The sequence below is a fragment of the Streptomyces sp. SP18BB07 genome (assembly GCF_036322545.1).
Taxonomy (GTDB): domain Bacteria; phylum Actinomycetota; class Actinomycetes; order Streptomycetales; family Streptomycetaceae; genus Streptomyces; species Streptomyces deccanensis.
Genome location: NZ_JAQYWT010000229.1, coordinates 1 through 52,097, shown reverse-complemented (window position 1 = coordinate 52,097; position 52,097 = coordinate 1). Strand labels below are relative to the sequence as shown.

Annotated in this window: 44 protein-coding genes; 26 read left to right on the top strand and 18 right to left on the bottom strand. The window is 71.1% G+C overall.

Annotated elements, in window-relative coordinates:
- A partial coding sequence (locus tag PUR53_RS07130) for a biotin carboxylase N-terminal domain-containing protein (RefSeq protein WP_329894716.1) occupies positions 1-171 on the bottom strand: 171 nt, incomplete at its 3' end.
- A gap of 393 nt (positions 172-564) precedes the next feature.
- Here PUR53_RS07130 and PUR53_RS07125 point away from each other — a divergent pair.
- Entirely contained in the window at positions 565-1,080 is a 516-nt protein-coding gene (locus tag PUR53_RS07125; RefSeq protein ID WP_329894712.1) for a hypothetical protein, read from the top strand.
- 9 nt (positions 1,081-1,089) lie between these two features.
- On the opposite strand, the gene PUR53_RS07120 is transcribed toward PUR53_RS07125, so the two are convergent.
- The 4 genes from PUR53_RS07120 to PUR53_RS07105 form a co-directional block, all read right to left on the bottom strand.
- A complete protein-coding gene (locus tag PUR53_RS07120; protein ID WP_329907755.1) occupies positions 1,090-1,713 on the bottom strand; it encodes a Maf family protein in 624 nt (207 codons plus the stop codon).
- Between the two features lie 356 nt (positions 1,714-2,069).
- Positions 2,070-2,198 (bottom strand): morphogenic membrane protein MmpB, encoded by a 129-nt coding sequence (gene mmpB, locus PUR53_RS07115; protein WP_086784515.1) that lies wholly within the window; start codon positions 2,196-2,198, stop codon positions 2,070-2,072.
- Positions 2,199-2,270: 72 nt separating this feature from the next.
- Positions 2,271-2,480, bottom strand: a complete 210-nt coding sequence (locus PUR53_RS07110) for an acyl-CoA carboxylase epsilon subunit (protein ID WP_239756905.1) — start codon at positions 2,478-2,480, stop codon at positions 2,271-2,273.
- A gap of 16 nt (positions 2,481-2,496) precedes the next feature.
- On the bottom strand, positions 2,497-4,095 hold the full coding sequence (locus PUR53_RS07105; protein WP_329894710.1) for an acyl-CoA carboxylase subunit beta: 1,599 nt from the start codon (positions 4,093-4,095) through the stop codon (positions 2,497-2,499).
- Between the two features lie 152 nt (positions 4,096-4,247).
- Here PUR53_RS07105 and PUR53_RS07100 point away from each other — a divergent pair, with 152 nt between their 5' ends.
- Both PUR53_RS07100 and PUR53_RS07095 read left to right on the top strand, forming a co-directional pair.
- Complete coding sequence (locus PUR53_RS07100; protein ID WP_329907754.1) at positions 4,248-5,120, top strand: biotin--[acetyl-CoA-carboxylase] ligase; 873 nt, start codon at positions 4,248-4,250, stop codon at positions 5,118-5,120.
- A gap of 355 nt (positions 5,121-5,475) precedes the next feature.
- Positions 5,476-6,639, top strand: coding sequence for an adenylate/guanylate cyclase domain-containing protein (locus PUR53_RS07095; RefSeq protein ID WP_329894708.1), 1,164 nt, complete (start codon positions 5,476-5,478; stop codon positions 6,637-6,639).
- A gap of 104 nt (positions 6,640-6,743) precedes the next feature.
- On the opposite strand, the gene PUR53_RS07090 is transcribed toward PUR53_RS07095, so the two are convergent.
- On the bottom strand, positions 6,744-7,301 hold the full coding sequence (locus PUR53_RS07090; RefSeq protein ID WP_329907753.1) for a hypothetical protein: 558 nt from the start codon (positions 7,299-7,301) through the stop codon (positions 6,744-6,746).
- 1,477 nt (positions 7,302-8,778) lie between these two features.
- Between PUR53_RS07090 and PUR53_RS07085 the strand changes: the two genes are divergently transcribed.
- The 3 genes from PUR53_RS07085 (at position 8,779) to hutH (ending at position 12,757) form a co-directional block, all read left to right on the top strand.
- Positions 8,779-9,588, top strand: a complete 810-nt coding sequence (locus tag PUR53_RS07085; RefSeq protein ID WP_329907752.1) for an enoyl-CoA hydratase/isomerase family protein — start codon at positions 8,779-8,781, stop codon at positions 9,586-9,588.
- Between the two features lie 175 nt (positions 9,589-9,763).
- Entirely contained in the window at positions 9,764-10,933 is a 1,170-nt protein-coding gene (locus PUR53_RS07080; protein ID WP_329907750.1) for a GGDEF domain-containing protein, read from the top strand.
- 285 nt (positions 10,934-11,218) lie between these two features.
- Positions 11,219-12,757 carry a histidine ammonia-lyase gene (hutH, locus tag PUR53_RS07075; RefSeq protein WP_329907758.1) on the top strand — a complete coding sequence of 513 codons (1,539 nt, stop codon included), beginning with the start codon at positions 11,219-11,221 and terminating at the stop codon, positions 12,755-12,757.
- Positions 12,758-12,950: 193 nt separating this feature from the next.
- On the opposite strand, the gene PUR53_RS07070 is transcribed toward hutH, so the two are convergent.
- Positions 12,951-13,277 carry a hypothetical protein gene (locus PUR53_RS07070; protein ID WP_329894703.1) on the bottom strand — a complete coding sequence of 109 codons (327 nt, stop codon included), beginning with the start codon at positions 13,275-13,277 and terminating at the stop codon, positions 12,951-12,953.
- A gap of 110 nt (positions 13,278-13,387) precedes the next feature.
- On the opposite strand from PUR53_RS07070, the gene PUR53_RS07065 reads away from it, so the two are divergent.
- The 5 genes from PUR53_RS07065 (at position 13,388) to PUR53_RS07045 (ending at position 21,302) form a co-directional block, all read left to right on the top strand.
- Positions 13,388-13,732, top strand: a complete 345-nt coding sequence (locus PUR53_RS07065) for a hypothetical protein (protein ID WP_329907748.1) — start codon at positions 13,388-13,390, stop codon at positions 13,730-13,732.
- A gap of 218 nt (positions 13,733-13,950) precedes the next feature.
- Positions 13,951-15,219: a L,D-transpeptidase gene (locus PUR53_RS07060; RefSeq protein WP_329894701.1), complete on the top strand. Its 1,269-nt coding sequence runs from the start codon at positions 13,951-13,953 to the stop codon at positions 15,217-15,219.
- A 187-nt stretch (positions 15,220-15,406) separates the two neighbouring features.
- On the top strand, positions 15,407-16,903 hold the full coding sequence (locus tag PUR53_RS07055; protein ID WP_329907746.1) for an ABC transporter permease: 1,497 nt from the start codon (positions 15,407-15,409) through the stop codon (positions 16,901-16,903).
- A 157-nt stretch (positions 16,904-17,060) separates the two neighbouring features.
- Positions 17,061-17,744 carry an ABC transporter ATP-binding protein gene (locus PUR53_RS07050; protein WP_329894699.1) on the top strand — a complete coding sequence of 228 codons (684 nt, stop codon included), beginning with the start codon at positions 17,061-17,063 and terminating at the stop codon, positions 17,742-17,744.
- 225 nt (positions 17,745-17,969) lie between these two features.
- Entirely contained in the window at positions 17,970-21,302 is a 3,333-nt protein-coding gene (locus tag PUR53_RS07045; protein WP_329907757.1) for a S8 family peptidase, read from the top strand.
- 33 nt (positions 21,303-21,335) lie between these two features.
- On the opposite strand, the gene PUR53_RS07040 is transcribed toward PUR53_RS07045, so the two are convergent.
- A complete protein-coding gene (locus PUR53_RS07040) occupies positions 21,336-22,256 on the bottom strand; it encodes a helix-turn-helix transcriptional regulator (protein ID WP_329894698.1) in 921 nt (306 codons plus the stop codon).
- Positions 22,257-22,436: 180 nt separating this feature from the next.
- Between PUR53_RS07040 and PUR53_RS07035 the strand changes: the two genes are divergently transcribed.
- From PUR53_RS07035 to msrA, 3 genes are all read left to right on the top strand, one after another.
- Complete coding sequence (locus PUR53_RS07035) at positions 22,437-23,480, top strand: NAD(P)-dependent alcohol dehydrogenase (protein WP_329907745.1); 1,044 nt, start codon at positions 22,437-22,439, stop codon at positions 23,478-23,480.
- A gap of 210 nt (positions 23,481-23,690) precedes the next feature.
- Positions 23,691-24,533 (top strand): MBL fold metallo-hydrolase, encoded by an 843-nt coding sequence (locus PUR53_RS07030; protein WP_329907744.1) that lies wholly within the window; start codon positions 23,691-23,693, stop codon positions 24,531-24,533.
- A gap of 149 nt (positions 24,534-24,682) precedes the next feature.
- A complete protein-coding gene (gene msrA, locus PUR53_RS07025) occupies positions 24,683-25,195 on the top strand; it encodes a peptide-methionine (S)-S-oxide reductase MsrA (protein ID WP_239756920.1) in 513 nt (170 codons plus the stop codon).
- Between the two features lie 112 nt (positions 25,196-25,307).
- Here the strand turns inward: msrA and PUR53_RS07020 are convergent, their stop codons facing one another.
- From PUR53_RS07020 to PUR53_RS07010, 3 genes are all read right to left on the bottom strand, one after another.
- Positions 25,308-26,405: a hypothetical protein gene (locus tag PUR53_RS07020; protein ID WP_329907743.1), complete on the bottom strand. Its 1,098-nt coding sequence runs from the start codon at positions 26,403-26,405 to the stop codon at positions 25,308-25,310.
- On the bottom strand, positions 26,402-28,042 hold the full coding sequence (locus PUR53_RS07015; protein WP_329907742.1) for a M48 family metallopeptidase: 1,641 nt from the start codon (positions 28,040-28,042) through the stop codon (positions 26,402-26,404). Before PUR53_RS07015 ends, PUR53_RS07020 begins: the two co-directional genes overlap by 4 nt.
- Before the next feature lie 182 nt (positions 28,043-28,224).
- Positions 28,225-29,343 carry a hypothetical protein gene (locus PUR53_RS07010; protein WP_329907741.1) on the bottom strand — a complete coding sequence of 373 codons (1,119 nt, stop codon included), beginning with the start codon at positions 29,341-29,343 and terminating at the stop codon, positions 28,225-28,227.
- A gap of 197 nt (positions 29,344-29,540) precedes the next feature.
- On the opposite strand from PUR53_RS07010, the gene PUR53_RS07005 reads away from it, so the two are divergent.
- Positions 29,541-30,695, top strand: coding sequence for a cystathionine gamma-synthase (locus PUR53_RS07005; protein ID WP_329907740.1), 1,155 nt, complete (start codon positions 29,541-29,543; stop codon positions 30,693-30,695).
- Between the two features lie 37 nt (positions 30,696-30,732).
- On the opposite strand, the gene PUR53_RS07000 is transcribed toward PUR53_RS07005, so the two are convergent.
- The 3 genes from PUR53_RS07000 to PUR53_RS06990 form a co-directional block, all read right to left on the bottom strand.
- The gene (locus PUR53_RS07000) at positions 30,733-30,981 is read right to left on the bottom strand and encodes a hypothetical protein (RefSeq protein ID WP_329907739.1); all 249 of its coding nucleotides are present in this window, start codon (positions 30,979-30,981) and stop codon (positions 30,733-30,735) included.
- Complete coding sequence (locus tag PUR53_RS06995; protein WP_329894689.1) at positions 30,978-31,469, bottom strand: sigma factor-like helix-turn-helix DNA-binding protein; 492 nt, start codon at positions 31,467-31,469, stop codon at positions 30,978-30,980. The genes PUR53_RS07000 and PUR53_RS06995 overlap by 4 nt, the downstream gene beginning before the upstream one ends.
- An 81-nt stretch (positions 31,470-31,550) precedes the next feature.
- Complete coding sequence (locus PUR53_RS06990) at positions 31,551-32,045, bottom strand: MarR family winged helix-turn-helix transcriptional regulator (RefSeq protein WP_329907756.1); 495 nt, start codon at positions 32,043-32,045, stop codon at positions 31,551-31,553.
- A 164-nt stretch (positions 32,046-32,209) separates the two neighbouring features.
- On the opposite strand from PUR53_RS06990, the gene ilvA reads away from it, so the two are divergent.
- From ilvA to PUR53_RS06975, 3 genes are all read left to right on the top strand, one after another.
- Complete coding sequence (ilvA, locus tag PUR53_RS06985; protein WP_329894688.1) at positions 32,210-33,439, top strand: threonine ammonia-lyase; 1,230 nt, start codon at positions 32,210-32,212, stop codon at positions 33,437-33,439.
- Between the two features lie 133 nt (positions 33,440-33,572).
- Positions 33,573-34,601: an ATP-binding cassette domain-containing protein gene (locus PUR53_RS06980; protein ID WP_329894687.1), complete on the top strand. Its 1,029-nt coding sequence runs from the start codon at positions 33,573-33,575 to the stop codon at positions 34,599-34,601.
- Positions 34,598-35,443, top strand: a complete 846-nt coding sequence (locus tag PUR53_RS06975; protein ID WP_329894686.1) for an ABC transporter permease — start codon at positions 34,598-34,600, stop codon at positions 35,441-35,443. The genes PUR53_RS06980 and PUR53_RS06975 overlap by 4 nt, the downstream gene beginning before the upstream one ends.
- A gap of 81 nt (positions 35,444-35,524) precedes the next feature.
- Here the strand turns inward: PUR53_RS06975 and greA are convergent, their stop codons facing one another.
- Together greA and PUR53_RS06965 are read right to left on the bottom strand one after the other, a co-directional pair.
- A complete protein-coding gene (greA, locus tag PUR53_RS06970; protein ID WP_033528003.1) occupies positions 35,525-36,025 on the bottom strand; it encodes a transcription elongation factor GreA in 501 nt (166 codons plus the stop codon).
- A gap of 154 nt (positions 36,026-36,179) precedes the next feature.
- Complete coding sequence (locus PUR53_RS06965) at positions 36,180-36,578, bottom strand: DUF4307 domain-containing protein (protein ID WP_329894685.1); 399 nt, start codon at positions 36,576-36,578, stop codon at positions 36,180-36,182.
- Positions 36,579-36,808: 230 nt separating this feature from the next.
- On the opposite strand from PUR53_RS06965, the gene mca reads away from it, so the two are divergent.
- Together mca and PUR53_RS06955 are read left to right on the top strand one after the other, a co-directional pair.
- On the top strand, positions 36,809-37,660 hold the full coding sequence (gene mca, locus PUR53_RS06960; protein ID WP_329894713.1) for a mycothiol conjugate amidase Mca: 852 nt from the start codon (positions 36,809-36,811) through the stop codon (positions 37,658-37,660).
- Between the two features lie 21 nt (positions 37,661-37,681).
- Entirely contained in the window at positions 37,682-37,930 is a 249-nt protein-coding gene (locus tag PUR53_RS06955; protein WP_329894684.1) for a hypothetical protein, read from the top strand.
- Positions 37,931-38,054: 124 nt separating this feature from the next.
- On the opposite strand, the gene PUR53_RS06950 is transcribed toward PUR53_RS06955, so the two are convergent.
- A complete protein-coding gene (locus PUR53_RS06950; RefSeq protein ID WP_329907738.1) occupies positions 38,055-41,360 on the bottom strand; it encodes a hypothetical protein in 3,306 nt (1,101 codons plus the stop codon).
- 236 nt (positions 41,361-41,596) lie between these two features.
- Between PUR53_RS06950 and PUR53_RS06945 the strand changes: the two genes are divergently transcribed.
- From PUR53_RS06945 to PUR53_RS06925, 5 genes are all read left to right on the top strand, one after another.
- On the top strand, positions 41,597-43,648 hold the full coding sequence (locus tag PUR53_RS06945; protein ID WP_329894682.1) for a thioredoxin domain-containing protein: 2,052 nt from the start codon (positions 41,597-41,599) through the stop codon (positions 43,646-43,648).
- Positions 43,649-43,861: 213 nt separating this feature from the next.
- Entirely contained in the window at positions 43,862-45,130 is a 1,269-nt protein-coding gene (locus PUR53_RS06940; RefSeq protein ID WP_329894681.1) for a glycosyltransferase, read from the top strand.
- Positions 45,127-46,884: an ArnT family glycosyltransferase gene (locus PUR53_RS06935; protein WP_329907737.1), complete on the top strand. Its 1,758-nt coding sequence runs from the start codon at positions 45,127-45,129 to the stop codon at positions 46,882-46,884. The genes PUR53_RS06940 and PUR53_RS06935 overlap by 4 nt, the downstream gene beginning before the upstream one ends.
- Positions 46,881-48,173 carry a glycosyltransferase family 2 protein gene (locus tag PUR53_RS06930; protein WP_329894679.1) on the top strand — a complete coding sequence of 431 codons (1,293 nt, stop codon included), beginning with the start codon at positions 46,881-46,883 and terminating at the stop codon, positions 48,171-48,173. Before PUR53_RS06935 ends, PUR53_RS06930 begins: the two co-directional genes overlap by 4 nt.
- 65 nt (positions 48,174-48,238) lie before the next feature.
- Positions 48,239-50,614: a galactose oxidase-like domain-containing protein gene (locus tag PUR53_RS06925; RefSeq protein ID WP_443080268.1), complete on the top strand. Its 2,376-nt coding sequence runs from the start codon at positions 48,239-48,241 to the stop codon at positions 50,612-50,614.
- Between the two features lie 461 nt (positions 50,615-51,075).
- Here PUR53_RS06925 and PUR53_RS06920 read toward each other — a convergent pair whose 3' ends face one another.
- Complete coding sequence (locus PUR53_RS06920) at positions 51,076-51,438, bottom strand: STAS domain-containing protein (protein ID WP_329894952.1); 363 nt, start codon at positions 51,436-51,438, stop codon at positions 51,076-51,078.
- Positions 51,439-51,629: 191 nt separating this feature from the next.
- Here PUR53_RS06920 and PUR53_RS06915 point away from each other — a divergent pair, with 191 nt between their 5' ends.
- Positions 51,630-52,088, top strand: coding sequence for an ATP-binding protein (locus tag PUR53_RS06915; RefSeq protein ID WP_329894951.1), 459 nt, complete (start codon positions 51,630-51,632; stop codon positions 52,086-52,088).
- Positions 52,089-52,097: the final 9 nt, after the last annotated feature.

Sequence of the window (52,097 nt, the reverse complement as noted above, 5' to 3'; positions counted from 1 at the left end):
GGTCGCCGGAGTGTCACCGCCCAACGCGAACGCCTCGTCCGCGGCCCGCACATGCAGCGCGTCCCGGTCCGGATCGGCGTACACGGCCACGCTCGCGATCCCGGCGTCCCGGCACGCCCGGGCGACGCGGACAGCGATTTCGCCTCGGTTGGCGATCAACACCTTGCGCACGATGGCTCCCTCTCCTTGAAACAAGCCGAGTTTAGGGACTGCCGACACGGCGTTTCGACCCGTCCACAATGGTGAGCTTGCCCACACGGAGCGTGAATCGAGGCTCACTCAACCCGCGAAATCCCTTGTCGCACAGCATGGCGCAGGACTCCACACGAAAACCCTAGCCCTCCGATGTGGTCAAGGTCTCTGTGCGGCCGCGCTGCGGCCGGTTGGGTTTCTTTGTGGAGTCCCTACTAATGGCCCAACGATTCTTTGCTCTCGTAAGAACCCTTGTCCCGAGGTTTACCCGTTAGTAGCGTTCGCGATGTCTCGAACACCTACCTGGGGTAACGCGTCGGGGCGGCGAGGCGCTGAGAGCAGCAGGACGAGATCGGAAGTGGGTGGGGTCGGGTGATCCGCAGACCGGTGGCGGTGACGACGGCGATCGTGCTGTTCGTGGAGGGGCTCGGCATCGCCGGGGTCCAGTGGCTTCTCGGCACCGTCGTCGACCGGCAGCAGATGTCGCTCGCCGGGCTGGATTCCGGCGCGATGTCCGTCTCCACGAAGGCCGGGGGTGTTCTTTTCGGCCTCTACTTCGTCTTCTGCGGCGTGGTCGCGCTGCTCGTGGCCCTGCGCAACCGGCCGCCCGCCGGGCTCGGCAGGATCCTGCTCATCAGCGTCGCCGTCGTGCACGGGCTGCTCGGGGCGCTCGCGGTGGGACTGGTCGGGTGGGGCGCGTTCGTGTTCATGATGGTGGTGCTGGGCCTGGTGCTGCTCACGCTGATGACGTACGACCGGCAGGGCGGGGTTGCTGACGCGGTGCCGGGTGGGGGTGCCGGGGGTGCCGGGGGTGCTGGCGGGGCCGGGGGAGCCGGGGCTGCCGGGGGGCCGGAGCCGGCTGCTCCGGCGGTGCCCGGGGGTTCGTGAGGGGTCGCGTCAGTCGGTGCGAGGGGTCCACAGGTCGGTGATGGCCACGCCGAGTTGGGCCAGCAGGCGGCGCAGCAGGGGCAGGCTGATGCCGATGACGTTGCCGTGGTCGCCGTCGATGCCGTCGATGAACGGGGACGAGCGGCCGTCGAGGGTGAACGCGCCCGCCACGTGAAGGGGTTCGCCGGAGGCGACGTACGCGGCGATCTCCTCGTCCGAGGGGTCGCCGAAGTGGACGACCGTGGAGGCGGTCGCGGAGGTGTAGCGGCCGGTGGCGGTGTCGTAGACGCAGTGGCCGGTCTGGAGGGTGCCGGCACGGCCGCGCATGGACTTCCAGCGGGCGGTGGCCTCCTCGGCGTCCGCCGGCTTGCCGAGGGCCTCGCCGTCGAGGTCGAGGACCGAGTCACAGCCGATGACGAGGGCGCCCTTGACCTCCGGTCTGGCCGCCACGACCGATGCCTTGGCCTCGGCGAGGGCGAGGGCCAGGTCGGCGGGCGTGGGGGCGGTGACGGCGTCCTCGTCCACTCCGCTGACGATCACCTCGGGGGTGAGGCCGGCCTGGCGCAGGAGGTTCAGGCGGGCGGGGGACTGGGAGGCGAGGATCAGGCGGCGGCGCGTTTGTGGGGCGGTCATGCACTCAGGGTATTGCGTGGGTTGTCGGGTGCGGGCCGGGTGGGGCGCGTTGGCGGGTGCGGGCCGGGTAGGGGGCGTTGGTGGGTGCGGGCCGGGTAGGGGGCGTTGGTGGGTGCAGGCGGGTGGGGGCTGGTCGCGCAGTTCCTCGCGCCCCTCAGGGGCGCGGCTGTCCCGCCGTGGGGGCTTGGGCGCCGGTGCGCTGGGTGGGTCGGGGGCGCGCCGGGGGGTCCGTCCTCGGAACGGCGCGGAATCGGTCGGCTGAGAAGTTCAGCCTGTTGACGCGCCAACCGCTGCGGGCGGACACCCCCCGACACGCCCCCTTCTCGCCGTTCGCGGCCTCACCGCCGCCGGGGTGCTCAGAGGATGCCCAGGACCAGCATGGCCAGGAGCATGGCGCAGGCCATGAGCACGCCGAGCCGCCGAAGCATGGCCTGCGTGTCGCGCAGTTCCTTCGGCGGCTCGTTCTCAGGGTCGGACCAGAGCATGGTGCGATGGTGCGCCGCCCGGCGGGCCGGGCGCCTGAGTACGCGTACTCAATTCGGTAGGAGAGGTTCCGCTCAGCCGGGCCAGTAGGTGCGGCTCCAGGTGGTCGGGCCCGGGGCCGGCAGGCGGTGGGCGGCGATGCGGGACGGGTCGGACCAGGCGTCGCGGGGGGCGGGCGCGTGGGGTGGTTCGGTGGCCGCCGCCGCGGCGCGGGCTCGGACGACCGCGAGGGCCGCGGCCAGTTCCTCGGGGGTCGGGTTGCCCCGTACGACCTTGATCGTCATGGCTGGGCTCCGGGGGCTAGAGGGGGATGTTGCCGTGCTTCTTCGGGGGCAGGGACTCGCGCTTGGTGCGGAGTTGGCGCAGGCCCCGGACGAGGTGGCGGCGGGTGTCGGAGGGGGTGATGACGGCGTCGACGTAGCCGCGTTCGGCTGCGGTGTAGGGGTTGAGGAGGGTGTCCTCGTACTCCTGGATGAGGCGGGCGCGGACGGCTTCGCGTTCGGCTTCGGGGGCGGCGGCGATGGTGCGGCGGTGCAGGATGTTGACCGCGCCCTGGGCGCCCATGACGGCGATCTGGGCGGTGGGCCAGGCCAGGTTGAGGTCGGCGCCGAGGTGCTTGGAGCCCATGACGTCGTAGGCGCCGCCGAAGGCCTTGCGGGTGATGACGGTGATGAGGGGGACGGTGGCTTCGGCGTAGGCGTAGATGAGCTTGGCGCCGCGGCGGATGATGCCCTCGTGTTCCTGGCCGACGCCGGGGAGGAAGCCGGGGACGTCGACGAAGGTCAGGACGGGGACGTTGAACGCGTCGCAGGTGCGGACGAAGCGGGCCGCTTTTTCGGAGGCGTCGATGTCCAGGCAGCCGGCGAACTGCATCGGCTGGTTGGCGACGATGCCGACCGGGTGGCCCTCGATGCGGCCGAAGCCGGTGAGGATGTTCGGGGCGAACAGGGCCTGGGTCTCGAAGAACTCGCCGTCGTCCAGGACGTGTTCGACGACCGTGTGCATGTCGTAGGGCTGGTTGGCGCTGTCGGGGACGAGGGTGTCCAGCTCGCGGTCCTCGTCGGTGACGGTGAGGTCGGCCTGCTCGGGGAAGGCCGGGGGCTCGCTGAGGTTGTTCGAGGGCAGGTAGGACAGGAGCTGCTTGACGTACTCGATGGCGTCTTTTTCGTCGCCGGCCATGTGGTGGGCGACGCCGGAGGTGGCGTTGTGGGTGCGGGCGCCGCCGAGTTCCTCGAAGCCGACGTCCTCGCCGGTGACCGTCTTGATGACGTCCGGGCCGGTGATGAACATGTGCGAGGTCTGGTCGACCATCACCGTGAAGTCGGTGATCGCGGGGGAGTAGACCGCGCCGCCCGCGCACGGGCCGACGACCAGGCTGATCTGGGGGATGACGCCGGAGGCGTGGGTGTTGCGGCGGAAGATCTCGCCGTACATGCCCAGCGCCATGACGCCCTCCTGGATGCGGGCGCCGCCGGAGTCGTTGATGCCGATGACCGGGCAGCCGGTCTTGAGGGCGAAGTCCATCGCCTTCATGATCTTCTGACCGAAGACCTCGCCGAGGGAACCGCCGAGGACGGTGAAGTCCTGGGAGAAGACGGCCACCGGGCGGCCGTCGACCGTGCCGTAGCCGGTGACGACGCCGTCGCCGTAGGGGCGGTTGTTCTCCATGCCGAAGTCGGTGGAGCGGTGGCGGGCGAACTCGTCGAACTCCACGAAGGAGTCATCGTCGAGGAGCAGTTCGATCCGCTCACGGGCCGTCAGCTTGCCCTTGGCGTGCTGCTTCTCCACCGCGCGCTCGGAGCCGGCGTGCGTCGCCTCATGGATACGGCGCTGCAGATCCGCGAGCTTCCCCGCGGTCGTGTGGATGTCGATGTGTGCTGACTCAACCGGCTCGGACATCGGGATGCGGCTCCCTGCCTGCTCATGGGGACGTGAGGGATCGGTACGTGCTGCGCGGTGGTGCTCAGAAGTGTGCGTGGTTACTCATCCGTAGAGTAGTGCTGCACCTACCGGTCGGCAGTGCGGCGTTTACCACACCTAGGGTGGGTTGCATGACGCCGCGAGATGCCTCAGACGACGGTAACGACACGTCGGGTGGACGCTGGTCCGACCTGGACCGGCCGCCCCTCAACTCCGCCGCCCTGCGCCGGGCCCTGGTCCGGGACGGCGGGCTGTGGAGCTCCCTGGACGTGGTGCCCGTCATCGGTTCCACCAACACCGACCTGGCGGGACGGGCCGACGGGCTCCCCGAGGGCGCGGTGCTCGTGGCCGAGGAACAGAACGCGGGCCGGGGCCGCCTCGACCGCGTCTGGACCGCGCCGCCGCGCTCCGGTCTGTTCTTCTCGGTCCTGCTCAAGCCGGTCGAGGTGCCCATTCGGCACTGGGGCTGGCTGCCGCTCCTCACCGGCGTCGCGGTCGCGACCGGGCTGTCCCGGGCCGCCGGGGTCGACACGGCCCTCAAATGGCCGAACGACCTGCTGGTGACCGTACGGGGAGAGGAGCGCAAGGCCGGGGGGATCCTCGCGGAGCGCGCGGGCGCGGAGGGTGTCGTCATCGGGATCGGCGTCAATGTCAGCCTGCGCGAGGACGAGCTGCCGGTGCCCGCGGCCGGGTCGCTGGCGCTCGCCGGCGCCGTGAGCACGGACCGTGACCCGCTGCTGCGGGCCGTGCTGCGGTCATTGGAGGACTGGTACGGGCGGTGGCGGGCCGCCGGGGGCGATCCGGCCGAGAGCGGTCTCCAGGAGACCTACGCCGCGGGGTGCGCGACGCTGGGGCGCACCGTGCGGGCCGAGCTGCCCGGGGACCGGTCGGTGGTGGGGGAGGCCGTGGCCGTGGACGGGGACGGGCGGCTGGTCCTCGCCACGGGGGAGGGCGTGCAGGAGCCGGTCGGGGCGGGGGACATCGTGCATCTGCGGCCTGTGTGACGGGCGTGCCTCGGGGCGGGCAGGGGGCGGGTGTGCCTGGTGGGGCGTGCAGGGGGCGGGTGTGCGTGGTGGGGCAGGTGTGTGCTGAGTGATGTGTGGGCGGGGTGGGGGAGGGGACCCGGGAGTGGTGTTGGGCTGGGGCGGGTTTCGCTCGCGGCGCTTGCCGGGTGCCGCCCGCGCCCACCCGTGCCGTCCCAGCGGCACGACTGCCCGCAGCTGGCAGGGGCGGCGGAGTGCGGCTGCCCGCCGGGGCGTCCACCATCGGGCCCACCTGACGGAGTGAGCTGGCGCACACCTGCCGTAGAGTTGAGGCCGGTCGAGTACGTGACCGCGGGAGATCGGAAGGGCAGCAGGAGTGAGCGTCGAGGACACGGGCTCCGGCACGAACGCGGATGGCCGCGTGGAGCCGCCCCCTCTCTCGGCTTCGCTCGAGCGGGGCGAGCCCCACGGCGTGGACGCCGACGAGGAGGACCCGCTGGCGCTACGGCTCGAAGGGCTGATCCTCGGGGCCGAGCGCCGGTACACCCCTTTTCAGGCGGCGCGCAGCGCCGGGGTCTCCATGGAGCTGGCGTCCCGTTTCTGGCGGGCCATGGGCTTCGCGGACATCGGTCAGGCCAAGGCGCTGACCGAGGCCGACGTGCTCGCGCTGCGGCGTCTCGCCGGTCTTGTGGAGGCGGGGCTGCTGAGTGAGGCCATGGCGGTGCAGGTGGCCCGTTCCACCGGGCAGACCACCGCGCGGCTGGCCGAGTGGCAGATCGACTCCTTCCTGGAGGGGCTGACCGAGCCGCCGGAGCCGGGGATGACCCGCACCGAGGTGACGTATCCGCTGGTCGAGCTGTTGCTGCCGGAGCTGGAGGAGTTCCTCGTCTATGTCTGGCGGCGCCAGCTGGCCGCCGCGACCGGTCGGGTCGTCCAGGCCGCCGACGACGAGGAGATGGTCGACCGGCGGTTGGCTGTCTGCTTCGCCGATCTCGTCGGGTTCACCCGGCTGACCCGTCGGATGGAGGAGGAGGAGCTCGGCGAGCTGGTCGAGGCCTTCGAGACCACGGCGGCGGATCTGGTGGCGGCCAACGGGGGGCGGCTCATCAAGACCCTCGGGGACGAGGTGCTGTACGCCACGGACGACGCGGGTGTCGCCGCCGAGATCGCGCTGCGCCTCATCGAGACCATGGCCAACGACGAGACCATGCCCGAGCTGCGCGTCGGCATGGCCTTCGGGACGGTGACGACGCGGATGGGTGATGTCTTCGGGTCCACGGTGAACCTCGCGAGCCGGCTCACCTCGATAGCGCCGAAGGACGCGGTCCTCGTCGACGGGGCCTTCGCCGAGGAACTGACCCGCACGGGCGAGGCGCCCGCCTCCGAGGCCGAGGCCGCCGAAGCGGCGGCCGCCGCGGAGAAGGAGGGCGAGGAACCTCCGACCTACCGCTTCGCCCTCCAGCCGATGTGGCAACGACCGGTGCGCGGGCTGGGCGTGGTCCAGCCGTGGCTGCTCACGCGGAGGCCGGGCAAGACGTGAGGGGAGCAAGCCGCCGGGTGGGCGGCTTCTCTTCGTCCTTCGACTGCGGTTGCGGCGATGGCTGTGGCTGCGGCTGTGGCTGTCGTTGGGGTGGCTGATGTCCGCTACCTGCTCAGGGCGTCGTTGACGCAGAGGCCGACGATCGGGACGCAGAGGCCCGGCTTGGTGGGCTTCGTGGGTGTCGTCGTGTCGTCGGGGGCGGTCGGTGTGGTCGGGGAGTCCGGTGCGGTCGGCTGCTGGGGGGCTGCCGCCGGGGGCTGGGTCGGTGCGGGAGCGGTGGGGCGGGGGGCCTCCGGGGCGCGGGGCGCCGCTGACGTGTCGGGGGCCGGTGGGGTCCTGGGGAGGTCGCGGGCGCCGGGGGCGGAGGGGATGTCGACGCCGATCGAGGGGGCCGGCTGGTGGGCGGAGGGGGTCGGCGTGGGGGCGGGCCCTCCCGATGACGGGGGTTGCTGTGCGGGTGTGGGGTTTCCGCTGCCCATGGGGGTGTCGGCGGTCGGGGCGCCCGCGTCCGTGGAGGGCTCGTCGCCCACGGTGGCCCCGGCCTCGGTCGTACCGTCCGTGATGTCGTCCGCCGCGCTCGGGGCCGGGCCGGCCGCGCCGACGCCGCCCACCGGGTCCGACGACAGGCGAAGGAGGCTCAGCGCGCCCGCCGCGAGGGCCATGCCGCCCACCGCGAACAGCAGTTTCCGCTGTCGAGGCCGCCGGTGTCGGCCTCGTGGGCGGGGGGCGGGGTGGTCGGGGGTGTGGTCGGCCTGGGGCAGGGGTTGCGTGGCGGTGCCCGGCTTGGTGGGGGCGAAGGGGGGTGTGCGGTTCGTCGGGGCTGCGGACGGCTTCCAGGGGGGTGAGGGCGCTGCCGGGCCCGCCGACGGCGCTGGTTGCGGTCTTGGGGGTGCCTCCGGTGGCGTTGTGGACGTGCGGGTCGTGGGGGGCACCGCTGCCGTGTGTGGCTGCTGTGGCGCCCGTGGTGTGGTCTGCGTCGGCCGGGTGGCCGTGTTCGTCGTCATGGTTCGTCCCTCCCCTGCGCGCCCGTGTCCCTCGGTGCGCCTATGGCGGAGCGCAGGTTATGCGCCGGGGTGGGGCGTGTGGCCGGAGAAGGCCCGGATGTCACCCGTACGGGGAAAAGGACGCCGGGGTTTGTCAATGGGACGCGCCGTGAGAGCTCCCGTTGGGGTGGCTGGGGGGCTCCCGGGTTACGCCCCTCAGCGGAGTGCCGGCGGGGGCGGGCCGACGGGGAATGGCTGGGCTGGGCGGGGCGGCTCGGGCAGAGGAGGGGCTGGGAGAGCAGAGTGGGCCGGCAGGGCGGGGGCTGGGAGAGCAGGGTGGGTTGGCAGAGCGGGGCGGGCCGGGAGGCGCCGCTGACGGGATTCGCCCGCTGACCGGACTTGCCTGCTGACGGGACTTGCCTGCCGACCAGGCCGTCCGCAGACCACGTCCGCCGATCGCCCGCCGACGGACCCGTCCGCCGCTCACGCGTGCCGACCGCACTGGCCCGCTGACGGGACTTGCCCGGCGACCGGACTTGCCCGCCGACCGGGTCCGTCCGCCGACGATGCTCGCCCGCCGAGCGGACCCGTCCGCCGATCGCCCGCCGACGGACTCTCCGCCGCTCACGCTCGACGGTCGGACCGGTCCGACCGGTCCGACCGATCGCGCCCGCCGATCGGGCCCATCCGCCAGCCACGACCTCTGGCCAGACCCGTCCGCTGGCCACGCCCGTCGACCGGCCGGCCCTTGGATCGGTGCGCTTCTGGACTGGTTGGTTCGCGAACCGACCAGTCGCGAATGGGTTGGGCCCGCGAATCGGTTGGTCTCCGGTCTGCCCTGCCCGCAACCGGCCCGCCCTCGAACGGTCGGCCCCCGAAGCGACCTGCTCGCGCATCCCGCGGTTCCCGAGCTGCCGTGCCCGTATGCGCCGCGCCTCGAACCGGGCGGTTCCCGAACGGTCGGCCCTCGAAGCGGTCGCCGCCGGACCCGGGGGTCCCCGGAGGCCTGACCTTGAGCGGCCGCCCGTGCTCGTCTGCGGCCCGGTGTGCGCTTCTCGGCTCGGCCCTCGCATTCGTCGGGCGGTCGGGGTTTCGTCCGGGGAGGGGGGCTGGGATGATCGTGGGGGTTGTTAACTGGCGTTAACTGGAGGATGTCATGGGTGTGGGGCAGGCGGAGGAGCGGCGGTTCGGGGAGTTCGTCGTGGTGCGGCGGCACGGGTACGTCGCCGAACTCGCGCTGGACCGGCCCAAGGCCATGAACGCCGTGTCGACCGACATGGCCCGCTCCGTCGCGGCGGCCTGCGGTGCGCTCGCCGCCGACCGGGACGTACGCGTCGTCGTGGTGACGTCGACGCACGAGCGGGCGTTCTGCGTGGGGGCGGACCTGAAGGAGCGGAACTCCTTCAGCGACGCCGACCTGGTGCGCCAGCGGCCCGTCGCCCGCGCCGCCTACACCGGCGTACTGGAGCTGCCGATGCCCACGATCGCCGCCGTGCACGGCTTCGCGCTGGGCGGCGGCTTCGAACTCGCCCTGTCCTGCGACCTGATCGTGGCCGACCGTACGGCGGTGGTGGGGCTGCCCGAGGTGTCGGTGGGGGTGATCCCGGGCGGCGGGGGCACGCAGTTGCTGCCGCGTCGGGTGGGGGCCGCGCGGGCCGCCGAGCTGATCTTCACAGCCCGGCGGCTGGAGGCCGAGGAGGCGCGGGAGTTGGGGCTCGTGGACCAGTTGGTGGAGGAGGGGCGGGACCGGGCGGAGGCCTTGGCACTCGCCGAGCGGATCGCCGCGAACTCGCCCGTCGGGCTGCGCGCGGCCAAGCGCGCACTGCGGTTGGGGCACGGCCTCGACCTGAGGGGCGGCCTGGAGATCGAGGACGCGGCCTGGCGTTCGGTCGCGTTCTCGGGTGACCGGGCGGAGGGCGTGGCCGCGTTCAACGAGAAGCGGAAGCCGGCCTGGCCGGGGGAGTGAGCGAGCGCCTGCCCGGGCGTGAGCGGGTTCCGGCTGCCCGGCGGTGGTGGCGCCGGCTCGGCCGGCCCCGGCGTACGTGCGCTTGGTGGCCGTTTCGGCGGCGGTGCTTGTGGGCCGTACCCCTGTTCGCTCCACTAACGTCCCCAAACAGGGCAAAGCTACCTAGCCTGGGGTGATGGGAGAGGACAGGCGGCTGAGGGCCGTGGTGGCGTTGGCGCGGGGGATGGCGGGGGCGCGTACGTCGCGGGAGACGTGGTGGGCGGCCGCGGACGGATCGTGTCGGGCGCTGTCGGGGAGCTTCGCCGCGCTGTCCGTGTGGGAGCGGGAGCGCGGGCTGCTGCGGGTGCTGGTGAACGTGGGGAACCGGGCGGCGGACGAGGAGGAGTTCCCGGAGGACGAGACGTATCCGGTGCACGAGTTCCCGGAGATCGCGGAGTTCCTGCACGAGCGGTGGCTGGAGGGCGGTGAGCCCAACGCCTGGGTGGAGACGGCCGCGGGGCCGGTCAGCGGGCGGCTGCCCGGCGGCTACTGCCATCAGCGCGTCGCCGCGCTGCGCCGGCGCGGGCGCGGCTGCTGTGTGGTGGCGCCCGTCGTGCTGAACGGCCGGGCGTGGGGCGAGCTGTATGTGGCCCGGCCCGCGGGGGAGCCCGTCTTCCACGGTGACGACGCCGCGTTCGCGACCGTGCTCGCCTCGGTCGTGGCGGCCGGGCTCGCGCAGTCCGAGCGGCTGGAGGAGGCCCGACGGCTCGCCTTCACCGACCCCCTGACCGGGCTGGGCAACCGGCGCGCGGTCGACCTCCGGCTCGACGAGGCGATGGAGGCGCACCGGCGTGACGGCACGGTGATCAGCCTGGTCGTCTGCGACCTCAACGGGCTGAAGAAGGTCAACGACTCCTACGGGCACGCGATGGGGGATCAACTGCTGGAGAGGTTCGGTTCCGTCCTGTCGCGCTGCGCGGCCGAGCTGCGGGGCGTGCTGGTGGCGCGGCTCGGCGGGGACGAGTTCTGTCTGCTCACGGTGGGGCCGTCGTCGGACGACGTGGTGCGGGTCGCCGGAGATCTGTGCGTGCGGGCGCGGGAGCTGGAGCCGGGGGACGGGGTCGCCTGCGGGGTCGCGTCGACCGGCGACGCGATCGGGCCCCTGCGCTCGGCCCGGCGGCTCTTCCGGCTGGCCGACGCGGCGCAGTACCGGGCCAAGGCGGCGGGTTCCGTCGAACCGGTCGTCGCGGGACGGGAGGGGGAGGGCGCCGAGGATCCGGTGGTGAGCCTCGCCGACCGGCCGCCCGCGCCGGTCGATCCCGCGCACCCGGGGGACCGGCGCCGCATTCGAGGGCGCCGGTCCTAGGGCGGGCCGCGCGACGGGTCGAGTCGGCGCGCGGTCCTGGGCTGCCCACGGCCAAGGGGGAGTGGGCCGTGGGCCGGTCCGAGATCTCGACCCTACTCGCCTCTTGCGACCCGTACGGCTCTGACCTGCGCGTTCTGATCAATCTCTGAGCAAGCTCCGATCGTTCTCCGAGGGGATTCCGATCTACGCGGATTGCGGATCACGGCGGGTAAGGAGCCCCTCCGCCGTTCGGTCGTGACATTCGGCGATTCAGTCCCTACGATCCTGAATATGGATATGCACTCTGTGGACACGGTGGTCCTGGGGACGTCCGGGGTCACCGCGGCCGACGTCCTCGCCGTGGCGCGCGCCGGCGCCCGGGTCGAGCTCTCCGACGAGGCGGTGGTCGCCCTCGCCGCGGCGCGCGAGATCGTGGACGCGCTGGCGGCCAAGCCGGAGCCCGTCTACGGCGTCTCCACCGGCTTCGGCGCCCTCGCGACCCGGCACATCAGCCAGGAGCTGCGCGCCCGGCTCCAGCGCAACATCGTCCGCTCCCACGCGGCGGGCATGGGGCCGCGCGTGGAGCGCGAGGTCGTGCGCGCGCTGATGTTCCTGCGACTGAAGACCGTCTGCTCCGGCCGGACCGGCGTACGGCCCGAGGTCGCGCAGACCATGGCCGACGTCCTCAACGCCGGGATCACGCCCGTGGTGCACGAGTACGGATCCCTCGGCTGCTCCGGCGATCTGGCGCCGCTGTCGCACTGCGCGCTCACCCTGATGGGCGAGGGCGACGCGGAGGGCCCGGACGGCGTCGTACGGCCCGCCGGTGAGCTGCTCGCCGCGCACGGCATCGCGCCCGTCGAACTGCGCGAGAAGGAGGGGCTGGCCCTCCTCAACGGCACCGACGGCATGCTCGGCATGCTGGTCATGGCGCTGGCCGACCTGGAACTGCTCTACACATCGGCCGACATCACCGCCGCGATCTCGCTGGAGGCGCTGCTCGGCACGGACCGGGTCCTCGCGCCCGAACTGCACGCCATCCGCCCTCACCCGGGGCAGGCCGCCTCCGCGGCCAACATGCTCGCCGTGCTGAAGGGGTCGGGGCTGACCGGGCACCACCAGGACGACGCGCCCCGGGTGCAGGATGCCTACTCGGTGCGGTGCGCTCCGCAGGTCGCCGGGGCCGGGCGGGACACGCTCGCGCATGCGCGGCTCGTCGCGGAGCGGGAGTTGGCGGCTGCGGTCGACAATCCCGTGGTCCTGCCGGACGGGCGGGTGGAGTCCAACGGGAACTTCCATGGCGCGCCGGTCGCGTACGTCCTCGACTTCCTCGCCATCGCGGTGGCGGATCTCGCGTCGATCGCGGAGCGGCGGACGGACCGGCTGCTCGACAAGAACCGGTCGCACGGGCTGCCGCCGTTCCTCGCGGACGACGCCGGGGTCGACTCCGGGCTGATGATCGCGCAGTACACGCAGGCGGCGCTGGTGAGTGAGCTGAAGCGGCTCGCCGTGCCGGCCTCGGCCGACTCGATCCCGTCCTCCGCGATGCAGGAGGACCATGTGTCGATGGGGTGGTCGGCGGCGCGGAAGCTGCGGACCGCCGTGGACGGGCTGGCTCGGGTGCTGGCGGTGGAGTTGTACGCGGGGACGCGGGGGGTGGAGCTGCGGGAGGGGCTGGTGGCTGCGCCGGCTACGCGGGCCGTGGTGGAGGCCGTGCGGGGGGCCGGGGTCGAGGGGCCTGGGCCGGATCGGTTTCTCGCGCCCGATCTGGCGTTGGCCGAAAGGTTTGTGCGGGAGGGGCGGTTGGTGGCGGCGGCGGAGTCCGTCACCGGGGGGCTCGCCTGAGTTTTCTCGCCCCCGCCGCCCCTACCCGTCCCATCCTCGAGGGGCTGTGCCCCTTTGACCCCCAAGCGTCCGTCCGGTGGGGGCTTCTCGCGCAGTTCCCCGCGCCCCTAAAAGCAAAAAGCACGGGGCGCAGCCCCTGCTTTTTGAGGGGCGCGGGGAACTGCGCGAGAAGCCCCCACGCACCCGCAGGCGACTACGCGCCCCCGACCGGACCCAAATCCTCGTGTTCGCGGCGGATCGAATACGCGACGAACGCCGCGCCTACGCCCAGCATGGCCGTGCCGCCGATGATGTACGGCGTGGTGTTGGGGCTGCCGGTGTCGGCGAGTTCGCGGGGTCGGTCGGCCGTCGTGTCCGTGGCCGTCTCGGTCGTCGTGGTCGTCCGGTCGTGTATGGCCGGCTCGTCCTGGGTCGCGTTGGCGGACGGCACGAACCACAGGGCACCCAGGAGGGTGCCCGCGGCGGTGGCGGTCAGCAGCGATCGGCGGGCGGTGGACGACGCGCGACGTGCGACGGACACGGAATATCGATCCCCTTGTGGCGCTGGCGAATTGGCCGTAGGGAGCGATGCTAATGAAAGGCGCGGGTCGCGGGAAAGTCGCGTGACCCGTGAGCCGTACGCTCCGGAGCATGAGTACAACGGAGACATCACAGTTTGTCCGGCTTCGCGTCGAGTTGGTGGTCGAGGTCGACGATGTGGAGGCCGTGACCGGCGCCGCATTGCGCCGGATCTCGGGCGACCCCGATATGCCCGCCGATGAACGGGTACACGCCGAGAACGCGGTGACGGAGGACACGGCAGAGGCCCTCGCCTATCTGGTCGACCCGTTCGACCTGGTGGGGGATGTCCCGGGGGTCGAACTGGCCCAGGCCTCCTGGAGCAGCGAGGGAATCGACTACGACCCCGATTCGCCGGAATGGGGTCTGGACGAGGATGATGACCGGGAGGACGAAGAGGAAGACCGACTCGGCTGAGCGGCTCGGGAGATTGATGGCCCCGGGCGGCAACCGCCGCCCGGGTTTTTTTCGTCTCATGGGTCGCACCAGTCACTAGTGCACCGCCGCCGGGTCGCCGTCGATCCGTTGCGGGTGGAGTGGCGTATCCCACATATCCGCTTCGGCGGAACGGCTCGGTGCCGTAGTGGTGTTTAAGTGCTTACGGGGATCTTCGGCGTTTTGGGGATTCGGCAACGATGGAGAAGCGTGTGATGACGAACAGTAAGCGGCGCAGGGGCCTGACGGTCGCGTCCGCGCTGCTCGGTGGGGTGCTGGTGCTCTCTGCGTGCAGCGGGGGTGACAGCGACAACGCGTCCGGGAACGACGGCGGGGACTCCTCGCAGGCCCAGGCCGACAAGGCGGCGGCCGAGAAGACCTCCGAGGCCGACATCAAGATCACGCCGAAGGACGGCTCGGACAACGCCTCCATCAACAACTCGGCCAAGGTCACCGTGAGCAAGGGCACGCTCACGGACGTGAAGATGACCACCGCCGAGGGCGCCGCCGTCGAGGGTGAGATATCCGCGGACAAGAAGAGCTGGGCCCCGAGCGTCCAGCTGGAGCGGTCCACCAGCTACAAGATCACGGCCGAGGCCCAGGACTCCGAGGGCCGCGAGGCCCACGAGAACGCCGCGTTCACCACGGTCTCCCCGGCCAACAGCTTCATCGGCAACTTCACGCCCGAGGACGGCTCCACCGTCGGCGTCGGCATGCCGGTCTCGATCAACTTCGACAAGGCCATCACCAACAAGGCCGAGGTCCAGAAGGGGATCACCGTCTCCAGCAGCTCCGGCCAGGAGGTCGTGGGGCACTGGTTCAACGCCAACCGCATCGACTTCCGCCCCGAGGACTACTGGCAGGAGAACTCCACCGTCACCCTGAAGCTCGCGCTCGACGGGGTCGAGGGCGCCGACGGTGTCTACGGTGTGCAGCAGAAGACGGTCACCTTCAAGATCGGCCGGAACCAGGTCTCCGTCGTCGACGCCAAGACCAAGCAGATGAAGGTCATGCAGGACGGGAAGGTCGTCAAGACCATCCCGATCTCCGCCGGTTCGCCCGAGAACAAGACGTACAAGGGCGTCATGGTGATGTCGGAGATGTTCAAGGAGACGCGCATGAACGGCGCGACCGTGGGCTTCACCGACGACGACGGCAAGGGCGAGTACGACATCAAGGACGTGCCGCACGCCATCCGCCTCACCACGTCCGGGACGTTCATCCACGGCAACTACTGGGGCGCCGACTCCGTCTTCGGCAACGTCAACACCAGCCACGGCTGTGTCGGTCTGAACGACACCAAGGGTGCCAACGACAAGGGCACGGCGGGCTACTGGTTCTACAACAACTCGATCGTCGGTGACGTCGTCGACATCCGGAACACCGGTGACAAGACGGTCGCCCCGGACAACGGCCTCAACGGCTGGAACCTGAACTGGGCCGACTGGAAGGCGGGTTCGGCGGTCTGATTCGCCGTCAGCCGAACCGCACTGGCCGTACAGCACTGGCCGAACAGCACTGGCCGTACCGCACCGATGCCGCCCCCGGGACGCACCCAGGGGCGGCATCGCCGTTCGCGGGGGTCGCCCCAGGGTTCTCATCGGGCTCTTATCGAGGGCTTATCCCTTCATCACGCGGCGTCCCTAGCTTGCCGCCATGTTCTTCACCTACCTGAGGCGCGAACTGCGCCGCCGCAGAAAGGCGGCGCTCGTCGTCGCCTGCGGCCTCGCCCTGGGCATCGCGCTGGTGATCGTGGTCAGTTCCGTCTCCTCGGGCATGGAGAAGGCCCAGGCCAAGGTGCTCGAATCCCTGTACGGCCTGGGTACGGACATGACCGTCACCAAGGCCGCCGCCGCGCCCGGCGAGGGCGGCGGCGAACGCCCCCGGTTCGAGTTCGACGCCCAGGACGACGACTCGGGCGGGCAGCAGAGCAGCGACCTCGTCCGGGTCCAGGGCTTCCAGACCCTCGCGAGCTCGACCGTCACCGAGGTCGGTGAGCAGCAGGGCGTCGCGGAGGCCGTCGGTGGGCTCAGTCTCCAGGTCATCAAGGTGGACGGGCAGTTCCGGCAGGGGCAGTTCCAGCAGGAGGAGGGCGCCGGGGGCCGGCAGGGCGGACCCGGCGGCGGTCAGGACGGTGGCACCGGGCAGCCGCAGGGGCGGGTCGAGGGCGGCGGCGCCGAGTTCGACGTCGACAACTACTCCGTCTACGGCACCGACGTCACCGAGCCCGCGCTGGGCCCGCTGACCTCCTCGAAGATCACCAGCGGTCGTACGTTCAAGACGTCCGAGACGAACGCCAAGGTGGTCGTCGCGGACGCGTCGTACGCCAAGGAGAAGGAGCTGAAGGTCGGCGGCAGCGTCACGATCAACGGCGTCGAGTACGAGGTCATCGGGATCGCGACGCCCGACAGCGGGGACGCGGCGGCCAACCTCTACATGCCGCTCAAGCAGGCGCAGACGCTCAGCGACTCCAAGGACAAGGTCACCACGATCTATGTCAGGGCGAGCGACTCGCAGCGGATCGACAGCGTCAAGGCGGCCATCCAGAAGAACATCTCCGGGACGACCGTCACCACCTCCGCCGATCTCGCCGACACGGTCTCCGGATCGCTGTCGACCGCGTCCGACCTCGCCTCCAGCGTCGGCAGATGGCTGTCGATCGCGGTGCTCGTGGCCGCGTTCCTGGTGGCCGGGCTGCTCACCTCGTCGGCTGTGTCCCGGCGGGTGCGGGAGTTCGGCACGCTCAAGGCGCTCGGGTGGAAGTCGGGGCGGGTCACCCGGCAGGTCGTCGGTGAGGCCGTCGTCAACGGACTCGTGGGCGGTGCGCTCGGGATCGCGCTGGGGCTCGGCGGGGCCTACGCGGTGACGGCGATCAGTCCGACGCTCCAGGCGGAGATCGGCGCGACCGGTGGTGGGTTCGGTGGTGGACCCGGCGGTGGCGGGCCCGGTGGCTTCGCCGGTGGTGGCGGTCCCGGTGGGGGACGCCAGGCCGCCTCGAACGCGCTGGAGGTGGCGCTCACGGCACCCGTCAGCGTCACCACGATCGGCGTGGCGGTGGGGCTCGCCGTCGCGGGTGGGCTGACCGCGGGGGCGTTCGGCGGCTGGCGCGCCTCCCGGCTGCGGCCGGCGGACGCGTTGCGGCGCGTGGAGTAGACGGGCCCGGCGGCACGACCGCCCACGGCCGGATCAGCCACCGACCCTCTTCGGATCAGCCACCAACCCCCTTCTCCACCAACCCCCTTCTCCACCAACCCCCTTCTCCACCAACCCCCTTCTCCACCAACCCTCTTATGCCTTCCGGGAGTTGCACATGTACGTACTCCGTGGTGTCACCAAGCGGTACGCGCGCGGCAAGGACACCGTGACCGCGCTCGACGGGGTCGATCTCACCATCGCCGACGGGGACCGGCTGGTCATCCAGGGGCCCACCGGGGGCGGGAAGTCCACCCTGCTCCAGATGCTCGGAGGGCTGGACAAGCCGTCCGACGGGAGCGTCGAACTCGACGGGACCGACCTGGCGAGACTGTCGGAGGCGAAGCTCACCACCGTGCGCGGCGAGAACATCGGGTTCGTGTTCCAGAGCTTCAACCTGATCCCGACGCTGACCGCGCAGGAGAACGTCGAGACGGCTCTCGTGCCGCTCGGCGTGAAGGCGAAGGAACGGCGGGAACGGGCCGCCGAGGCGCTGGAGTCGGTGGGTCTGGGCGAGCGGCTGGGGCACCTCCCGGCCGAGCTGTCCGGTGGTCAGCAGCAGCGCGTCGCGATCGCCCGCGCGCTGGTGAAGCGGCCGAAGGTACTGCTCGCGGACGAACCCACCGGCAACCTCGACGAGTCCACGCGCGACGAGATCATGGAGGTCCTCCAGACGCTGTGGAAGGAGCACGGGCTCACTTTCATCATGGTCACCCACGACTCCGTCCTGGCGAGGAAGGCCCCCCGGGTCGCGACGATCCGCAAGGGGCGGATCACGGTGAAGGAGAACGCCGAGGCATGACGGGGGCGCGTGCGGGTCGCGCATGCCCGTACTTCGCCGCTGTGCGCCCAGCCGCGAGGCGTGTGGCGGGAGTTGACCCCCGGTCATACTGCGTGGACCGGGGGGAATTGACGCGTATGTGTGCGGACGGTCCCCCTGCCGGATCAACCGGGTCAACCGGACCAGCAGGCTCAAGGGGGAGACTTGCGCAGACATGCGAAGCGCGCGCGTACGGCCGTGACCGCCATGGCGTCGGCCGTGGTGGTCACGGCGGGAACGACCCTGGGGGCGACGGCGGGCACGACCGGCCCGGCGTCCGCGATATCCGAGCGTGCCGGCGGCGCGACCCTGGCCGCTCCCGGTGCCCGGGGCGCGGGAGTCGGGGCGAGCCACCGCATCACCCTCGTCACCGGTGATCGTGTGCTCGTCGACGCCGAGGGCCGGGTGCTCGGCCTGGAGCGGGCGAAGGGCCGTGAGGGCGTGCCGGTGCAGCTGCGCACGGCCGGCGGCCACACCTATGTGCTGCCGGCCGATGCCGCCCGGCTCATCGCCACCGGAAGGGTCGACAAGCGGCTCTTCGACGTCACTGTGCTGAACCGTTCGGCGACCCGCACCTCCCAGAAACAGGGCCTCAAACTGATCGTCGGCTACTCGGGAACCGCCGCCGGCGCCCGCGCCGACGTACGGGACGCCGGTGACACCGAGGTCCGGCGCACCCTCAAGACCCTGAACGCCGACGCGGTGCTCACCCCGAAGGACGACGTCGCCGCGCTGTGGAAGGCGGTCACCGACGCCGACGGCACCACCGCCACCGGGGTCGCGCACCTCTGGCTGGACGGCGTCCGCAAGGTCAGCCTCGACACGTCGGTCTCCCGGATCGGCGCCCCCAAGGCATGGAAGGCCGGCTACGACGGCAAGGGCGTCACCATCGCGGTCCTGGACACCGGCGTCGACGCCACCCACCCCGACCTCAAGGGCCAGGTCACGGCCGCCAAGAACTTCTCCACCTCCCCCGACACCACCGACAAGTACGGTCACGGCACACACGTCGCCTCCATCGCGGCGGGCACCGGGGCGAGGTCCAAGGGCAGGTACAAGGGCGTCGCGCCGGGCGCGAAGCTGCTCAACGGCAAGGTGCTGAGCGACGAGGGCTACGGGGACGACTCCTCCATCATCGCGGGCATGGACTGGGCCGCCGAGCAGGGCGCCGACGTGGTCAACCTCAGCCTGGGCGGCGGCGACACCCCCGAGGTCGACCCGATGGAGGCGGAGATCAACAAGCTCTCCGCAGAGAAGGGCATCCTCTTCGCGGTCGCCGCCGGCAACGAGGGCGACGCGGAGCGGACGGTCGGCTCGCCGGGCAGCGCCGCCGCCGCGCTCACTGTGGGCGCCGTCGACGACAAGGACCGGATCGCCCCGTTCTCCAGCCGGGGCCCCGGCATGGACGGACAGATCAAACCCGACGTGACCGCTCCCGGTGTCGCCATCACCGCCGCCGCGGCCCCGGGCAGCGTCATCGAGGAGGAGGTCGGCCAGAAACCCGCGGGGTACCTGACCATCTCCGGCACGTCGATGGCCACCCCGCATGTCGCGGGAGCCGCCGCCCTCCTCAAGCAGCAGCACCCGGACTGGACGTACGCCGAACTGAAGGCCGTCCTCGTCGCGTCCGCCAAGGGCGGCCCGTACACGCCGTTCGAGCAGGGCTCGGGCCGGGTCCGCGTCGACCGGGCGATCAAGCAGCGGGTGGTCGCCGACCCGGTCTCCGTCGACTTCGGCGTCCAGGAGTGGCCGCACACCGACGACAAGCCGGTCACCAGGAAGCTCACCTACGACAACCTCGGCACCAAGGCCGTCACCCTCGGCCTCTCGATCACCGGCACCGCCCCGAACGGCAAGCCCGCCCCGGCCGGCTTCTTCCGGCTCGGCGCGAAGAAGGTCACCGTCCCGGCGGGCGGCAGGGCCTCCGTGAAGGTCACCGTCGACACCCGGCTCGGCGGCGGACTCGACGGGCCCTACTCGGCGTACGTCGTCGCCGAGGGCGGCGGCCAGGGCGTACGCACGGCGGTGGCCGTGCAGCGCGAGGAGGAGTCCTACGACGTCACGCTGAAGATGATCGACCGGGACGGCGGGCCCGCCGAGAACCACATGCTCGACCTGACCGGGATCTCCGGGCTCGCCGAGGGCACGTGGTTCACGCCGTACGACAAGGACGGCACCGTCGAGCTGCGGGTGCCGGAGGGCACGTACATCTTCAACGCCGGGATCGTCGTGGACCCGAAGAACTACGGCAAGGGAGCGGACTGGCTGTCCCGGCCGACGCTCACCGTCGACCGGACGACCTCCCTCACACTGGACGCCCGCAAGACGAAACCCGTGGACATCACCGTGCCCGACACGGGCGCCGAACCGGCCTTCGCGGCACCCGAGTTCACCCTGCTGGTCGGCGACAGCGGGTACACCTTCGGATGGCTGCTCGACACCTACGAGGGGTTCCGGACCGCGCACCTCGGTCCGCAGATCACCGGCGGCCGGCTCAGTCAGAACTGGGTGGGCCAGTGGACCAAGGGCGACACCGAGCAATATGCCGTCGCCACCGGAGGCAAGGTCACGAAGCTCGCCACCGGCTTCACCAAGCGCTGGAAGAAGAGCGAACTGTCCACCGTGCGGACCGGCCTGGGCTCCTCCGCCGCGGGGAAGACCGGCGCCGTCATCCCCTGGGCCTGGCTCCCCGACAGCCCCGCCTCACCCGCCGTCGGCGTCCCGCAACCCCTGCCCGGCACCCGCACGCTGCATCTGTCCGCCGTGCGCGGCGTGAAGTGGAGCCTCGACTTCGAGCAGTACGGCGCCGAGGACGAACAGGGCTTCCCGCTGCTCGACGCGTACTACTCGACCGGTGACAGCCAGACCTTCGAGGCGGGCAGGACGTACGCCCGGACCTTCAACGTCGGGGTCTTCGGCCCGAAGATCGCCGGGTTCTACGGCATCCGCCGCGACGGGAACACGGTGTACGGCCTGCTGCCGATGTTCGCCGACGGGCGCGGACACGCAGGGGCCTCCTTCTACGAGAAGGTCACGACCGTCCTCCACCGGGGCGGCGAGAAGCTCGCCTCCAGCGAGGACGCGCTGGACGGGTCCGGGCAGTTCAAGGTGCCGGCGGGCCTCGCCACCTACCGTCTGACCACGTCCATCTCCCGGTCCGCCGAGCTGGCCCGGGCCGCCTCCCGGATCGACGCGAGCTGGACCTTCACCTCGCAGAAGACCGCGAGCGACTCGAAACTCCCGGTCTCCACCGTCCGGTTCGGCGCCCCGTTCCTGGGGCTCGACAGCACCGCCCCGGCCGGCAGCGAGGGCACCGTCCGCGTCACCGTGCAGGGCGCGGCCCGGGGCGAGAACCTCAAGTCGCTGGCCGTGTACGTGTCCGGTGACGGCAAGAAGTGGACGAAGGTCGCCCTGAAGAACAGCAGGTTCGCCCAGAGGGCTCCGGCGGCGGGCAAGAGCGTCTCCCTGCGAGCCGTGGTGACCGACAGGAAGGGGAACACGTCGACGGTGACGATCCACGACGCGTACTTCGGCAGGTGAGATCCGGCAGGTGACGGACGCGTCGCCCGTCGGCTACGGCGTCGCCGTCGACGCGCGGTTCGCGTCCGTGCCCCAGCTGGCCAGGAGACGCAGGGCGTCGGCGGAGGGCGAGCCCGGCTCGGCGTGGTAGGTGATCAGGCTCTGCTCGTGGTCGTCGGGGAGCCGGAACGTCTCGAAGGAGAGGGTGAGTTCACCGACCAGGGGGTGGTGCATGCGCTTCACCCCGTGGCTCTTCTCCTTCACGTCGTGCGCCGCCCACAGCCGCCGGAACTCCTCGCTCTTCACCGACAACTCGCCCACCAGCGCCGACAGCAGCGGATCGTCCGGATGGCAGCCCGCGTCCATCCGCAGATAGCTGACGATGTCGGCCGCCTTCTGGTCCCAGTCGACGTACAGATCCCGGTAGTCGGGCCGCAGGAACACCATCCGCGCCCAGTTCCGTTCCTGCGGCGGCAGCGCCGACCAGTCCCCGAAGACCGCCGCCGCCATCCGGTTCCACACCAGGATGTCCGAGCGCCGGCCCGTGACGTACGCCGGAACGCCGTCGAGGGTGTCGATCAGCTGCCGCAGGGCGCCCCGCACCTGCTGCGGCCGGGCCGAACGCTTCTTCTTGTGCGCCTTCGGCTTCGCGAGATGCGTGAGGTGGGCGTGCTCCGCGTCGTTCAGCCGGAGGGCGCGCGCGATGGCGTCGAGCACCTCCGCCGACACATTGCGCCCGTTGCCCTGCTCCAGCCGCGTGTAGTACGCCACCGACACCCCGGCGAGCTGCGCCAGCTCCTCCCGGCGCAGCCCGGGAACCCGGCGGTGCCGCCCGAAGGTGGGCAGGCCCACGTCCTCCGGCTGCAGCCGGGCCCGCCGGGTGCGCAGGAACTCGCTGAGCTCGGCGCGCCGGTCCAGCGCCCCGGCGGCCTGACCGGCCTGGGGCTCCCGCGCGGCTTCGGGCTGTTCGTCCATACGGCAAGTATTCACGGTCGTACGACCGCAGGGGTCGGTGAGCCTGACCCCGCCAGTGGTAGGACCGGCGGACGTACGCAAAGCCGTGGCCTGGGTGAATCCTGTGACTTCGGGCAGGCTGGTATCCGCAGCCGGCCGGAAGGCAGCCGGATGCGGGACGACGATCAGGAGAACCACGGCATGACCACCACTGTTGCCGCCTACGCGGCGCCCGCCGCCAAGGCTCCGCTGGAGCGCACCACGATCGAGCGCCGCGAGGTCGGTGAGTTCGACGTACTGATCGACATCAAGTACGCCGGTATCTGCCACTCGGACATCCACCAGGCCCGCGAGGGCTGGGGCGAGGCGATCTTCCCGATGGTCCCCGGCCACGAGATCGCCGGTGTCGTCGAGGCCGTCGGCTCCGGCGTCACCAAGTTCGCCGTCGGTGACAAGGTCGGCGTCGGCTGCATGGTCGACTCCTGCCGCGAGTGCGAGAACTGCGCGGCGGGCCTGGAGCAGTACTGCCTCAAGGGCAACGTCGGCACGTACAACGCCGTCGGCAAGGACGGCGAGCCCACCTACGGCGGCTACGCCGAGAAGATCGTCGTCGACGAGGCCTTCACCCTGCGCATCCCCGACGGCATCGCCCTCGACGAGGCCGCGCCGCTGCTGTGCGCCGGCATCACCACGTACTCGCCGCTCAAGCACTGGAACGCCGGCCCCGGCAAGAAGGTCGCCGTCGTCGGTCTCGGCGGTCTCGGCCACATGGGCGTCAAGCTCGCGCACGCGCTCGGCGCCGAGGTGACTGTGCTCTCGCAGTCCCTCCGCAAGCAGGAGGACGGCCTGAAGCTGGGCGCCGACCACTACTACGCGACCAGCGACGAGGCGACGTTCAAGGAGCTGGCGGGCACCTTCGACCTGATCGTGTCGACGGTCTCGGCGCCCCTGAACCTGGACGCCTACCTCTCCCTGCTGAAGACCGACGGCGCCTTCGTGAACGTCGGTGCCCCCGAGGAGCCCGTCGCCCTCAACCTCTTCTCCGTCATCGCCGGCCGCAAGACCCTCGCGGGCTCCGGCATCGGCGGCATCCGGGAGACCCAGGAGATGCTGGACTTCTGCGCCGAGCACGGCCTCGGTGCCGAGATCGAGCTGATCCGCGCGGACCAGATCAACGAGGCGTACGAGCGGGTGCTGGCGAGCGACGTGCGCTACCGCTTCGTGATCGACACGTCGACGATCTGAGCGCGTTGGTCGGGCGGGGCGGTCGCGTCGTGTCCGGCTGCGGGTGAGTGGGGGCTGGTCGCGCAGTTCCCCGCGCCCCTCAAGCGGCACGGGGTCTGCGCCCCGTGCCGCTTGCCCCGTGCGTGGTGCGGCCGGACGATGGAGGAGCGGGGGAGAGACAGGCGGCCGCGACGCGATCACCACCCGGGGGGCTGACGAGGTGTGAGCGACATGCCCCTGCAGAAGACCCGTCCGGGCACCGTCCACCGGCTGCGCCCGGACATCAGCGTTCTCGCCGACAGCCTGGAGGTGCCGGGGATCGGGCACATCCCGGTGAACGCGTTCGTCCTGCTGTCCGCCCAGCCGGTCGTGGTCGACACCGGTCTGAGCCTGCCCGACCGGAACTTCGTCGAGACGCTCGGCTCCGTGCTGGATCCGAAGGACGTGCGCTGGATCTGGCTCACCCACCCCGACCGCGACCACACCGGCGGCCTCTTCGACCTGCTCGCGGCGGCGCCCGACGCACGGGTCGTGACGACCTTCGTCGGCGCGGGGATCCTCTCCTGCGAACGCCCGCTGCCGCTCGACCGCTGCTATCTCCTGAACCCCGGCGAGTCGATGGACATCGGCGACCGCACCCTCACCGGTTTCCGCCCGCCGCTGTTCGACAACCCCGCCACCGTCGGCTTCTTCGACGACCTCTCCGGAGTCTGCTTCAGCTCCGACTGCTTCGGCGCGCCGCTTCCCACGGCCGACCTCGCCCAGGCCGTCGACGTCCGTGACGTCGCCGTCGACGATCTGCGCACCGCTCAGCTGCTCTGGGCCACGGTGGACAGCCCCTGGGTCAGGACGGTCGACATGGACAAGTACCTCGCGACCTTCCAGCCGCTGAAGGACCGCAAGCCCGACCTCGTCCTCTCCACCCACCTGCCCCCGGCCGCCGGCATCACCGGCTCCCTCCTCGACACCCTCACCACGGCCCCGGACGCCCCGCCCTTCACGGGCCCGGACCAGGCGGCCCTGGAACGGATGCTGGCGGAGTTCGAACCGAAGGGCGGCGGCCACGGCCCCTGAGGGGCCGCGCGGTTCCCCCCGTGCCGCACGACAGGACCGGCACGGAATCGCCCGGAGTGCTCGCGCGTTGAGGACGGTGGGTATCGGAGGGCGGCGGTGTGCGAGACGAGTACACCGAGTCACCGAGCTGACTGTATGGGAGGGTCGCGATGACCGCGCAGACGCAGAGGGCCGTGCTGGCGGGCGGATGTTTCTGGGGAATGCAGGATCTGATCCGCCGGCTCCCGGGCGTGACGGCGACCCGGGTGGGATACACCGGGGGTGACGTGCCGAACGCCACGTACCGGAACCACGGTACGCACGCGGAGGCCATCGAGATCCTCTTCGACCCTGAGAGGACCGACTTCCGCGCGCTCCTGGAGTTCTTCTTCCAGATCCACGACCCGAGCACCAGGAACCGCCAGGGCAATGACATCGGCCTCAGCTACCGCTCGGCGATCTACTACGTGGACGACGAGCAGAAGCGGATCGCCGAGGACACGATCGCGGATGTGGACGCCTCCGGCCTGTGGCCGGGCAAGGTCGTCACCGAGGTGGAGCCGGTCGGGCCCTTCTGGGAGGCCGAGCCCGAGCACCAGGACTACCTGGAGCGTTACCCGGACGGCTACACCTGCCACTTCCCGCGCCCGGGATGGCGGCTGCCCGCCCGTACGGAGGGCTGACCGCGAGAGCCCGCCCGCGCGAGGGCCGGCCGCGAGACTGCCCGGCGGAAGGAGCAAAGGCTCCGCCGCCGGGCCGTGCCGAGCCCTGGGCACCGGGCCTGGAGTCGCCCGCTCAGTCGGTCGAGGACGCCGCCGCCACCACGGCGGCCGACGCGTTCCGGATCCGGCAGTAGTACGCGGCCATCGCCTCGCCGTCGCCCTGGTAGCGCCACGGCAGCGCGTTGACGTACCCGTCGACCAGCTTGAACTGTTCGAGCGCGGCGTCGTCGCGGTCCTGGAGGGCGAGGTAGTACGCGAGGAGGTGCCGGAGTTCCGGGAGACGGGGGTGGGTCGGGTCGGCCGCGGCGGCGTCCGCGAGACCCGCGTCCACGCGGCCGATCATCTTCGGGGTGCGGTCCGCCTCCGCGTCGTCCGACGTGTCGTGCTCGAAGTGCGCGATCAGCGGCAGGACGGTCAGCAGGCCACCCAGCGGCGCGTTCGCCGCCGCCCGCTCGGCGAACTCCGTCGCCAGCTTCTCCGAGCCCCGCCACTTCGCGCACCAGTACTGCAGCGCCGAGAAGTGGGCCTCGTAGTGGTGCGGCGCCCGGGCGGTGATCTCCGTCCAGAGCCGGTCCATCTCGGCGTGCGGATAGCCGAGCCCGAGCGCGACCCAGATCTCGGTGATGAACGGCGTCGGGTCGTCGGGGTTGAGCGCCGCCGCCCTGCCGATCTCCTCGCGGGAACGTTCCAGCATCCGGTGGAAGCCGCCGAACTGCTCACCGGTCGTGTACTTGGCCAGCTTCCCGCCGCGCAGGTCCCAGGCCAGGATGACCGTGCTGCGGGCCCGGACGACGGCGGCGTCCGGGTCGTCGGGACGGTCCGCCTCCCAGGCGAGCAGCCAGTCGTCCTCCTTGGCCGCGATCTCCGCCAGCAGATACGCGGCGGAGGACCGGCGCTCCCAGTCCCGGCCGGTGTCGTGCATCAGCTTGGCGGCCGCCTTCCAGTCGCCGCCCCGTACGGCCGCGAGTGCGGATTCCACCCCCGTCGGGAGCGGGCCCGCGTACTCGGTGTTCTGCCGCTCGGCCGGTAGCAGTCCCATCGCCTGGGCGACGTCCGGGTCGACGTCGCCGCTGGGGCGGAAGAACTCCTTGAGGAACACCCCGGCGATCCAGAGCCCGAAGAGCAGGGTCGGCACCGCCAGGACGGCCAGTATCCACAGCAGTACGGTCATCGCGGTGCGTCCGTTTCTCGGGCGGCGGGGCCCTGGGGGGTGGGCAGCAGCATGCGTAGCGGGCGAGTGTCCGGGTGGTCGGCGACGGCCGCGTCGATCGCCGCGCCGAGGTCGCTCTCGGTGCCGTCCGGGGCGGGCGCCAGCCGCGCCGCGGCCGGTTCCGACCAGGAGAACTCCCAGCTCAGCCGGGAGTGGGCGCTCAGCTCGGCCAGCACCATGCCCTGCAGCGCGTCGGCCAGCGCGGGCCGCACGAACTCACGGAAGGCCCGGCCCTGCGCCTCGGTCGCCTGGTCGGACAGGGGCAGCCGCCGCGCCAGCTGCCACAGCTGACCGTCGTCGATCACCTTGAGCAGCGCCGCCAGCGTCGGGTGGTCCTTGGTGTACATGGCGAGCGCCCGGTGCAGCGGGGTGTCGAGGGAGGCGAAGTTCGCGACCATCGAACCGTCGAGCAGCTCCTGCCAGTCGCCGGTGCGCCGGAACCGCAGCACGTCCTCGGTGAGGACCGCGTCCTCCAGCGCCGCCAGGGTCCGGTCCGGGTCGGTGAGCAGGCCGAGCGCCGCGCCCCTGGCCTCGTCCGTCCGCCCGTCGGCGGGCAGCGCCTCGATCCGCTCGACCCGGTCGGCGATGGGTGGGTGCGAGTCGTACGGCGATGCCGGCTCGGTCGGCAGGTCGGTGCGCAGGCCGACCAGTTCGAGCTGGCGGGCGGAGAGCATGCGCCCGTAGCCACCGAAGAACTCGCCGCGCGGCGGCATCAGCCGGGCCTCGGCGCCGAGCGTGGCGTAGCTGTTCATGTAGAACCCGAACGCCGCGTCCAGCGCCGGGATCTCGCGCAGCGCCGACGCGGTGGCGTCCCGGCCGGCGACGCGGACGGACGCGAGGTCGGCGGCGTACTCCTGGCGGCGGGAACCGGCGAGCGTGGCGCGCATGTACAGCTTGGCGTAGCCGATGTAGATCTTCGCCATCGCGCGGTACGTGAGGCCCGCGTGCCCGGTGTCGATCTCCCGGGTCTTCTTCCCCTTGGCCGCGGCCTTGGCGTTCTTCTTCTCCTGCCGGGCCCGCTCACGTCCGGCGCTTTTGTCGGCCCGCTCCTCGAAGTGCCGGACGGTGCGCAGCACCTGGGCGCGGCCGCGCACGGTGAGGGCGGCGAGCCGGGTGTCGGAGTTCGAGTAGTGGCCCAGCTCATGGGCGAGGACCGCGCGCAGCTGCGCCTCGGTCAGGCCCTGGAGCAGCGGTACGCCGAGGTAGAGGCGGCGCGGGCCGGGCAGCAGGCCGAGCAGCCGGGCGTCCTCGGCGACCGCGGCGTTGACGTCGGCCGTCAGGACGATCCGGGAGGGCGCCCGGGTGCCGACCTGGTCGGCCAACTCCCGTACGGTCCGCCACAGTTCGGGCTCGTCGGCCTCCGTCACCGGCAGGCCGGGCGGTTCCTCGCCCCTAGGCGTCCGCAGCATGAACAGACCGCGGACCAGCGGGATCGCGAGCAGTACGGAGACCACGTACAGCTTGGCGGCGACGCCGGACGGAGCGTGCAGGTAGAGCAGGTAGTCGGCGCCGACGAGCGCCGCGAGCAGGATCACGCCGAGCAGATAGAAGCCGGCGAGCAGCACGAGGGCGCGCAGTGCGCGCAGGGTCGCGCCCATTGGGCAGGTTTCCCCCCACGGAAAGATCGCGAACGATCATGAATACGGTGAAAACGGTCGGTCTGGGACGTGTCCATGACCAAAGGTGTGAGGGGCGGAGTATTTCGCACGGGTGTGCGGGGTCGCAAGGGCTTACTGGGGGCGGGCCGGACGTCCCACGGGGTCAGTGACGTCCCACGGGGTCAGTGCGGCAGCGTCGCCGGGCTGCCGCCGTTCGCCTCGTACCCCGCGACCGCCAGCGCCCGGTATATCGCGTAGTCCGCGGCAGGGTCGGAGGTGAGGGTCCAGGGCAGGGCACCCACGTGGCCGTCGACGTGGACGAGTTGGTCCATCGCCTCGGACCAGCGCTCGGAGCGGACCAGGAAGAGGATCAGCAGATGGCGGACATGGGCCAGCATCGGGTCGTCGGGGCGCGCGGCGTGCACCGCGAACAGGGCACCGTGGATGGCCTTGGTGACGACCTCGCTCTCGTAGAAGCCCTGCACCAGGTTCACCTCGGGCAGGTGCTCGAAGACCGCGAAGAGAGGCATGGCCGCGAGGAGCGAACCCTGCGGCGCGCGGGCCGCGGCCGCCTCCGCGAACGAGTACGCCAGCTCCCGCGAACCGTGCCACTTCTCGCACCAGTAGTGCAGGGCCGCGAAATGAGCGCCCATGTGCGCCGGCGCCCGGTCCAGGATCTTCAGCCAGAGCTGCTCGAACTCCGCCCGGGGGTACGCCAGCCCACGCGCCACGGACAGCTCGATGATGTACGGGATCGGGTCACCGGGGGCCAGCAGCGCCGCGTCGCCACACGCCGACCTGGCCTCCTCCATGATGATCCGGAAGTCGTCCGTGCCCGGCGTCGACGTCCGCCACGCCTGCTGCACCAGGAACTCCGCGTGCACCGCCGCGCCGCCCGCGTCCTTCGGGGCCTCCGCGCGCCACACCCGCAGCCACTGCCCGCCCGGCGTCTCGCCCACCCCGCCGGGCCGCTGCGCCAGCTCCAGCGCCGCCGCGCCCGCGAACGCCTGCACCCGCTGCCATCTGACCTCGCCGTCCGCCTCCGTACCGGCCAGCAGCTGCTTCGCCGCGCGGTAGTCCTGGGAACGCTGCACCACGTCCAGCACGTCCAGCAGATCCTGGTCGGGGCCCGGCATCCGCACGTCCAGCAGCTCCTGGCGCATGAACCCGTAGTCCGCCGGGTCCGCCGCGTCCGGATGCCCCGCCTCGACCTGCTGAATACCGGCCCGCCGCCGCGCCACGATCGGCCACATCACGAACCCGATCATGAGCATCGCCATCAGGACCCAGAGAATCTCCATGCCACAAGGGTTCCAGACGCCGCCGACAATTGCGCAACCCGGTCGGCGTCCTGTGGACAACTCCGCTGCCCGCGGCATGGCCAGGGGCGCGGGGAACTGCGCGACCGGCCACGACAGACCCGCAGTCGCCCGAACACAGTCGCTCCCGAGCTATGAGGCGTCCCGGCGGCCGCGCGGAGCGCTTAGGCTCGACATCTATGAGCGACACCCACCACAGCCAACACTTCGAGACCCTCGCGATCCACGCGGGCAACACCGCGGATCCCCTCACCGGCGCCGTCGTCCCGCCGATCTACCAGGTCTCGACCTTCAAGCAGGACGGCGTAGGCGGCCTGCGCGGCGGCTACGAGTACAGCCGCAGCGCCAACCCCACGCGCACCGCGCTGGAGGAGAACCTCGCCGCCCTGGAGGGCGGGCGCCGCGGCCTCGCCTTCGCGTCCGGGCTGGCCGCCGAGGACTGCCTGCTGCGTACGCTGCTCAGCCCCGGCGACCACGTGGTCATCCCCAACGACGCGTACGGCGGCACGTTCCGTCTCTTCGCGAAGGTCGTCTCCCGATGGGGCGTGGACTGGTCGGTGGCCGACACCTCCGACCCCGCGGCCGTCCGCGCCGCCATCACCCCCAAGACGAAGGTCGTCTGGGTGGAGACCCCCTCCAACCCGCTGCTCGGGATCACCGACATCGCGGCCGTCGCCCAGGTCGCCCGCGAGGCCGGCGTGAAGCTGGTCGTCGACAACACCTTCGCCACCCCCTACCTCCAGCAGCCGCTCGCGCTCGGCGCGGACGTCGTCGTGCACTCGCTCACCAAGTACATGGGCGGCCACTCCGACGTCGTCGGCGGCGCCCTGATCGTCGGCGACCAGGAGCTGGGCGAGGAACTGGCGTACCACCAGAACGCGATGGGCGCGGTCGCCGGGCCCTTCGACTCCTGGCTGGTGCTGCGCGGCACCAAGACGCTCGCCGTCCGCATGGACCGGCACAGTGAGAACGCCACCACGGTCGCCGACATGCTGACCCGCCACCCGCGCGTGGCCGGCGTCTACTACCCCGGCCTGCCCGAGCACCCCGGTCACGAGGTCGCCGCCAAGCAGATGAAGGCGTTCGGCGGCATGGTGTCGTTCCGGGTCACCGGCGGCGAGGAAGCGGCCCTGGAGGTCTGCGACCGCGCCAAGGTGTTCACCCTCGGCGAGTCCCTCGGCGGCGTGGAGTCCCTGATCGAGCACCCGGGGCGCATGACGCACGCCTCGGTGGCCGGTTCGGCCCTGGAGGTGCCGGCCGACCTCGTCCGCCTCTCCGTGGGCATCGAGAACGTCGACGACCTGCTGGAGGACCTCCAGCAGGCCCTCGGCTAGGCACTCCGGCCCGGGACCGGTCCCGGGCCGCGGGCGCTCACCAGTCCGTCACCGGTGGGGTCGTCGTCGACGGCGGCTCCACCCAGGGGCGGGTCGTCAGCGCCCACACGAAGAACGCGACCACGGCGGCCGACAGCACCAGCCACAGCAGACGGCGGGCCACCGTCCGGCGCCGCAGCATGCGCCCGCCGCGCCGCATCGCCGCCGCGCACAGGTCGGGCGGCACCTGGGCCGGCCGGCGCTCCAGGATCTGCCGTACGGCCGTCTCGCGTTCCCGCAGACTCATGACGGCGCCACCTCCACCACCTTCTTGGCGCGGACCTCGCGTGGGGGATGCAGGACGGTCGCCATCGCGCGCAGACAGATCGTCCGCACCCGCTCGACGGGCAGCCCGAGGAGCGCCGCCGTCTGTTCCTCGGCTACTCCCTCGTAGAGGCGCAGGACCAGGATCAGCCGCTCCTGGGGACTGAGAACGCCCAGGGCGCCCACGCGCGCGTGGCGGAAGAACGTGTGGTGGTGCCAGGCCGCCCGGGCGAAACGGACGGCCAACTGCTGGCGGGTCCGGTCGTAGGGGTCCTCACCGCGCAGCCGGTCCCAGGTGGCGTACGTGTGGGCGAGGGCGTGCGTCAGCAGCCGTCGCGCGCGCGGGTTGTCGTCCGGCGCCTCCGCCGTGAACAGGGTGGCGGTCTGCAACAGCCGCCCCGCCGCACCCGCGACGAACGCCTCGAACTCCCGGGCCCGGCGGGCGCCTTGGGCCCCATGTCGATCTCGCACCACGCCTCCCGCCTGAGGCCGGCCCTGAGGGGAACAGGGCCCGCTCTCATATGAGGCCAGGAGCGGGGGCGCGGTCAAGGGTCAGGAGGGCGACGGTGCCTCCGGCGCCGCCGCCATGCGGGTGGAGAGCGCCGTGTTGAAACGGGTGAGGAGGGAGCAGAACGCCTCGCGCTCCTCGGGGGCCCAGTCCTGGGTGAGTTCGGCCATCAGCTGGCGCCTGGAGGAACGTACCTCCTCGAGGCGGGCGAGCCCACGGGGCGACAACTGGAGCACCACCGCCCGGCCGTCCTCCGGGTGCGAGGTGCGCTTGACGAGTCCCGTGTCCACGAGCGGCGCCACCTGCCGGGTGACCGTCGAGGAGTCGATCCCCATGCTCGCCGCGAGCGCCTTGACGCCCATCGGGCCTTCGTTGTCGAGGCGGTTGAGCAGCAGGTACGCGGCACGGTCCATGGAGTTGCGCACCTGCCCGACGCCGCCGAGCCGGGTCTGTTCGGCACGGCGTGCGAACACCGCGACCTCGTGCTGCAGCGTGTCGAGAAGACCGTTGTCACCGGCGGTCGTCATGTCCATCGACATTTCAGGTGTTGTGGGCATGGCCAAAGGCTCAATTCATGCGTGGGGCGCTGGGTTGGGGGACAGAGTACGCGGACCGGACGCGGGGCGTACCGGCGCCGCTGAAACCAGTCCCGCGCCTTGGTCACACACGCGTTCCACCGCTGTGAACTGCGAGACTGGTGGTCATGAGCTACAGCACGGCTGACTCCTTTCCGGTGGTGACGCTCGACGACGTGCGAGGCGCCCAGAAGATGCTTACCGGCGTCTCACGTGTCACCGCGATGGAGGGCAGCAGGCATTTGTCGCAGCTCGTCGGCGCGCCGGTGCACCTCAAGTGCGAGAACCTCCAGCGGACGGGCTCGTTCAAACTGCGCGGCGCGTACGTCCGGATCGCGGGGCTGCTGCCCGAGGAACGCGCCGCCGGAGTCGTCGCCGCGAGCGCCGGCAACCACGCCCAGGGCGTCGCCCTCGCCTCCTCCCTGCTCGGGGTCGGCTCCACGGTCTTCATGCCGAAGGGCGCCCCGCTGCCGAAGGTCAGCGCGACCGAGGAGTACGGCGCCGAGGTGCGGCTGCACGGCACGGTGGTCGACGAGACGCTGGCGGCGGCCCAGGAGTACGCGGCCGAGACGGGCGCGGTGTTCATCCACCCGTTCGACCACCCCGACATCATCGCGGGTCAGGGCACGGTCGGCCTGGAGATCCTGGAGCAGTGCCCGGAGGTGCGCACGATCGTCGTCGGGGTCGGCGGCGGAGGGCTCGCGGCGGGTGTCGCGGTCGCCGTGAAGGCGCTGCGGCCGGACGTGCGGGTCATCGGTGTGCAGGCGGAGGGCGCCGCCGCGTATCCGGTGTCGCTGGCCGCCGGACGGCCGGTCGCGGTCGACAACCCGGCGACGATGGCCGACGGCATCAAGGTCGGACGGCCCGGCGACGTGCCGTTCGGGATCGTCGCAGACCTGGTGGACGAGGTCCGCACGGTCTCGGAGTACGACCTCTCCAGCGCCCTGCTGCTCTGCCTGGAGCGGGCCAAACTGGTCGTGGAACCGGCCGGCGCCAGCCCCGTCGCGGCCCTGCTGCGCGACCCGGAGGCCTTCGAGGGGCCGGTCGTCGCGGTGCTCTCCGGCGGCAACGTCGACCCGCTGCTGATGCAGCGCATCCTGCGGCACGGCATGGCCGCCGGAGGCCGCTACCTGCAGGTACGCCTCCGCCTCACCGACCGTCCCGGCGCCCTCGCGACGCTTCTGGGTGTGTTGTCAGTGGTCGACGCTAATGTCCTGGACGTGAGCCACGTACGGACCGACCCCCGGCTCGGGCTCACGGAGGTGGAGGTCGAACTGCACCTGGAGACGAGGGGGCCGAAGCACTGCGCCGAGGTCAACCACGCCCTGCGCGAGGCGGGTTACACCGTCATCGACTGAGGGCGGCGCCGCTTCGATCTCACTCGTCACCCGTTCGGGGTAAGTCCATTGAGAGACGCGATACATCGCGTTATGGTGTGTCTCGTGCTCGCTGAACCGCTGTGAAAGAACCCCATAGACGTGGAGACCTCACATGCCAGGCGCCATCCATGCCGAAGGTCTGGTGAAGACCTTCGGTGACGTAAGAGCCCTCGACGGTGTCGATCTCGACGTCCCCGAGGGCACCGTTCTGGGTCTGCTCGGGCCGAACGGCGCGGGTAAGACGACCACCGTCCGCTGTCTCACCACCCTCCTGCGGCCCGACAGCGGCAGGGCCGTGGTCGCCGGCATCGACGTGCTGAAGGACCCCGACGCCGTACGGCGCTCGGTCGGCCTCTCCGGCCAGTTCGCCGCGGTCGACGAGTATCTGACGGGCCGTGAGAACCTGCAGATGGTCGGCCAGCTCTACCAGATGCGGGCCAAGGACGCGAAGGTCCGCGCGGGCGAACTGCTGGAGCAGTTCCACCTCGCCGACGCCGCCGACCGCCCCGCCAAGACGTACTCCGGCGGAATGCGCCGCCGGCTCGACCTGGCCGCCGCGCTGGTGGTGTCGCCGCCGGTGATGTTCATGGACGAGCCGACCACCGGACTCGATCCGCGCAATCGCCAACAGCTGTGGGACGTGATCAAGCAGCTCGTCTCCGGCGGTACGACCCTGCTGCTCACCACCCAGTACCTGGAGGAGGCCGACCACCTCGCGCACGACATCGCCGTCGTCGACCACGGCCGCGTCATCGCCCGCGGCACCTCCGACCAGCTCAAGGCCCGCACCGGCGGCGAGCGCGTCGAGGTCGTCGTGCACGAGCGCGAGCGCATCCCGGACGCCGCCGAGGTGCTGACCGGCTTCGGCAAGGGCGGGACCACCGTCGAGGAGCACACACGCAAGCTCACCGTGTCCGTCACCGGCGGCGCCAAGCTCCTCGCCGAGGTCATCCGCGAGCTGGACACCAGAGGGATCGAGATCGACGACATCGGCCTGCGCCGCCCCACCCTGGACGACGTGTTCCTCTCCCTGACGGGACACCTCGCCGAGGTGAAGGACGAGACCGAGGCCGGGACCGAGAGGCTCGGGGAGGCGACCGACGCGAAAGGGCGCGGCCGCAGGAAGGAGGGGTCCAGATGAGCGCCGTCACCGGAACCGCGCGCGTCGCACCGTCCGGCAACCCGTTCACCCGGTCCGTCCGGGACTCGCTGGTCGTCGCCAAGCGCAATCTGATCCGTATGTCCCGCATCCCGGAGATGGTCATCTTCGGGCTTATCCAGCCCATCATGTTCGTGGTGCTGTTCACCTATGTCTTCGGTGGCTCCATGAACATCGGCGGGACCACCGACCCCGACGTCTACACCGAGTTCCTGATGGCCGGCATCTTCGCGCAGACCGTCACCTTCGCCACCGCCGGCGCCGGAGCGGGCATCGCCGACGACATGCACAAGGGGCTCATCGACCGCTTCCGCTCGCTGCCCATGGCGCGCGGTGCCGTGCTCACCGGGCGGACGCTCGCGGACCTCGTCCAGACGGCACTCACCCTCGCCGTGCTGGCCGTGGTCGCCCTGCTCGTCGGCTGGCGCACCCACACCAGCGTCGGCGAGGTGCTCGCCGCCTTTGGCCTGCTGCTCCTGCTCGGATACGCGTTCACCTGGGTCGGCGCACTGATCGGGCTCTCCGTGCGCACCCCCGAGGCGGCCACCTCCGGCGGGCTGATCTGGCTCTTCCCGGTCACCTTCATCTCGAACGCGTTCGTGGACTCCAGCAGAATGACGCCCTGGCTCCAGCACGTCGCCGACTGGAACCCGTTCAGTGCCACCGTCCAGGCCTGCCGCGAGCTCTTCGGCAACCCGGGGGTGTCGCCGTCGGACGCCTGGCCCATGCAGCACCCGGTGTGGGCCTCGCTGATCTACTCGGTCCTCATCATCGTCATATTCCGCACCCTGTCGGTGCGGAAGTACCGCTCGGCGGCGGCGTGAACGGCGGCCGACCCCGCACATGACCGGGCCCCCGGCACCGAAGGGGCGCCGGGGGCCATGGGGCGAGTGAGAGACGTGCGGTCAGCTCTGGTAGGGCACGGCCTTGAGGATCTTCACCGAGGCGAACTTGCCGTTCGGCAGCTCGTACTGGGCGTCCTGGCCGACCTTCTTGCCGATCACGCCCGAGCCGAGCGGGGACTGCGGCGAGTAGGTCTCGATATCGGAGCTGGCGTACTCCCGGGAGGCGAGCAGGAAGGTCACGGTGTCGTCCTCGTCGCCGTCGAAGGCGATCGTCACGACCATGCCGGGAGCCACCGCGCCGTCCGCCGACGCCGGCGCCTCGCCGACCTTCGCGTTCTCCAGGAGCTGGGTCAGCTGGCGCACACGGAGCTCCTGCTTGCCCTGCTCCTCCTTGGCCGCGTGGTACCCGCCGTTCTCGCGCAGGTCGCCCTCCTCGCGCGCGGCCGCGATCTTGGCGGCGATCTCCGTGCGCGCAGGACCAGACAGGTACTCCAGCTCGGCCCTGAGCTGGTTGTACGCCTCCTGGGTCAGCCAGGTGACGTTCTCGCTGGTCTGGGTCACAGGTGCTCCTCGTAGGTACTGGGAATACAAAGCATCGCCCTACCCAGAAGAATGTTCCTTCACGAGTGGGCGAAACCACGAGCCTAACAATTCAGCGGCGGGAGGGGGAGGACATAAACCACAAGCGTTACGTCGACGCAGGTCAGGGTGGCGCTCAGTCGGCGTGGCAGCCGAGCAGCTCGGCGGTGGTGCCGCGCGTGGTCGTCTTCAGGGTGACGACCTCGTCGATGTCGGTGGTGCCGGCGTCGAAGCGGAAGTCCGCGCGGCCCACCTCGGCGCCGTCCTCGGACTGGGAGCGCACCGTGCAGTAGGCCTCCACGCCGGCGTCCTTGTCGCCCCTGAGGTGCACCTTCACCGAGTTCGCCGAGGTATCGAAGGTGTAGATCTCGACGCTGATCTTGTTGCCGGCCACGTAGTGGAAGGCGAACCAGCCGATGAGGACGAGGAGGGCCGCGCCGAGGACGCTGCCGATGACCTTGAGCTTGCGGTCGGCGCGCTCGTCCGGGGAGCGGCCGTAGCGACCCTCGGGAAGCCGCGTGCTCGCCGTCGTCATGGTCGCCCTCTCCGATCCGGTCTGATCCGGCTGATCTCCGGACCGGGAATATCCCGCCCCCCGATGCCGTCACTATAGAAGCCCCCGCCCAGCGCCTGACGGCCACCCCACACGGGTGTCCGAGCGGGACGGCAGTATGGACTCACCGGATCGCGCCGGGCCGAGTCACCGTAGTTCAGGCCGGGCGCCGAGTGACGAGGGAATGAGTCTTGACTGACCAGCTGCGACTGATGGCCGTGCACGCGCACCCCGACGACGAGTCGAGCAAGGGTGCGGCCACCATGGCGAAGTATGTGTCCGAGGGGGTGGACGTGCTGGTCGTGACCTGCACGGGCGGTGAGCGCGGCTCCATCCTCAATCCGAAACTGCAGGGCGACAAGTACATCGAGGAGCACATTCACGAGGTCCGCAAGAAGGAGATGGACGAGGCCCGGGAGATCCTCGGCGTCAGCCAGGAGTGGCTCGGCTTCGTCGACTCCGGCCTCCCCGAGGGAGACCCGCTGCCTCCTCTCCCCGACGGCTGCTTCGCCCTGGAGGACGTCGACAAGGCGGCCGGCGAGCTGGTCCGGAAGATCCGCGCGTTCCGTCCCCAGGTGATCACCACCTACGACGAGAACGGCGGGTACCCGCACCCCGACCACATCATGACCCACAAGATCTCGATGGTGGCGTTCGAGGGCGCGGCGGACACCGAGCAGTACCCGGAGGCCGAGTACGGCCCGGCGTACCAGCCGCAGAAGCTCTACTACAACCAGGGCTTCAACCGCCCGCGCACCGAGGCGCTGCACAACGCCCTGCTGGAGCGCGGTCTGGAGTCCCCCTACGGCGAGTGGCTCAAGCGCTGGGACGAGTCCGACCACAAGGACCGCACCCTCACCACGCATGTGCCCTGCGCCGAGTTCTACGAGATCCGTGACAAGGCTCTCATCGCCCACGCCACGCAGATCGACCCCGACGGCGGCTGGTTCCGGGTCCCGATGGAGATCCAGAAGGAGGTCTGGCCGACCGAGGAGTACGAGCTCGCGAAGTCCCTCGTGGACACCTCGCTCCCGGAGGACGACCTCTTTGCGGGCATCCGCTAGCCCTGGGGGACAATGCCAGGCATGAGCGTAAGCCTGGCAGTCACACACCTCGTCCCCCTCGCCAAGGAGGTGGACGAGGACAAGGTCACCCCCGGCGTCCTCGGTTTCATCGTCTTCGCGGTGATGGCCCTGGCCGTCTGGGGCCTGATGAAGTCCATGAACAAGCACATGGGCAAGGTCGACTTCACGGAGTCGCCGGACCCGGAGGCCTCCGTCGAGGAGACGGCGACGGACGCGGCCGGGAAGAAGACGACCCCCGCCAAGGGCTGACCGCCGACGCGACGGCTCGACCGACCGCCGACGCGACGGCTCGACGGGCCGGCCGCGTGGCACCGCCGAGGTGCCGCGCGGCCACGTCCTGTCGTCGCGGGGCGAGGGGACACCGAGCCCTCGCTCACCCGTGCCCGCCCGACACCGGTACGCCCATCACCTCGCGCGCATGGCGGTTGGGGACCATGCCGAGGGTCCAGGCTCGCCAGCCGCTCTCCAGGTTGACGCCGCGTTCCAGGAGGAGCTGGTAGGCCTCGATGTACTCGGTGAGTTTCTCGTCACGCAGGGGGTGGTCCGTGCGGGAGAGGTGGGCCAGGTCCTCCTGGGCGACGGCCGTGCCGATCTCGACGCCGCCGGGAGCCGCGTAGGGCAGCAGGGTGCACTTGAGGAAGCGGGCCCAGTCCTCGCCGCGGCGGTCGCTGTAGGAGGCGAAGAGGCGGGTGGCCTCCTCGCAGAGGGCCAGTGCCTGGGGGAGGCGGGTGTTGCCCGCGTCCACGACCGCCAGTTCCAGGCAGGTCCAGGCCTCCCCGTGGGCGACGCCGATGCGCTGGAAGTCGGCGCGGGCGTCGACGAGGAGCTGGCGGGCGAAGCCGGAGTTGCGCAGCGAGCCGGTCTGCACGGCGCGCTGGTCGCGGGTGACGCGGGCGGAGTGGTGGCGGGCGCAGGCCAGGCCGTAGACGTCCCGCATCCGGGAGAACATCGTGCGGGAGCGTTCCAGCTCGCGGACCGCCTGGTCGAGGTTGCCGGTCTCCTCCAGCGCCTGGCCCAGGTAGTAGCCGGACCAGGCCTCGCCGCGGGCGTCCTCGTTGTCGCGGTGCCGGGAGAGGGCCTGGCGCAGACCGCCGACGGCGGCCGAGGGGTCACCGGCGACGAGGCGGGCGCGGGCCAGCTGCGTCATCGACCAGGCCTCGCCCCGAGGGTCCCGGGTACGGCCGAACAGGTCGAGCGCCGTGCGCAGTTCGGCCTCCGCACGCGGTATCTCGCCCATGCGCAGCATCAGTTGGCCCAGCTGGTAGTAGGCCCAGCCCTCGCCGTGCAGGGACTCCTGCTGGCGGTGCAGGACCAGCGCGCGGGTCAGCAGGTCCAGGGAGTCCGCCAGGTGGGAGCGGTCGCGTTCCACCGCCGCCAGGGCGTGCATCGTCCACGCGCGGTCCGCCGCCAGCTCGGGGGGCGACTGCATCTGCAGGGCCTCCAGGAGCTTCTCCGCCGCCTCGGTCAGATTGCCCTGGTGGTGGAGGGTGATGCCCAGGGAGCACAGGGCACGGGCGGCGCCCGCGTCGTGGTTGGTCTCCATGTACAGGTTGACCACCGACGCCAGCGTCGTGCGGGACTTGTCCAGCTCGCCCAGCTGCCGGGCGGCGATACCCGTACGCCACTGGACGGAGCGGGTCAGCAGGCCCTGCCCCACCGACTGGGCCAGCTCGTTGAGTTCGCCGAGGCGGTAGAGGTCGCCGCGCAGCAGGCAGTAGTCGCACAGGGCGCCCAGCAGACTGAGCACGGCCGCCTCGTTCACGCCCTCCGCGTGCCGGAGCGTGGAGGTGATGAAGCTGGTCTCGTCGTCCAGCCAGCGCAGCGCCTCCTCCAGCGACACGAAGCCGTGCTGGCCGAAGCGGTCCGAACGGGTCGACATGTTGCCGTCGACCAGCCGCAGGACGGAGTCGGCCAGGTCCGCGTAGGTGACGATGAGGCGTTCCTGCGCGGCCGTGCGCTCGCTCGGTTCCTCCTCGTCGAGGAGGCGGGCGTGGGCGAAGGCGCGGACCAGGTCGTGCAGGCGGTAGCGGTTGCCGTGGACGTGGTCGATCAGGCCCGCGCGGGCGAGCGCGGTGAGATGACGGGTCGCCTCCGTCTCGTCGGTGGCGAGGAGCGAGGCGGCCGCCGCCGCGCCCAGGGAGGCGCGGCCCGCGAGGGCCAGCCTGCGCAGCAGCCGGCGGGAGAGCTCCGACTGGTCGGTGTAGCGGAGCCACAGGGCCCTCTCGATCGGCTCGACCGGGCCGTACGCGCCCAGGTCCGTGGCCAGTTGGTCGGGCGTGCGCGGGCCGAGGGACGAGCCGGCGATCCGCAGGGCGAGGGGCAGCCCGCCGCACAGGTGCCGGATCCGGGCGACGGATTCCGTGTCGTACGACCCGGTGCGTGCCCCCGAGGACGGTCCGGCGACGACCCCTGCCGCGCCTGTGGCCGTGCCCGAGGCTCCCGCAGCCACGCCTGCGGCTCCCGCCGACAGCGCCGCGCCGTCCTGGGCCGCCGTGCTCAGCAGTTCGTGCGTGCCCTCCCCGTCGAGCGCCTCGACCGGCAGCTGGTGGACCCAGGCCGGCAGGTCGGCGGGGAGGGCGAGCGGGGAGCGGGCGGTGATGATGACGAGGCTGTCGGAGCGCTCGGGGACGAGGGTGCGGACCTGTTCGGGGTCGGAGGCGTCGTCGAGGACGATCGTCACCGGCAGGGCGGTCAGATGCTGGTGGTACAGCTCGCTGAGCCGTTTGACCTGCTGGTCCTGGGAGGTCCGCTCGCGGAAGAGCAGCTGGTCGCGGGGTGCGCCGAGACGATTCAGTAGATGCATCAGCGCGTCCCGGGTCGACAGCGGCGGCTCCTCCGGGCTGTCGGCGCGCAGATCGACGACGCAGGCGCCCCGGAAGTAGTCCCGTAGTTCATGGGTGGCGCGGACGGCGAGAGCGGTGCGGCCGGAGCCGGACGGGCCGTGCAGCACGACGACGGTCGGCCGGGTCTCGGTCTCCGCGCGGGCCGCCTGCACCCACTGGCGGATCTTCCCCATCTCCGTCCGCCGGCCCGCGAACCGGTCGTCGGCCTCCGGGAGTTGGGCGAACGACTGCTCCAGTACGTTGCGCCGCCGGGCCGCCGCGCTCTTGTCGGCGCCGCGCAGCTGAGGTGCCTTCTTCTTCGCTGTCGCCGTCGACGCGGCGAGGACGCGCTGCTGGTCCAGGAACGGGCGGATGCCGCGCACCTCCAGTGCCGTGAGCCACTGCAGCCGCAGCTGCTCGGGGCCGCCGGGCTGGCTCAGGGCGCCCGCGTGGTGGTGAGCGGCGGGGAGGTGCGAGGCGGTGACCTTCAGGACCGTGGCCACGGCGCTCGCGATGCCGACGATCACCCCGGTGCTCACGGCGGTGCCGGGGGCGACGCCGAAGGAGAGGTCGGCGACGACCGCCGTGCCGGCGGCGACGGCCGCGACCAGCAGGGGAGTTCCGGAGCCCTCCTTCGCGTAGCGCTGTCGGAAGGTGGGGCGACCGGCCTCGGACTCGTCCAGTGCGCGGGTGTACGTCTCGTACTCCTCGGCCGCGTTCTGCGCCATCGCGTCCAGCGAGGCGCGGGCGCGCCCAAGCAGGACGACTCCGTCGGTACGGCCGCCCGATCTGCGGACCTCCTCCTCGACCGCCCGGACCAACAGCCGTTCGGCCTCCCCCCGGTGGCTGTCCCGCATCACACGTCCCCCTATCGCCGAAACGGTTGCCTCCGGCCAGTGTGCGGGGCGTAGTCCGACTAGGCGAGAGGGCGTGATCGTGGGTGGGGGCTCGGGTGCGGGGTTTCGCTGTGGGGGCTCGGGTGGTCGGCCGGGTGCGGGTGCGTCGTGGTCGCTCCCGCAGTTCCCCGCGCCCCTTTCAGGGGCGCGCCCTGTGCTGAGCTGGGATTCCCGGGTACTGGGGAATGATGGTGCCCATGGCGAACCGACTGGCCCACGAGACATCTCCCTACCTTCTCCAGCACGCCGACAACCCGGTCGACTGGTGGCCCTGGTCGGCCGAGGCGTTCGAGGAGGCGCGCAGGCGGGGGGTCCCGGTGCTGCTCAGCGTCGGGTACTCCAGCTGTCACTGGTGCCATGTGATGGCGCACGAGTCGTTCGAGGACCGGGAGACCGCCGACTATCTGAACGCGCACTTCGTGAGCGTCAAGGTGGACCGGGAGGAGCGGCCGGACGTCGACGCGGTCTACATGGAGGCCGTACAGGCGGCGACCGGGCAGGGCGGCTGGCCCATGACCGTGTTCCTGACGCCGGAGGGAGAGCCCTTCTACTTCGGCACCTACTTCCCGCCCGCCCCCCGCCACGGCATGCCCGCCTTCCGTCAGGTCCTGGAGGGGGTGCGGGCCGCCTGGGCGGACCGGCGGGACGAGGTCGCCGAGGTCGCCGGGAAGATCGTGCGGGATCTGGCGGGCCGGGAGCTGAAGTTCGAGGCGGTCGACGTGCCCGGGGAGGACGAGCTCGCGCAGGCGCTGCTGGGGCTCACCCGGGAGTACGACGCGGCGCGCGGCGGCTTCGGCAGGGCGCCCAAGTTCCCGCCCTCGATGGTGATCGAGTTCCTGCTGCGGCACGCGGCGCGCACCGGTTCCGAGGGCGCGCTCCAGATGGCGCGGGACACGTGTGAGCGGATGGCCCGCGGCGGCATCTACGACCAGCTCGGCGGCGGCTTCGCCCGGTACTCCGTCGACCGTGAGTGGGTCGTGCCGCACTTCGAGAAGATGCTGTACGACAACGCCCTGCTGTGCCGGGTGTACGCCCACCTGTGGCGGGCCACGGGCTCCGAGCTGGCCCGGCGCGTCGCCCTGGAGACGGCCGACTTCATGGTCCGTGAACTCCGCACGAACGAGGGCGGGTTCGCCTCGGCGCTGGACGCCGACAGCGACGACGGGACCGGGAAGCATGTCGAGGGCGCCTACTACGTCTGGACGCCCGAGCAGTTGACCGAGGTGCTCGGCGAGGAGGACGCGGTGCTCGCGGCCCAGTACTTCGGGGTCACGGAGGAGGGGACGTTCGAAGAGGGGGCGTCCGTCCTTCAACTGCCGCAGCACGAGGGCGTGTTCGATGCCGAACGGATCGAGTCGGTCAGGACGCGGCTGAACGGGGCGCGTGCGCGCCGGCCCGCCCCCGGCCGCGACGACAAGGTGGTGGCCGCCTGGAACGGCCTCGCCGTCGCCGCGCTCGCCGAGACCGGCGCCTACTTCGACCGCCCCGACCTGGTGGACGCCGCCATCGCCGCCGCCGACCTCCTCGTACGACTGCATCTGGACGAGCGGGCGCGGCTCGCGCGGACCAGCAAGGACGGGCACGTCGGGGCCAACGCGGGCGTGCTGGAGGACTACGCGGACGTCGCCGAGGGGTTCCTGGCGCTGGCGTCGGTCACGGGGGAGGGGGTGTGGCTGGAGTTCGCCGGGTTCCTGCTCGACCATGTGCTCGTCCGGTTCGTCGACGAGGAGTCCGGGGCGCTCTTCGACACCGCCGCCGACGCGGAGAAGCTGATCCGGCGGCCGCAGGATCCGACCGACAACGCCACTCCGTCGGGGTGGAGCGCGGCGGCGGGCGCGCTGCTGAGCTATGCCGCGCACACCGGTTCCGAGCCCCATCGGACCGCCGCCGAACGGGCGTTGGGCGTGGTGAAGGCCCTGGGGCCGAGGGCGCCGCGGTTCATCGGGTGGGGGCTGGCCACGGCGGAGGCCCTGCTCGACGGGCCGCGTGAGGTGGCGGTGGTGGGACCTCAGGGGCATCCGGGGACGAAGGAGCTGCATCGGACGGCGTTGCTGGGGACCGCGCCGGGTGCGGTGGTGGCCGTAGGGACTACGGACAGTGACGAACTTCCGTTGCTGGCCGACCGTCCTCTCGTCGGCGATGAACCGACCGCGTACGTCTGCCGTAACTTCACCTGTGACGCTCCCACGACAGATGTCGACAGGCTGCGCACGGCTCTCGGATCGCCCGCAGGGGGCGCAACCGGCTGAAACCCGCCGGTCCGGGACCCGGACAAGATCGAACAACCGACTGGAAACGGGCCGTGTGGGGACACATCCGATTAGATGTTCCCCCGAACGGAAACACGGTTTTTATCGGAAGGGTCCCCAGGATTCACAGTTTCCCCCTAGGCTCTGCACAGTCGCGCGGCGGAAGTAACTCACCGTCGCGCAGGGGGTATTGGGGATCTGGGGGGATCTTTCGTGCTGACTTCCGTCTTCATAGCCGTGGTTTCGCTTGTCCTTTTCTGGATGGCGGCCTTCACTCTGTGGTGGCAGATGCACGCGTGGCGAACGCCCGAAGTGCTGGCCTCCACCCGCTTCAGCAGACCGGACGGCGACGAGCATCTGTCGTTCTCACTGCTGCTTCCGGCACGCCATGAACAGGCCGTGCTGGACCACACCATCCAACGGCTCCTCGAATCCAGTCACGACGACTTCGAGATCATCGTGATCGTCGGGCACGACGACCCGGAGACCACCGCGGTGGCCCGGGCCGCCGAGGAGCGCGACCCGCGCGTCCGCGTGGTGGTCGACCACCATGAGAAGAAGAACAAACCGAAGGCCATGAACACGGCTTTACCGCACTGCCGCGGTGATGTCGTGGGGGTCTTCGACGCCGAGGACCAGGTCCACCCGGAGCTGCTGTCGCACGTCGACCACGCCTTCCGCACCACCGGCGCGGACGTCGTGCAGGGCGGGGTGCAGCTCATCAACTACAACTCCAGCTGGTACAGCCTGCGCAACTGCCTGGAGTACTTCTTCTGGTTCCGGTCCCGGCTCCATCTGCACGCGCAGAAAGGATTCATCCCGCTCGGCGGCAACACCGTCTTCGTCCGCACCGACGTGCTGCGCGCGGCCGACGGCTGGGATCCCCACTGCCTCGCGGAGGACTGCGACCTCGGCGTCCGGCTGTCGAGCGTGGGCAAGAAGGTCGTCGTCGCCTACGACTCCGACATGGTGACCCGGGAGGAGACCCCCGGCAGCCTGATGTCGCTGATGAAGCAGCGCACCCGCTGGAACCAGGGCTTCCTCCAGGTCTACCGGAAGAAGGACTGGCGCCAACTGCCCTCTTTCCGGCAGCGGTTGCTCGCCCGCTACACCCTGATGACGCCCTATCTCCAGGCCGTCTCCGGGGTCATCATCCCGCTCAACGTCGCCATCGCGCTCTTCCTCGACGTCCCCGTCGGCGTCGCCTTCATCACCTTCCTGCCGGCCGTCACCGCCCTCGTCACCTTCGTGTTCGAGGTCGTCGGGCTGCACGACTTCGGCAAGCAGTACGGACTGCGTGTCCGGTTCGTCCACTACGTCAAGCTCGTCGTGGGCGGCCCCTTCTACCAGGTGCTCCTCGCCTTCGCCGCCGTACGCGCGGTGTGGCGCGAGCAACGCGGCCGCAACGACTGGGAGTTGACCAGTCATGTCGGCGCACATCTCGTGAACGCGAACGTCAACCGAGAGGACGTTCCTGCGTGACCTCCACACTTCCCGCGGCGGCCAAGACGGAAGTCAAGGTCCCCGCGCAGCGGACAGCTGTGCCCACAACCGGTTCGACAGGTCGAACAAACGATTCCTCTTCCGCTTCGCCCGCGCCCGAGGCACCGCCGAAGCGCCTGCGGAACTCGCGCCCCGACCTGCTCCTCTGCGCTCTCCTCCTCGTCGCGATCATGATCGTGCAGGGCTGGAACATCGCCGACTACCCGACCCTCAGCGACGACGAGGGCACCTACCTCGCCCAGGCCTGGGCCGTCCAGGAGGGCAGGGGCCTCGCCCACTACACCTACTGGTACGACCACCCGCCCCTCGGCTGGATCCAGCTCGCCGTCCTGACCTGGATCCCCGCCCAGCTCGCCCCCGAGTCGATGACCGTCGGCTCCATGCGGGTGGTGATGCTGCTGATCAGCGCCATCAGCGCCGTCCTCGTCTACGTCCTAGGCCGCCGTCTGTCGCTGCCCCGCTGGGCCGCCGCCCTCGGCATGGCCCTCTTCGGGCTGTCCCCGCTGTCGGTGGTGCTCCAGCGGGAGATCTTCCTCGACAACATCGCGGTGATGTGGACGCTGCTGGCGTTCTGCCTCGCCGCCTCGCCGAGCCGTCACCTCTGGCACCACTTCGGCGCCGGCATCGCCGCCGCCGCGGCCGTGCTCACCAAGGAGACGATGCTCCTCGTCCTGCCCGCCGTGCTGCTCACCATGTGGCGGCACAGCCACCGGGACACCCGCAAGTTCGCCCTCACCGGCGCCGTCACCGCATGCACCCTGATCGGCATCTCGTACCCGCTGTTCGCCCTGCTCAAGGGCGAGTTGTTCCCCGGCGCCGGCCATGTGTCGCTCTGGGACGGCATCGTCTACCAGATGAGCCGCCCCGGCTCCGGCTTCATCCTCACCGAGGGCACGGGCTCGTACGGCGTCCTGCAGTCCTGGCTGTACTACGACCGCGTCCTGCCGCTCGGCGGACTCGCCGGAGCCCTGCTGCTGTTGCTGACCTGGCGCTGGTCGGTGACCGCGCGGGCCCTCGCCGGCCCCGCGCTCGCCGTCGCCATCCTCGCCGGAATGGCCCTGCGCCCCGGCTACCTGCCCGCGATGTACGTCCTCCAGGCGCTGCCCTTCCTCGCGCTCGTCCTCGCGGGCGGCACGGCCAGCGTCGCCCACGGCGTCCTGCGCAGATGGCGCAGCGCGACCGAACGGAGGCCCCTGACCTGGGCACGGCACGCCCTCGCGCTCGCCCTGGCCGCCGCCGCTGCCGCGTATGTTGTCCCGCGCTGGTACGACGGCAACCACACCGCGATGACCTTCGACGCCAACGCGCCCTACCAGCAGGCCGCCGAGTGGCTCGGCAGGGAGGTCGAGGACCCCGCCGACACCCGGGTCCTGGTCGACGACGCGCTCTGGCTCGACCTCGTCCACGAGGGCTACCAGCCGGGCCTCGGCGTCATCTGGTTCTACAAGGCCGACCTCGACCCGGCGGTGACGAAGACGATGCCGGACGGCTGGCGCGACCTGGACTACGTGGTCGCCTCCCCGACCGTACGGCGTGACGCGGTCGACCTGCCCAACGTCAAGGGCGCGATGGAGAACTCGACCCCGGTGGCCACCTTCGGCACCGGTGAGGACCGCATCGAGATCCGCAGGATCGAGGGCGCGGGGGACGACGACCGGGCCCGCGGGACCGAGACCAAGACCGCCGACGACGACGGGATCCGCGATACCGAGGCCGCTGGAGGCGACCGATGAGCAGCGGAAGCTACGAGTCCACCGCCCCCGGGGAACTGGGCGACCCGGCGGTGCGCGGCGCCGAGGTGCCCGAGCCCGGGGCCGTCACCATCGTCGTACCGACCTACAACGAGTCCGCCAACGTACGGGAGTTGCTGCACCGGATCACCGAGACGGTGCCGTCGCGGCTGCCCTGCGAGGTGGTCTTCGTCGACGACTCCACCGACGACACCCCGCAGGTCATCGACGCCGCCGCGCAGGACTGCCCGTTCCCGGTGACCGTGCTGCACCGCGCCGAACCGGTCGGCGGACTCGGCGGCGCGGTCGTCGAGGGCATCAGGGCGGCCGGCTCCGACTGGATCGTCGTCATGGACGGCGACCTCCAGCATCCACCGTCCCTGGTACCGGAGTTGGTGGCCACCGGGGAACGGTCGGCCGCCGGTCTGGTGGTCGCCTCCCGCTACATCAAGGGCGGTAGCCGGGCCGGACTCGCGGGCAGCTACCGCGTGGCCGTCTCGCGCGGCGCGACCTGGCTCACCAAGGCCCTCTTCCCGCGCCGGCTGCACGGCATCAGCGACCCGATGAGCGGCTTCTTCGCCATCCGCCGCAGCGCGGTCACCGCCGACGTCCTCCAGCCGCTCGGCTACAAGATCCTCCTCGAACTCGCCGTGCGCAGCCGTCCCCGGCGCGTCACGGAGGTGCCGTTCGTCTTCCAGGACCGCTACGCCGGCGAGTCCAAGTCGACCGCGCGGGAGGGGTTCAGGTTCCTGCGCCACCTCATGGGGCTGCGGACGGCCTCGCCGCTCGCCCGCATGATCGTCTTCGGGCTGATCGGTGTCACCGGATTCGTCCCGAACCTCGCCGGGCTCCACGCCCTGACCTCCGCAGGACTGCACTACGTCCCCGCGGAGATCCTCGCCAACCAGCTCGGGGTGGCCTGGAACTTCCTCCTCATCGAGCACCTGTGCTTCCGCGAGCGGCGCAGGCACCGCAAGGGATGGGACCGCATCGGCAGGTTCGCGCTGCTCGCCAACGCCGATCTGGTGCTGCGCATCCCGCTGATCGCCCTGTTCGTCGCCAAGTTCGGGATGGGGGCACTGCCCGCGACCGCGCTCGCCCTGGTGACGACGTTCGTGCTGCGCTTCGTGGCGACCGAGGCGCTGGTCTATCTGCCGCGCGGCACGTCCCGCCGTGGCAGGAGGTCTCGCCGTGGGGAGCGCGGCGAGGAGAAGAGGGCTGGGCGGTCGGAGCAGCCGGACCAGGCCGAGCAGGCCGATCAGCCCGAGCAGTCGGCAAGGAGAGCCGCGTGAAGAACCTACTGAAGAACCGCTGGAAGACCCGGACGAGACCCAGACGGAGAACGGCCCTGCTGGCGGTGGGCGCACTCGCCTCCGGGCTGTTGCTGATCTCGCCCCAGCCCGCGTCCGCCGCCAACCTCGTCAAGAACCCCGGCTTCGAGACGGCCGGCACCGGCGACATGCCGTACTGCTGGTCGAAGTCCGGCTGGGGCGACAACGACTTCACCTTCACGACGGTGGCGGACGCCCACTCGGGCTCCAAGGCCATGAAGGTGGAGCTGACCCGACGGGTCTCCGGCGACCGCAAGGCCCTGGTCACCGAGTCGGCGGCCTGCGCGCCGCCGGTCACCGTCGGCAAGCAGTACGACCTGGGGCTCTGGTACAAGTCGACGACCCCGGACACCTCCCTCACGCTCTTCCGGCACGACACCACGGCCGGCTGGCAGTACTGGACCGACCTCAAGACACTGGAGATGGCGGGGAGTTGGACGGAGGCGACGGTCCGCACCCCCGTGGTCCCGGCGGGCACCGACCGGATCACCTGGGGCGTCTCCGTCTACGGCACCGGCTCCGTCACCACCGACGACTACACCATGGACCAGGTCGCCGACCCGATCCCGGACCCGGAGTGCACCGGCACACCGGCCGAGTGCCAGAACGGCCGCTGGGACGTCCTGCCCACCCAGAACCCCGTCCGCTCCATGCACTCCGTCGTCCTCAACAACGGCAAGGTGCTGCTGATCGCCGGCTCCGGCAACAGCGAGGAGATGTTCGAGGCGGGCACCTTCACCTCCGCCGTGTACGACCCGAAGAACGGCACGTACAAGCAGATCCCGACCCCGGACGACATGTTCTGCGCGGGCCACGTGCAGTTGGACGACGGCCGGGTGCTGGTGATGAGCGGCAACAAGGCGTATCCGGTGGTGGGCGGACACGGCTACGAGGGCTACAAGGACTCGTACGTGTTCGACCCGGTGACGGAGACGTACAGCAAGACGAACGACATGAACGACGGCCACTGGTACCCGTCGGCGACGATCCTCGGCAACGGTGACGTCATCTCGTTCGGCGGTCTGCGCGAGGACTCCACGGGTTCGGTGACGGCCGAACTGTGGTCGGACGCCGAGCAGAAGTGGCTCGAGCTCTGGAAGGTCAACCAGACCTGGTCGTACTGGGGCCTGTACCCGTCGATGATCCTCATGCAGGACGGCCGCCTCTTCTACTCGGGCAGCCATGTCTTCGGCAACAACATCCCGGGGACGGGTTCGGCGATCTACGACTACGGGGCCAACACGATCACACAGGTCCCGGGCCTGCAGCGGAAGGACGAACGCGACCAGTCCGCGAGCGTGCTGCTGCCCCCGGCCCAGGACCAGAAGGTCCTGACGCTCGGCGGCGGCAACATCGACTCCAACCCCGCGGCGAACCGCCTGACGGACGTCATCGACCTCAAGGCCGCGAACCCGGCGTACGTCGCGGGCCCGCCGATCCCGCAGGGCACGGTGGACCTGGGGGGCGGCAAGGTCGCCCAGACCGGCGACCAGGGCAAGATGTACGTCTCGGCGGTGCTGCTGCCCGACGGCAAGGTCCTGGAGACGGGCGGCGCCCTGCACAACCGCGCCGACCCGGTCTACGAGACGTCGATCTACGACCCGGCGACCAACACGTTCGACCAGGTGGCGACGGACCCGGAGGAGCGCGGCTACCACTCCTCGGCCTTCCTCCTGCCCGACGGCCGTGTCATGACCACGGGCGACAACCCGGGCAACGGCACCTGGAACCACGACGTGTCGATCTACACCCCGCCGTACCTCCTGAAGGGCGACCGTCCCGCCATCACCTCGGTGATCGACAAGGAGTGGGTGTACGGCGACACGCAGCGCATCACGGTGGACCGGCCCATCGCCAAGGCGGAACTGATCCGCCCGGCGGCGGTAACCCACTCCTCCGACCCGAACCAGCGCTTCGTGGACCTGCCCCTGTCGGTGGACGGCAACAACGTCGACCTGAACGTGACGAGCAACCCGAACCTGGCCCCGCCGGGCTGGTACATGCTCTTCGCGGTCGACGCCAACGGCGTGCCCTCGGTGGCCGAATGGGTCCACCTCCAGGGCCCGTCCGCCCTCGCGCAGGCCTCCGGCGACGCCCCGTCGGCCCACGTCCACGACTTCGCGGACGCCCCGAAGGGCAAGGTCACCGGCCCCGGGAAGAAGGTCAGGTCGAAGAAGGTCAGCCCGACCGTCTCCGGCTGCGACCGCCACTACGGCACGGCGAACGTCTGCGTGCCGACTGCCTTCCCGGCGGAGGTCAAGAAGACGACGGCCTCGCGGTGCGCGTGGTTGAAGGAGAACGACTACGGGCGCCTGAAGGTCAACGGCAAGGACGATCCGCTGAAGCTGGACCGCAACAGGGACGGTCTGGCGTGCGGGAAGGGTGATGTGAAGCGCCGCTGACGATCACCCGGTCGGCATGATCGGCCCTCGTGCCCGGTGGCAACCGCCGGGCACGAGGGCCGTGTCGGTCACGCGCACTCGACGATGCGCGCGGCGCTGGGCGAGGCTTGGACAGACTGTCGACATTCCGGTGCGGCTGCTGGCGGAGGCTGGCTGTCGAGGGCTCGGCAGAGGGCGGCGTGAAGGTGCTCGGCTTCGGCGAGGGTGAGTGCCAGCTCAGTGTCTGCCGGGTCTCCGCCGGTACGGGTCAGTCGTAGCGGTACGGCGGACGGCTGTCGCCGGTGCGCCCTTGGAGAATCGGCGGTGGTGTTCTTTGAGAGCGCGGGCATTCACGACCCCGACATGATCCTGGACGATGACCGGTGGATCGAGTGGCGCGGCGGCCGTGCCCACCAGGGGAGCGCCGCCTGAGACCAGCGCTCGCCGCACCACAGGTCCGCACCGTCTTGCCGACCGCTCGGTCAGGCGTCGAGGGCCTGGCGGAGGGTGTCGTGGCAGTCGATGACGGAGTCGACGCCGACGATCTGGATGGTGCGCAGCACTGCCTCGGTCACGGCGGCCAGGCGCAGCCAGCCGCCGGCCTCAGTGAGGTTCCGGTGGGCGGCGATGAGAATGTTGATGCCGGTGGAGTCCATGAAACTCACGCCGCGCATGTCGACCACGACGCAGGGGCCGGCGGTGCCGGTGACGTCCAGGGCCTGCCGCATCGCCTCGCCGGTGTGGTGGTCGATCTCTCCGGCGAGCGTCACCACGCGGACGCCTTCGCTGGCGGTGGAAACGACCGACAACTGGCCCGGCTGCTCAGCGTGTTCGGTGTCCGCCATCTTTCCCTCACCCATGTCGGTGATACCGGCACACCGGATCTTCACACCGGGGGCCGCCCAGCATCGTACGGGTGATCCCTTTGCGTGGTGGAGCCAACAGCCAGGCGCGACCGGCGTCGCCCCCGCCCGCGGGGGTACGCGGCACACAGCGCGGGGGCGCGCGGGCGGGTGAACGGGAGCGATAGCAGCAGATGACGGAACCAGAGCCAGTGAGCGGCGGCGGCACGGATCCGGCCGCCGGCCACCCGTTGCAGACGACGGTGGCACTGGAGGGTGACGGTACCGACATCGCCCGCGCCCGCCACCTGGCCGCCGCCTTCCTCACCCGGAGTCAGACCGAGCACGGGCTTCTGGTCTCCCAGCGCGGCATGGATCTCACGCAGCTGGTGGTCAGCGAACTGGTCACCAACGCCCGCAAGTACGCGCCGGGCCCGGTCCTGCTGGATCTGCGGATCGACGGCGAGGCGGTCGAGGTGACGGTGTGGGATGGCGATCCGGTGCTGCCGGTGGCCCGGGCCGCGGACACCGGCCGGGTGGGCCAGCACGGCCTGGAGATCGTGATGGCCGTCGCCCAGGGCTTCGAAGCCCGCCAGGAACCGGTCGGCAAACGCATCACCGCCCGCATCGCCCTTACGCACGGGACAGCTTGATGGTGGTGT

Bases quoted from the DNA above. Each gene is read 5' to 3' on its own strand.
- PUR53_RS06930 (WP_329894679.1), top strand. From the start codon at position 46,881: ATGAGCAGCGGAAGCTACGAGTCCACCGCCCCCGGGGAACTGGGCGAC.
- PUR53_RS07110 (WP_239756905.1), bottom strand. From the start codon at position 2,480: ATGACGATCAAGGTCGTACGGGGCAACCCGACCCCCGAGGAACTGGCC.
- PUR53_RS06945 (WP_329894682.1), top strand. From the start codon at position 41,597: ATGGCGAACCGACTGGCCCACGAGACATCTCCCTACCTTCTCCAGCAC.
- PUR53_RS07000 (WP_329907739.1), bottom strand. From the start codon at position 30,981: ATGAGTCTGCGGGAACGCGAGACGGCCGTACGGCAGATCCTGGAGCGC.
- msrA (WP_239756920.1), top strand. From the start codon at position 24,683: ATGACCGCGCAGACGCAGAGGGCCGTGCTGGCGGGCGGATGTTTCTGG.
- mca (WP_329894713.1), top strand. From the start codon at position 36,809: ATGGCCGTGCACGCGCACCCCGACGACGAGTCGAGCAAGGGTGCGGCC.
- PUR53_RS07100 (WP_329907754.1), top strand. From the start codon at position 4,248: ATGACGCCGCGAGATGCCTCAGACGACGGTAACGACACGTCGGGTGGA.
- PUR53_RS07010 (WP_329907741.1), bottom strand. From the start codon at position 29,343: ATGGAGATTCTCTGGGTCCTGATGGCGATGCTCATGATCGGGTTCGTG.
- PUR53_RS07105 (WP_329894710.1), bottom strand. From the start codon at position 4,095: ATGTCCGAGCCGGTTGAGTCAGCACACATCGACATCCACACGACCGCG.
- PUR53_RS07080 (WP_329907750.1), top strand. From the start codon at position 9,764: ATGGGAGAGGACAGGCGGCTGAGGGCCGTGGTGGCGTTGGCGCGGGGG.
- PUR53_RS07005 (WP_329907740.1), top strand. From the start codon at position 29,541: ATGAGCGACACCCACCACAGCCAACACTTCGAGACCCTCGCGATCCAC.
- PUR53_RS07090 (WP_329907753.1), bottom strand. From the start codon at position 7,301: ATGGCCCTCGCGGCGGGCGCGCTGAGCCTCCTTCGCCTGTCGTCGGAC.
- PUR53_RS07030 (WP_329907744.1), top strand. From the start codon at position 23,691: ATGCCCCTGCAGAAGACCCGTCCGGGCACCGTCCACCGGCTGCGCCCG.
- mmpB (WP_086784515.1), bottom strand. From the start codon at position 2,198: ATGCTCTGGTCCGACCCTGAGAACGAGCCGCCGAAGGAACTGCGCGAC.
- PUR53_RS07035 (WP_329907745.1), top strand. From the start codon at position 22,437: ATGACCACCACTGTTGCCGCCTACGCGGCGCCCGCCGCCAAGGCTCCG.
- PUR53_RS07120 (WP_329907755.1), bottom strand. From the start codon at position 1,713: ATGACCGCCCCACAAACGCGCCGCCGCCTGATCCTCGCCTCCCAGTCC.
- PUR53_RS06980 (WP_329894687.1), top strand. From the start codon at position 33,573: ATGCCAGGCGCCATCCATGCCGAAGGTCTGGTGAAGACCTTCGGTGAC.
- PUR53_RS07020 (WP_329907743.1), bottom strand. From the start codon at position 26,405: ATGACCGTACTGCTGTGGATACTGGCCGTCCTGGCGGTGCCGACCCTG.
- PUR53_RS07085 (WP_329907752.1), top strand. From the start codon at position 8,779: ATGGGTGTGGGGCAGGCGGAGGAGCGGCGGTTCGGGGAGTTCGTCGTG.
- PUR53_RS06990 (WP_329907756.1), bottom strand. From the start codon at position 32,045: ATGTCGATGGACATGACGACCGCCGGTGACAACGGTCTTCTCGACACG.
- ilvA (WP_329894688.1), top strand. From the start codon at position 32,210: ATGAGCTACAGCACGGCTGACTCCTTTCCGGTGGTGACGCTCGACGAC.
- PUR53_RS07060 (WP_329894701.1), top strand. From the start codon at position 13,951: ATGGAGAAGCGTGTGATGACGAACAGTAAGCGGCGCAGGGGCCTGACG.
- PUR53_RS07065 (WP_329907748.1), top strand. From the start codon at position 13,388: ATGAGTACAACGGAGACATCACAGTTTGTCCGGCTTCGCGTCGAGTTG.
- PUR53_RS07050 (WP_329894699.1), top strand. From the start codon at position 17,061: ATGTACGTACTCCGTGGTGTCACCAAGCGGTACGCGCGCGGCAAGGAC.
- PUR53_RS07015 (WP_329907742.1), bottom strand. From the start codon at position 28,042: ATGGGCGCGACCCTGCGCGCACTGCGCGCCCTCGTGCTGCTCGCCGGC.
- PUR53_RS06975 (WP_329894686.1), top strand. From the start codon at position 34,598: ATGAGCGCCGTCACCGGAACCGCGCGCGTCGCACCGTCCGGCAACCCG.
- PUR53_RS07045 (WP_329907757.1), top strand. From the start codon at position 17,970: ATGGCGTCGGCCGTGGTGGTCACGGCGGGAACGACCCTGGGGGCGACG.
- PUR53_RS07040 (WP_329894698.1), bottom strand. From the start codon at position 22,256: ATGGACGAACAGCCCGAAGCCGCGCGGGAGCCCCAGGCCGGTCAGGCC.
- PUR53_RS06965 (WP_329894685.1), bottom strand. From the start codon at position 36,578: ATGACGACGGCGAGCACGCGGCTTCCCGAGGGTCGCTACGGCCGCTCC.
- PUR53_RS06950 (WP_329907738.1), bottom strand. From the start codon at position 41,360: ATGCGGGACAGCCACCGGGGGGAGGCCGAACGGCTGTTGGTCCGGGCG.
- PUR53_RS06955 (WP_329894684.1), top strand. From the start codon at position 37,682: ATGAGCGTAAGCCTGGCAGTCACACACCTCGTCCCCCTCGCCAAGGAG.
- PUR53_RS07055 (WP_329907746.1), top strand. From the start codon at position 15,407: ATGTTCTTCACCTACCTGAGGCGCGAACTGCGCCGCCGCAGAAAGGCG.
- PUR53_RS06920 (WP_329894952.1), bottom strand. From the start codon at position 51,438: ATGGCGGACACCGAACACGCTGAGCAGCCGGGCCAGTTGTCGGTCGTT.
- PUR53_RS06915 (WP_329894951.1), top strand. From the start codon at position 51,630: ATGACGGAACCAGAGCCAGTGAGCGGCGGCGGCACGGATCCGGCCGCC.